The organism is Pseudomonas sp. GW821-FHT11G12, from assembly GCF_058808055.1.
The window spans coordinates 1-57671 of sequence record NZ_JBXARH010000001.1 but is presented as its reverse complement, the minus strand read 5'-3'; the positions used below and the strand labels follow the sequence as shown (position 1 = coordinate 57671).

The 57671-nt window shown below is 60.7% G+C and carries 47 protein-coding genes (1 of these 47 running past the window's edge); 14 read left to right on the top strand and 33 right to left on the bottom strand.

Annotated elements, in window-relative coordinates; translation table 11 throughout:
- Positions 1-1680: the 3' portion of a DEAD/DEAH box helicase gene (locus AC1RR7_RS00235; protein ID WP_102621843.1), read on the top strand. 1011 nt of this gene lie to the left of the window's left edge; only the last 1680 of its 2691 coding nucleotides appear in the window; its start codon lies off the left edge, out of view; its stop codon occupies positions 1678-1680.
- Positions 1681-1722: 42 nt separating this feature from the next.
- Here the strand turns inward: AC1RR7_RS00235 and AC1RR7_RS00230 are convergent, their stop codons facing one another.
- The 3 genes from AC1RR7_RS00230 to AC1RR7_RS00220 all read right to left on the bottom strand — a co-directional run bounded on the left by AC1RR7_RS00230 (position 1723) and on the right by AC1RR7_RS00220 (position 4349).
- A complete protein-coding gene (locus AC1RR7_RS00230) occupies positions 1723-2460 on the bottom strand; it encodes an S-methyl-5'-thioinosine phosphorylase (RefSeq protein ID WP_085733486.1) in 738 nt (245 codons plus the stop codon).
- Positions 2461-2472: 12 nt separating this feature from the next.
- Positions 2473-3483 (bottom strand): beta-N-acetylhexosaminidase, encoded by a 1011-nt coding sequence (gene nagZ, locus AC1RR7_RS00225; protein ID WP_102621844.1) that lies wholly within the window; start codon positions 3481-3483, stop codon positions 2473-2475.
- A gap of 158 nt (positions 3484-3641) precedes the next feature.
- Positions 3642-4349, bottom strand: a complete 708-nt coding sequence (locus AC1RR7_RS00220; protein WP_085686822.1) for a TetR/AcrR family transcriptional regulator — start codon at positions 4347-4349, stop codon at positions 3642-3644.
- Positions 4350-4579: 230 nt separating this feature from the next.
- Here AC1RR7_RS00220 and lexA point away from each other — a divergent pair, with 230 nt between their 5' ends.
- Positions 4580-5188 (top strand): transcriptional repressor LexA, encoded by a 609-nt coding sequence (gene lexA / locus AC1RR7_RS00215; protein WP_096822089.1) that lies wholly within the window; start codon positions 4580-4582, stop codon positions 5186-5188.
- Positions 5189-5198: 10 nt separating this feature from the next.
- Entirely contained in the window at positions 5199-5672 is a 474-nt protein-coding gene (gene sulA / locus AC1RR7_RS00210; protein WP_096822090.1) for an SOS-induced cell division inhibitor SulA, read from the top strand.
- Between the two features lie 79 nt (positions 5673-5751).
- On the opposite strand, the gene AC1RR7_RS00205 is transcribed toward sulA, so the two are convergent.
- The 7 genes from AC1RR7_RS00205 to AC1RR7_RS00175 form a co-directional block, all read right to left on the bottom strand.
- Positions 5752-5985, bottom strand: a complete 234-nt coding sequence (locus AC1RR7_RS00205) for a hypothetical protein (RefSeq protein ID WP_003226592.1) — start codon at positions 5983-5985, stop codon at positions 5752-5754.
- 106 nt (positions 5986-6091) lie between these two features.
- Positions 6092-6616 carry a DUF6586 family protein gene (locus AC1RR7_RS00200; RefSeq protein ID WP_085733483.1) on the bottom strand — a complete coding sequence of 175 codons (525 nt, stop codon included), beginning with the start codon at positions 6614-6616 and terminating at the stop codon, positions 6092-6094.
- Between the two features lie 171 nt (positions 6617-6787).
- Positions 6788-9418, bottom strand: coding sequence for a type I DNA topoisomerase (gene topA / locus AC1RR7_RS00195; RefSeq protein WP_096822091.1), 2631 nt, complete (start codon positions 9416-9418; stop codon positions 6788-6790).
- 114 nt (positions 9419-9532) lie between these two features.
- Complete coding sequence (locus tag AC1RR7_RS00190) at positions 9533-9769, bottom strand: DUF1653 domain-containing protein (RefSeq protein ID WP_007953059.1); 237 nt, start codon at positions 9767-9769, stop codon at positions 9533-9535.
- 99 nt (positions 9770-9868) lie between these two features.
- Positions 9869-11044 carry an acetyl-CoA C-acyltransferase FadA gene (fadA, locus tag AC1RR7_RS00185; RefSeq protein WP_085608206.1) on the bottom strand — a complete coding sequence of 392 codons (1176 nt, stop codon included), beginning with the start codon at positions 11042-11044 and terminating at the stop codon, positions 9869-9871.
- Positions 11045-11076: 32 nt separating this feature from the next.
- Positions 11077-13224 carry a fatty acid oxidation complex subunit alpha FadB gene (gene fadB, locus AC1RR7_RS00180; protein WP_096822092.1) on the bottom strand — a complete coding sequence of 716 codons (2148 nt, stop codon included), beginning with the start codon at positions 13222-13224 and terminating at the stop codon, positions 11077-11079.
- Between the two features lie 540 nt (positions 13225-13764).
- A complete protein-coding gene (locus AC1RR7_RS00175) occupies positions 13765-14202 on the bottom strand; it encodes a hypothetical protein (protein ID WP_102621846.1) in 438 nt (145 codons plus the stop codon).
- 103 nt (positions 14203-14305) lie between these two features.
- Between AC1RR7_RS00175 and AC1RR7_RS00170 the strand changes: the two genes are divergently transcribed.
- Entirely contained in the window at positions 14306-14743 is a 438-nt protein-coding gene (locus AC1RR7_RS00170) for a universal stress protein (RefSeq protein WP_047295289.1), read from the top strand.
- 63 nt (positions 14744-14806) lie between these two features.
- On the opposite strand, the gene AC1RR7_RS00165 is transcribed toward AC1RR7_RS00170, so the two are convergent.
- Positions 14807-16729, bottom strand: a complete 1923-nt coding sequence (locus AC1RR7_RS00165) for an ATP-binding cassette domain-containing protein (RefSeq protein WP_102621847.1) — start codon at positions 16727-16729, stop codon at positions 14807-14809.
- A 213-nt stretch (positions 16730-16942) separates the two neighbouring features.
- Here AC1RR7_RS00165 and AC1RR7_RS00160 point away from each other — a divergent pair, with 213 nt between their 5' ends.
- Positions 16943-18871, top strand: coding sequence for a transglycosylase SLT domain-containing protein (locus tag AC1RR7_RS00160; RefSeq protein ID WP_096822095.1), 1929 nt, complete (start codon positions 16943-16945; stop codon positions 18869-18871).
- A gap of 81 nt (positions 18872-18952) precedes the next feature.
- Here AC1RR7_RS00160 and AC1RR7_RS00155 read toward each other — a convergent pair whose 3' ends face one another.
- Complete coding sequence (locus AC1RR7_RS00155) at positions 18953-20746, bottom strand: ABC transporter transmembrane domain-containing protein (RefSeq protein ID WP_493155631.1); 1794 nt, start codon at positions 20744-20746, stop codon at positions 18953-18955.
- Between the two features lie 258 nt (positions 20747-21004).
- Here AC1RR7_RS00155 and AC1RR7_RS00150 point away from each other — a divergent pair, with 258 nt between their 5' ends.
- Complete coding sequence (locus tag AC1RR7_RS00150) at positions 21005-21184, top strand: PA1571 family protein (protein ID WP_065260694.1); 180 nt, start codon at positions 21005-21007, stop codon at positions 21182-21184.
- Positions 21185-21241: 57 nt separating this feature from the next.
- On the opposite strand, the gene pdxB is transcribed toward AC1RR7_RS00150, so the two are convergent.
- Entirely contained in the window at positions 21242-22384 is a 1143-nt protein-coding gene (gene pdxB, locus AC1RR7_RS00145; RefSeq protein WP_102621850.1) for a 4-phosphoerythronate dehydrogenase PdxB, read from the bottom strand.
- A gap of 178 nt (positions 22385-22562) precedes the next feature.
- Between pdxB and AC1RR7_RS00140 the strand changes: the two genes are divergently transcribed.
- Positions 22563-23972, top strand: coding sequence for an MATE family efflux transporter (locus AC1RR7_RS00140; protein WP_096822097.1), 1410 nt, complete (start codon positions 22563-22565; stop codon positions 23970-23972).
- 50 nt (positions 23973-24022) lie between these two features.
- On the opposite strand, the gene tusA is transcribed toward AC1RR7_RS00140, so the two are convergent.
- Complete coding sequence (gene tusA, locus AC1RR7_RS00135; RefSeq protein WP_011335204.1) at positions 24023-24274, bottom strand: sulfurtransferase TusA; 252 nt, start codon at positions 24272-24274, stop codon at positions 24023-24025.
- Between the two features lie 65 nt (positions 24275-24339).
- Entirely contained in the window at positions 24340-25413 is a 1074-nt protein-coding gene (gene rlmM, locus AC1RR7_RS00130; protein WP_096822098.1) for a 23S rRNA (cytidine(2498)-2'-O)-methyltransferase RlmM, read from the bottom strand.
- 364 nt (positions 25414-25777) lie between these two features.
- Here rlmM and acnA point away from each other — a divergent pair, with 364 nt between their 5' ends.
- The gene (gene acnA / locus AC1RR7_RS00125) at positions 25778-28519 is read left to right on the top strand and encodes an aconitate hydratase AcnA (protein ID WP_493155629.1); all 2742 of its coding nucleotides are present in this window, start codon (positions 25778-25780) and stop codon (positions 28517-28519) included.
- A 289-nt stretch (positions 28520-28808) separates the two neighbouring features.
- Here acnA and AC1RR7_RS00120 read toward each other — a convergent pair whose 3' ends face one another.
- Positions 28809-29624 (bottom strand): aminoglycoside phosphotransferase family protein, encoded by an 816-nt coding sequence (locus AC1RR7_RS00120; RefSeq protein ID WP_493155627.1) that lies wholly within the window; start codon positions 29622-29624, stop codon positions 28809-28811.
- Positions 29617-30105: an SRPBCC family protein gene (locus AC1RR7_RS00115; RefSeq protein WP_085713126.1), complete on the bottom strand. Its 489-nt coding sequence runs from the start codon at positions 30103-30105 to the stop codon at positions 29617-29619. The genes AC1RR7_RS00120 and AC1RR7_RS00115 overlap by 8 nt, the downstream gene beginning before the upstream one ends.
- A 196-nt stretch (positions 30106-30301) precedes the next feature.
- On the opposite strand from AC1RR7_RS00115, the gene AC1RR7_RS00110 reads away from it, so the two are divergent.
- Both AC1RR7_RS00110 and AC1RR7_RS00105 read left to right on the top strand, forming a co-directional pair.
- Positions 30302-31219 (top strand): ADP-ribosylglycohydrolase family protein, encoded by a 918-nt coding sequence (locus AC1RR7_RS00110; RefSeq protein ID WP_493155625.1) that lies wholly within the window; start codon positions 30302-30304, stop codon positions 31217-31219.
- A gap of 58 nt (positions 31220-31277) precedes the next feature.
- Entirely contained in the window at positions 31278-31682 is a 405-nt protein-coding gene (locus AC1RR7_RS00105; RefSeq protein WP_192558573.1) for a lysozyme inhibitor LprI family protein, read from the top strand.
- Between the two features lie 49 nt (positions 31683-31731).
- Here the strand turns inward: AC1RR7_RS00105 and peaD are convergent, their stop codons facing one another.
- The 4 genes from peaD to peaA form a co-directional block, all read right to left on the bottom strand.
- A complete protein-coding gene (gene peaD / locus AC1RR7_RS00100) occupies positions 31732-32853 on the bottom strand; it encodes a quinohemoprotein amine dehydrogenase subunit beta (RefSeq protein WP_102621853.1) in 1122 nt (373 codons plus the stop codon).
- A gap of 23 nt (positions 32854-32876) precedes the next feature.
- Complete coding sequence (qhpC, locus tag AC1RR7_RS00095) at positions 32877-33200, bottom strand: quinohemoprotein amine dehydrogenase subunit gamma (protein ID WP_008016081.1); 324 nt, start codon at positions 33198-33200, stop codon at positions 32877-32879.
- A gap of 1 nt (position 33201) precedes the next feature.
- The gene (gene peaB, locus AC1RR7_RS00090) at positions 33202-34632 is read right to left on the bottom strand and encodes a quinohemoprotein amine dehydrogenase maturation protein (RefSeq protein ID WP_493155622.1); all 1431 of its coding nucleotides are present in this window, start codon (positions 34630-34632) and stop codon (positions 33202-33204) included.
- An 81-nt stretch (positions 34633-34713) separates the two neighbouring features.
- Positions 34714-36294 carry a quinohemoprotein amine dehydrogenase subunit alpha gene (gene peaA / locus AC1RR7_RS00085; protein WP_493155620.1) on the bottom strand — a complete coding sequence of 527 codons (1581 nt, stop codon included), beginning with the start codon at positions 36292-36294 and terminating at the stop codon, positions 34714-34716.
- Between the two features lie 371 nt (positions 36295-36665).
- Here peaA and AC1RR7_RS00080 point away from each other — a divergent pair, with 371 nt between their 5' ends.
- The gene (locus AC1RR7_RS00080; protein WP_493155618.1) at positions 36666-38606 is read left to right on the top strand and encodes an amidohydrolase; all 1941 of its coding nucleotides are present in this window, start codon (positions 36666-36668) and stop codon (positions 38604-38606) included.
- A 49-nt stretch (positions 38607-38655) separates the two neighbouring features.
- Here AC1RR7_RS00080 and AC1RR7_RS00075 read toward each other — a convergent pair whose 3' ends face one another.
- Positions 38656-39072 carry a hypothetical protein gene (locus AC1RR7_RS00075; RefSeq protein WP_493155616.1) on the bottom strand — a complete coding sequence of 139 codons (417 nt, stop codon included), beginning with the start codon at positions 39070-39072 and terminating at the stop codon, positions 38656-38658.
- Positions 39073-39369: 297 nt separating this feature from the next.
- Between AC1RR7_RS00075 and AC1RR7_RS00070 the strand changes: the two genes are divergently transcribed.
- The gene (locus AC1RR7_RS00070; protein ID WP_096822106.1) at positions 39370-40860 is read left to right on the top strand and encodes an aldehyde dehydrogenase family protein; all 1491 of its coding nucleotides are present in this window, start codon (positions 39370-39372) and stop codon (positions 40858-40860) included.
- A 185-nt stretch (positions 40861-41045) separates the two neighbouring features.
- Here the strand turns inward: AC1RR7_RS00070 and qhpG are convergent, their stop codons facing one another.
- The 7 genes from qhpG to AC1RR7_RS00035 form a co-directional block, all read right to left on the bottom strand.
- On the bottom strand, positions 41046-42347 hold the full coding sequence (gene qhpG / locus AC1RR7_RS00065; RefSeq protein WP_493155614.1) for a flavin-dependent monooxygenase QhpG: 1302 nt from the start codon (positions 42345-42347) through the stop codon (positions 41046-41048).
- Positions 42344-43021, bottom strand: coding sequence for a subtilisin-like serine protease QhpE (qhpE, locus tag AC1RR7_RS00060; RefSeq protein ID WP_192558580.1), 678 nt, complete (start codon positions 43019-43021; stop codon positions 42344-42346). Before qhpE ends, qhpG begins: the two co-directional genes overlap by 4 nt.
- Positions 43011-44729: an ABC transporter ATP-binding protein gene (locus AC1RR7_RS00055; protein WP_493066493.1), complete on the bottom strand. Its 1719-nt coding sequence runs from the start codon at positions 44727-44729 to the stop codon at positions 43011-43013. Before AC1RR7_RS00055 ends, qhpE begins: the two co-directional genes overlap by 11 nt.
- Positions 44729-46633: a sigma-54-dependent Fis family transcriptional regulator gene (locus tag AC1RR7_RS00050; RefSeq protein ID WP_493155612.1), complete on the bottom strand. Its 1905-nt coding sequence runs from the start codon at positions 46631-46633 to the stop codon at positions 44729-44731. Before AC1RR7_RS00050 ends, AC1RR7_RS00055 begins: the two co-directional genes overlap by 1 nt.
- Before the next feature lie 117 nt (positions 46634-46750).
- Complete coding sequence (locus AC1RR7_RS00045) at positions 46751-47776, bottom strand: histone deacetylase family protein (RefSeq protein WP_493155610.1); 1026 nt, start codon at positions 47774-47776, stop codon at positions 46751-46753.
- Between the two features lie 3 nt (positions 47777-47779).
- Entirely contained in the window at positions 47780-49018 is a 1239-nt protein-coding gene (locus AC1RR7_RS00040) for a Zn-dependent hydrolase (protein WP_493155608.1), read from the bottom strand.
- 22 nt (positions 49019-49040) lie between these two features.
- Entirely contained in the window at positions 49041-50351 is a 1311-nt protein-coding gene (locus AC1RR7_RS00035; protein ID WP_493155606.1) for an MFS transporter, read from the bottom strand.
- A 162-nt stretch (positions 50352-50513) separates the two neighbouring features.
- Between AC1RR7_RS00035 and AC1RR7_RS00030 the strand changes: the two genes are divergently transcribed.
- A complete protein-coding gene (locus AC1RR7_RS00030) occupies positions 50514-51449 on the top strand; it encodes a LysR family transcriptional regulator (RefSeq protein ID WP_064381135.1) in 936 nt (311 codons plus the stop codon).
- Here the strand turns inward: AC1RR7_RS00030 and AC1RR7_RS00025 are convergent.
- Genes AC1RR7_RS00025 through AC1RR7_RS00015 form a run of 3 tightly spaced genes read right to left on the bottom strand, consistent with a single transcriptional unit; the run spans position 51443 to position 54422 of the window.
- Positions 51443-52372 carry a 2-hydroxyacid dehydrogenase gene (locus AC1RR7_RS00025; protein WP_493155604.1) on the bottom strand — a complete coding sequence of 310 codons (930 nt, stop codon included), beginning with the start codon at positions 52370-52372 and terminating at the stop codon, positions 51443-51445. The two genes, AC1RR7_RS00030 and AC1RR7_RS00025, sit on opposite strands and share 7 nt — an antisense overlap.
- Positions 52369-53124, bottom strand: a complete 756-nt coding sequence (locus AC1RR7_RS00020) for a class II aldolase/adducin family protein (protein ID WP_096822115.1) — start codon at positions 53122-53124, stop codon at positions 52369-52371. Before AC1RR7_RS00020 ends, AC1RR7_RS00025 begins: the two co-directional genes overlap by 4 nt.
- Positions 53121-54422 (bottom strand): MFS transporter, encoded by a 1302-nt coding sequence (locus tag AC1RR7_RS00015; protein ID WP_273539606.1) that lies wholly within the window; start codon positions 54420-54422, stop codon positions 53121-53123. The genes AC1RR7_RS00020 and AC1RR7_RS00015 overlap by 4 nt, the downstream gene beginning before the upstream one ends.
- A 144-nt stretch (positions 54423-54566) precedes the next feature.
- On the opposite strand from AC1RR7_RS00015, the gene AC1RR7_RS00010 reads away from it, so the two are divergent.
- Positions 54567-55526 carry a LysR family transcriptional regulator gene (locus tag AC1RR7_RS00010; RefSeq protein ID WP_192558589.1) on the top strand — a complete coding sequence of 320 codons (960 nt, stop codon included), beginning with the start codon at positions 54567-54569 and terminating at the stop codon, positions 55524-55526.
- 12 nt (positions 55527-55538) lie between these two features.
- Here the strand turns inward: AC1RR7_RS00010 and mrdA are convergent, their stop codons facing one another.
- On the bottom strand, positions 55539-57431 hold the full coding sequence (mrdA, locus tag AC1RR7_RS00005) for a penicillin-binding protein 2 (RefSeq protein WP_192558590.1): 1893 nt from the start codon (positions 57429-57431) through the stop codon (positions 55539-55541).
- Positions 57432-57671 lie beyond the last annotated feature (240 nt).

Sequence of the window (57671 nt, the reverse complement as noted above, 5' to 3'; positions counted from 1 at the left end):
CGCAACAGCGAGCACGGCCCCTTGCAAGTCGCCCTGCCCCTCGGCCGGTTGAAACCGGTGCTGGCAACGCTGGGCGAGTTCTATCTGCAAGAGCCGGGCGAAACCACCCTGCGCCTGAGCAAGGCTGACGCCATCCGCCTCAACTCGCTGGAAGGCATCCCCCTGCTGTGGGAGGGCGGCGAGCAGATTCGCAGCTTCGCCCAACGCCTGCGCGATATCCGCGACTACAGTGCCGAGGCGCCGGAAGGGCTGAACGCGACACTGCGGCCTTATCAGCTCGAGGGCTTGAGCTGGATGCAGTCGCTGCGGCAACTTGAGGTTGGCGGAATTCTCGCGGACGACATGGGCCTGGGCAAAACCCTACAGACCCTGGCGCACATTCTCAGCGAGAAAAATGCCGGACGCCTGGATCGCCCCTGCATGGTGGTGATGCCCACCAGCCTGATCCCGAATTGGCTGGACGAAGCGGCGCACTTCACGCCGCAGCTCAAAGTGGTGGCCCTGTACGGTGCCAGCCGCAAAAAACATTTCGAGAATCTGGCCGATTACGACCTGATCCTCACGACCTATGCGCTGCTGCCCAAGGATGTCGAGCGCCTCGCAAAGCAGCCACTGCATGTGTTGGTGCTGGATGAGGCGCAATACATCAAGAACCCGAACAGCAAAGCCGCCCAGGCGGCCCGTGAACTGAACGCCCGCCAACGCCTGTGCCTCAGCGGCACGCCGCTGGAAAACCACCTGGGCGAGTTGTGGTCGCTGTTTCACTTCCTGCTGCCCGGCTGGCTCGGCGACGTCAAAAGCTTCAACGCCGATTACCGTGTGCCGATCGAAAAACGCGCCAGCGAAGTCAGACTTCAGCACCTCAACGGTCGGATCAAACCGTTTCTGCTGCGCCGCACCAAGGAACAGGTCGCGACCGAGCTGCCGCCGAAAACCGAGATCATCCACTGGGTCGACCTCAACGAGGCCCAGCGCGACGTGTACGAAACCATGCGCCTGGCCATGGACAAGAAGGTTCGCGACGAGATCACCCGCAAAGGCGTGGCGCGCAGTCAGATCATCATTCTCGAAGCGCTGCTCAAGCTGCGTCAGGTCTGCTGTGACTTGCGCCTGGTCAACGACGCCACCCTGCCCGCTCGCGGCAGCACCTCAGGCAAGCTCGACAGTCTGATGGAAATGCTCGAGGAGTTGTTTGAGGAAGGACGGCGAATTCTGCTGTTTTCGCAGTTCACTTCGATGCTGTCACTGATCGAGGATGAGCTGAAAAAGCGCAACGTCGCCTATGCGTTGCTGACGGGACAGACTCGGGATCGGCGCACGCCTGTGAAGGAATTCCAGAGCGGCAAGCGTCAGATCTTTCTCATCAGCCTGAAGGCTGGCGGCGTTGGTCTGAACCTGACGGAAGCGGACACCGTGATTCACTACGATCCGTGGTGGAACCCGGCGACCGAAAACCAGGCAACCGACCGTGCATATCGCATAGGTCAGGAGAAGCCGGTATTCGTCTACAAGATGATTGCCCGGGGGACGGTCGAGGAGAAGATTCAGCATCTGCAGAAGGAAAAGTCTGACCTGGCGGCCGGCGTGCTGGATGGGCGCAAGGCCGGGGACTGGAAGTTGCAGAGTGATGATATCGAGGCGCTGTTTGCGCCGCTACCGGACAAGTTTGAAAAGCGCTGAGATCCTCAGCGCCTGTTCGTTCGAGTCACTCCGGAGCCAGACTCAGCCCTTGAGTACCCGCGCCAACGTCGACTTCACCTTGCCCATGCCGTCATGCAGCGCCTGCTCGATCTCGGCCATGGTGATCACCGCCGTGGTCTTGCCCGCCGCCGGGTTCACCACCAGCGACAGACAGGCGTAATCCAGATCCAGCTCGCGAGCCAGTGCCGCTTCCGGCATGCCGGTCATGCCAACGATATCGCAACCATCGCGCTCCAGACGCACGATCTCGGCCACGGTTTCCAGACGCGGGCCCTGGGTGCAGGCGTAAACGCCTTGATCGCTGTATTCGCAACCTTCGGCGGCCAACGCAGCAATCAGTTGCTGACGCAGTGGCTCGCTGTAGGGAAAGCTGAAGTCGATGTGCGTGACATGTTCCAGATCATCGGCGAAATAGGTGTGCTCGCGACCGCTGGTGTAGTCCACGATCTGATGCGGCACGCAGAAATGTCCGGTACCCATTGCAGGATGGATTCCGCCCACAGCGTTGACCGCAATGATTGCTTCAGCACCGGCCTGCTTCAACGCCCACAGGTTGGCGCGGTAGTTGACCTTGTGCGGAGGAAAGCGATGCGGATGACCGTGACGAGCGAGGAACAGCACTTCCTTGCCGGCGTATTCGCCAATCTGGACTTCGGCCGATGGCGCACCATAAGGTGTATCCACCGCCAGCGACTGACGAATGCTCAGACCTTCCAGCTGGGTCAGGCCGGTGCCACCGATGATTGCGTAAACCGTCATAGCGAAAAATCCTTAATCGATCAGTTGAGCGTCTTTGAGCGCGCCGACAGCGGTCAGCCAGCGCGGATCCTGACGGTATTCGGTGTTGGCAAACGCCTGACCGCGCATGCGCGCGATGCGTGGCGACGGCTTGACCTTCATGCGTTGCGCGGCGCTTAGGGCCAGCTCGGCGGCAGCGCGATCGTTGCACACCAGGCCCATGTCGCAACCGGCACTGAGTGCGGCTTCGATACGGCTGGCCGCATCGCCCACCACGTGCGCACCGGCCATCGACAGGTCGTCACTGAAGATCACGCCGTCGAACTGCAACTCGCCACGCAGGATGTCCTGCAACCAGCGCCGGGAGAAGCCGGCGGGCTGCGCATCGACTTGCGGATAAATCACGTGGGCAGGCATGACGGCGGCCAGTTGCTTGCTCAGCTTGGCGAACGGTACCAGGTCGTTGGCGCGGATCTCTTCAAGACTGCGCTCGTCGTTGGGGATTGCGACGTGAGAGTCGGCTTCCGCCCAGCCGTGACCGGGGAAATGCTTGCCGGTAGCCGCCATGCCGGCACTGTTCATGCCTTTGATGAAAGCACCGGCGAGCAGTGCTGCACGCTCCGGATCGCCTTCGAACGAACGAGTGCCAACCACGGCGCTGCGCTGGTAATCCAGGTCCAGCACGGGGGCAAAGCTCAGATCGAGGCCGACAGCCAGCACTTCAGTGGCCATGATCCAGCCGCATTGCTCGGCCAGATACTCGGCGTTCGGGTTGTCGGCAATGGCTCGCATGGCCGGCAGACGCACGAAGCCCTGACGCAGGCGCTGGACGCGACCGCCTTCCTGATCCACCGCCAGCAGCAGATCCGGGCGAATGGCACGGATCGCCGCGCTCAACTCACGCACCTGGCGCGGATGCTCGATATTGCGGGCAAAAATGATCAGGCCGCCCACTTCGGGCTGACGCAACAATTGGCGATCTTCGGCCGTCAGCCAGGTACCGGCGACGTCCACCATCAACGAGCCTTGCAGGCCAGCAGTCATAGAGATTCCTTGAAAACGAAAAACCCGTTGCCCACGAAACCACCACCAGGGGCATTGCCCGGCAGGTCGGTGATTTCAATGAGAAACGGGTTCAGAACGAGAGTCGGCATGGGCGGCTAGCTTAGCGGATGTCAGCTGCCGCGCCCACCCATGGACAGTTAAACCTTGGCAGGCGTCGGCGCCGATTTGCTGCGTGGTCGCAGCTGCGCGGTGGCCATCGCCGTGTCGGTGACGCCGGTTTCGGCACGCATGCCGGCCGCCAGAAACGGCACCATCAGACGCATCACCTGCTCGATGGAGGTGTTGACGCCGAAATCGGTCTCGGCAATCGCGCGCAACGCCTTGATACCCGACATGCTGAACGCCGCAGCACCAAGCATGAAGTGCACACGCCAGAACAGTTCGATAGGAGGAATGCGCGGGGCGGCTTCGTTCACCAACAACATGTAGCGGCGGAATACCTTGCCGTACATATCTTCCAGATAACGGCGCAAGTGGCCCTGGCTCTGGCTGAATGCAAGTCCGAGCAAGCGCATGAAGATCGACAGATCGTTACCGCTGCGTGGCTGTACCACCAGTGCCTGCTCGACGAGGATTTCCAGCAGCTCCTCAAGCGAAGGCTTGTTCTCCGGCTTGGCCTGACGCCGCTCCAGCTCTTTATCGAGACTGATGCAGAACGGACCGAGGAAACGCGAGAAGACTGCCTGGATCAGCGCCTTCTTCGAACCGAAGTGATAGTTCACCGCAGCGAGGTTGACCCCTGCCTTGCTGGTGATCAGACGCAATGAGGTTTCGGCGAAACCTTTTTCCGCGAACAGCTGTTCTGCAGCATCAAGAATGCGTTCAACGGTTTCCGACTGGGCCATGGCTACTCCGCCTGACAAACACTTGTTTGAAACATACGTTTCAGCCTATGCCTTGTCAAGCCTGCCAGTTCGTTTTGGGAATGGTCGGTCAGGTATTTAACCACAACAAGGACGCCACATTAATCGACGCCGTCACTGACCGTCCGGCGGCCTGGCAAAAAACGATCATTGCCAAGACCGACTCACTGTATATAATCCCAGTCACTGTATAAAAAGACAGAGCGATCAATATGATTAAGCTGACGCCACGCCAAGCCGAGATTCTGGCCTTTATCAAACGCTGCCTCGAAGACAACGGCTACCCGCCGACCCGCGCGGAAATCGCTCAGGAACTGGGGTTCAAATCCCCCAACGCCGCCGAAGAGCACCTCAAGGCGCTCGCCCGCAAAGGCGCGATCGAGATGACCCCGGGGGCCTCTCGCGGCATTCGAATCCCAGGCTTCGAAGCCAAGGTTGACGAATCCACCCTACCGATCATTGGCCGCGTGGCCGCCGGTGCACCGATTCTCGCCCAGCAACACATCGAAGAGTCCTGCAATATCAACCCGGCCTTCTTCCACCCTCGCGCCGACTACCTTTTGCGCGTCCACGGGATGAGCATGAAGGACATCGGTATTTTCGACGGTGACCTGCTGGCGGTTCACACGACCCGGGAAGCACGCAACGGTCAGATCGTCGTCGCCCGGATCGGCGACGAAGTGACGGTCAAACGCTTCAAGCGCGATGGCAGCAAGGTCTGGCTGATCGCCGAAAACCCTGAGTTCGCCCCTATCGAAGTCAACCTGAAAGATCAGGAACTGGTGATCGAAGGCTTGAGTGTCGGCGTCATCCGCCGCTAAAGGAGGCTTTATGCAGTTCCCACACGCACCTCAGCAAACACAGCTGCCGTTGTTCGAGGCATTTCTGGCGCAACCACTGGCCCCCATCCTCAAGGATGTAGCCGAGCGCCCATGGAATGTCGAACCCGAAGCGTTCAGTGAACTGTCGCTGCGCGGCGCGGCCGGGAACTGCCTGAACCTGCTGGCACCGATTCTTCGCGAATTGAGTGATGACCAGGACGCACGCTGGCTGACCCTGATCGCGCCACCGGCGAGCCTGACCCAAACCTGGTTGCGGGATGCCGGATTGAATCGTGAACGCATCCTGCTGTTGCACCCGCGCGGCACACAGAGCGCTCAGCAATTGGCTTGCGAAGCCCTGCGCCTGGGTCGTAGCCATACGGTGGTGACATGGTTGAACCCACTCAACTCAGGCTCACGCCAACAACTGATCAGCGCCGCCCGCACCGGGGACGCTCAAAGCCTGAATATTCGACTGGGCTGACTGCATGCGCGCTACTTCGAGCGCGGGGCTTCTCAAGGGATAGAGAAGCCGAACCGAAGGGATAATCGACGGGCGGTGCTCAATGAAGAACCCGCGGCCCCTCTTCCTTATCAAACTCGCCTTCAACCATTCGACCGGCCATTTGCACGCCGACGCTCAGCATCGCCTTGGCAATTTCAACGTGTTGGCCCTGCAGAAATGCCTTGGCATCCTCGGAGAAATCCAGAGTTACCAGAGAACCCTCGTCCTCGGCCCTGCGCAGTTCGATTCGGCCGTCTGGTAGCTCGACAATTTCTAGAAAGGACGTTGGCATATGGGTCTGTTCTCCACGAAAGGCAGGGATTATATAGAGATCGTTCAGGATTCGCTCAGGATCTTGACCAGCAGCACGCATCTCGTCGCCGCCAGCCAGGAAGCCATCAGCACTCGTTCAAGCCTTCACGGAAACGGATGGCCAGACCCTTCAGGTTCTGCCGCCAGCTCTCCAGCTCTTCACGACTCAATTCTTCGGGCGCCTGCTCTTCATCCAGATTAACCGCCTGAATCAGCGGCTGGGTCACATCACCCTTTGGCTTGTGTGGCACACGTGGTGGCTGAAACAGCGCCGAATGCGCGGCCAGCAATTTAGCCAGCCAGGTTTCCGGATTACCCGCCAACTCAACCATCTCGGCCAACTCCGGAATGGCAATCGACTCCAGCACTTCACGCGTCAGCAGCGTTTCAGCTCGCGGCGCATTGGCCTGCGGCAGCCTGTAGAACCCGGCAATTTCGTGACATAACCCCAGCAGCGCACCATAGAGATGGAACAACGCCGATTCGCGCCCGGCCTGAATCAGCGCCAGCGAATTCATCGCCCGCCCCTCTTCGGCCCTGGCCAGCGCTTCCAGCGACAGACCCGCGAAATAGATCTTCTGATTGGTACGGGTATAGAGTTCGTGGGCCATAGCGGCACTCTCCACAACGAAATAATTGCTTCACACAGGCCGGACAGTGTCATGGATCAGCCGATCCGACCGCAAGCTTTAAACAAAAAGGCCGCATGAAAACCCGAAGGTTGTCATGCGGCCTTTTGTATTGAAGGCGCCTGATCAGCGCACCTTCAGATCAGCGTTTGCTCAAGCCTTGGCTTTTGCCGGACGCTTGTCTTCAACGGTCCACTTGCCACCGTCGAAGAACGCTTTCCAGCCAGTCGGCTTGCCGTCGACTTCGGTCTGGACGTATTGCTCCTTGGTCTTGCGGCTGTAGCGAATCACTGCTGGCAGACCATCCGGATCCTTCTGCGGCGCTTCGCACAGGAAGTGGTACTTCGGATCAATCTCATCCTTGTGCGGCAGAATCTCGATCACCAGCGGAGCACGGGTCTCACGGTTTTTCGGGAACTGACTGGCCGCCAGGAACAGTCCGGAAGCACCGTCACGCAGGATATAGGTGTCGTTGACCTTCTCGCATTTCAGCTCAGGCATTTTCACCGGATCCATCTTCGGCGGCGCCGCGTCACCGCTCTTCAGCAGTTTGCGGGTGTTCTTGCAGGTCGCGTTGGTGCAACCGAAGAACTTGCCGAAACGGCCGGTCTTGAGCTGCATCTCGCTGCCACACTTGTCGCACTCCAGGCTCGGACCTTCGTAGCCCTTGATGCGGTAGCTGCCTTCTTCGATTTCATAGCCGGCGCAATCCGGGTTGTTACCGCAGATGTGCAGCTTGCGCTTTTCGTCGAGCAGGTAAGCGTCCATCGCCGTGCTGCAGATCGGGCAGCGATGCTTGCCGCGCAGCACCAGGGATTCCGATTCACCCTCGTCGTCCGCAGCGATTTCATCGCCCGGCACCAGGTTGACGGTGGCCTTGCAGCGTTCTTTCGGCGGCAGGCTATAGCCCGAGCAACCGAGGAACACGCCGGTAGAGGCAGTACGAATCTGCATCGGACGGCCGCAGGTGGTGCACGGAATGTCGGTCATTACCGGCTGATTGGCGCGCATGCCGGCTTCCGGATTCTCGGCTACTTCAAGTTTCTTTTTGAAGTCACCGTAGAACTCGTCCAGCACGTTTTTCCAGTCGCGCTCGCCCTGGGCCACGTCATCGAGGTTTTCTTCCATGCCGGCAGTGAAGCCGTAGTCCATGAGGTTCGAGAAACTCTCCGACAGACGCTCGGTGACGATGTCGCCCATCTTTTCCGAATAGAAACGGCGGTTATGCAGGGTCACGTAACCGCGATCCTGAATGGTCGAAATGATCGCCGCATAGGTCGAAGGACGGCCAATGCCGCGCTTTTCCATTTCCTTCACCAGGCTGGCTTCCGAGTAACGGGCCGGTGGCTTGGTGAAATGCTGGGTCGGATCAAGCTTGATCAGTTTCATCACGTCGCCCTGCGCCATGTCCGGCAGGACATCGTCGTCGCCAGGCTTGGCGATTTGCGGCAGAACGCGGGTGTAACCGTCGAACTTCAGGATACGGCCCTTGGCACGCAGCTCGAAGTCGCCAGCAGCCACGCTGACGGTGGTCGACAGGTATTGCGCCGGCAGCATCTGGCAAGCCAGGAACTGGCGCCAGATCAGCTCGTAGAGGCGCTCAGCATCACGCTCCATACCCGCGAGCTTGCTCGGCGTGGTGTTGGCGTCGGAAGGACGGATCGCTTCGTGAGCCTCTTGTGCGCCTTCCTTGCTGCTATAGACGTTCGGCGACTCCGGCAGGTACTTCTTGCCGAATTCGGTTTCGATGTAATCGCGCGCCATCGTCACGGCATCAGCCGAGAGGTTGGTCGAGTCGGTACGCATATAAGTGATGTAGCCAGCTTCGTACAGACGCTGAGCCATCATCATGGTTTTCTTCACGCCGAAGCCCAGGCGGTTGCTCGCGGCCTGTTGCAGGGTGGAAGTGATGAACGGTGCCGACGGTTTGCTGCTGGTCGGTTTGTCTTCACGCTTGACGATGCTGTAGCTGGAGGATTTCAGCTTCTCCAGCGCAGCCATGGCCTGAGCTTCGTTGAGCGGCTTGAAAGCTTCGCCCTTCTCACGCGCCACTTCGAAACGCACGGTCGAACCTTTGGTGGTGCCGAGATCGGCATGCACTTCCCAGTATTCTTCCGGATTGAACGCGCGAATCTCGCGCTCACGCTCGACCACCAGTTTCACGGCAACCGATTGCACACGACCGGCGGACAGGCCACGAGCGATCTTGGCCCACAGCAGCGGCGAAACCATGTAACCCACGACGCGGTCGAGGAAGCGACGAGCCTGCTGGGCGTTCACTCGATCGATATCGAGCTCGCCCGGCTCCGAGAAGGCTTCCTGAATCGCTTTCTTGGTGATTTCGTTGAACACCACGCGCTTGTAGCGGCTGTCGTCACCACCGATGGCTTCGCGCAGGTGCCAGGCAATGGCTTCCCCCTCGCGATCCAAGTCGGTTGCGAGATAGATGGTGTCAGCATCCTTGGCGAGCCGGCGCAGCTCCTCGATGACCTTTTCCTTGCCCGGGAGGATCTCGTACTTGGCTTTCCAGCCATGATCGGGATCGACACCCATGCGCGAAACGAGCTGTTTACGTGCCTTTTCCTTCGGCGAGAGCACCGGTCCTTCGCCCGCGGCGGCCTTGCCGCGCTTGGCGGCAGGCTCCTTGCTGGCGCTAGCCGAACCGCTGGTGGGCAGGTCTCGGATATGGCCGATACTCGACTTCACCACGTATTGGTTGCCCAGATACTTGTTGATGGTCTTGGCCTTAGCCGGGGATTCCACAATGACCAGCGATTTGCCCATGGATCAGAAAATTCCTGAATTCTAGAAGTGAAAGGCGGTTGGCGCCTGACGCGGCACCGCTATATATAGTGGCTACAAGGTGAGGTCAAGCGCAGGGTTTTGCGCGCACTCGCCTTATGGCTTCGAAAAAAGGCTTGGTTCGGCTTGCACCAAAGCAAAGCGCGGGACCTGCTCGCCGTCAACTTCGACGGACTCCAGGAACATGCTCAAGGGACGTACCCAAAAGCCGTAATCGCCATACAGGGCTTGGTAAAAGACCACTTCTTCTTCGGTCTCGGAATGCCGCGCAACACTGAATACGCGGTACTGCGGACCTTTGTAATGTTGGTAGAGCCCAGGTTGTATCGGCACGCTTCGGCCCTCACTCAAATTTTTTCAAAATAAATACAAAAATAAATCCGCAAAAACAAAAACCGGGGCACTTGGCCCCGGCTTCCATCGACGAGACGCTTAAACGCGTTCGAAGACGGTGGAGATGCCTTGGCCGAGGCCAATGCACATGGTGGCCACCCCGAAGGTGCCGCCATTCTGCTTCATCACGTTCAGCAAGGTGCCGGAAATACGGGCACCGGAGCAACCGAACGGGTGACCCAGGGCGATCGCGCCGCCGTGCAGGTTAACCTTCTCGTTCATCTTGTCGAGCACTTTCAGGTCTTTCAGCACTGGCAGAGCCTGTGCGGCGAACGCTTCGTTGAGCTCGAAGAAGTCGATATCGTTGATACCCAGGCCGGCACGTTTCAGTGCTTTCTGAGTAGCCGGTACCGGACCATAGCCCATGATCGCCGGATCCACACCTGCCACTGCCATCGAACGAATCACGGCCAGAGGCTGAATGCCCAGGTCCTGTGCACGCTGCGCCGACATCACGATCATGCACGAAGCACCATCGGTGATCTGCGACGAAGTACCGGCAGTCACGGTGCCGCCCTTTGGATTGAACGCCGGCTTCAGAGCCGCCAGGCTTTCCAGGGTGGTTTCCGGACGAATGGTTTCGTCGTAGTCGAAGGTTTTCAGGAAACCGTTCTCGTCATAGCCCTGCATCGGGATGATTTCGTCCTTGAACTTGCCTTCCACGGTTGCCTTGTGGGCCAACTGGTGGGAACGCACGCCAAAGGCGTCCTGCTGTTCGCGAGTGATGCCGTGCATCTTGCCGAGCATTTCAGCAGTCAGGCCCATCATGCCCGAGGCTTTCGCCGCGTACAGGGACATGTGCGGGTTCGGATCGACACCGTGCATCATGCTTACGTGACCCATATGCTCGACGCCGCCAACCACGAACACGTCACCGTTTCCGGTCATGATCGCTTGCGCAGCGGTGTGCAGCGCGCTCATCGACGAGCCACACAGACGGCTGACGGTCTGGCCGGCCGAGGTGTGCGGGATCTGGGTCATCAGCGACGCCATGCGCGCGATGTTCCAGCCCTGCTCCAGGGTCTGGTTCACACAGCCCCAGATCACGTCCTCGACTTCGGCAGGATCGACCTTGGCGTTGCGTTCCAGCAGTTTGCTGATCAGGTGCGCCGACATGTCTTCAGCGCGGGTGTTGCGGTGCATGCCGCCCTTGGAGCGGCCCATCGGAGTACGACCGAAGTCGACAATCACGACGTCTCTTGGATTCAAGCTCATAAAATTTCACTCTCGCTCAAAAGTTGGGACGCTTAACCGAAGAACCGTTGGCCGGTTTTGGCCATTTCACGCAGCTTCGCGGTCGGGTGGTAGAGCGCGCCCAAATCAGCGTACTGGTCGGCCAGGGCAACGAACTCGGCAACACCGATCGAATCGATGTAACGCAGCGCACCGCCACGGAATGGAGGGAAACCAATACCGTAGACCAGACCCATGTCGGCTTCGGCAGCGGTTTCGACGATGCCGTCTTCCAGGCAACGCACGGTTTCCAGGCACAGCGGGATCATCATCCAGTTGATGATGTCTTCGTCAGTGACTTCACGCTGCTCGTAGACGATCGGCTTGAGCACTTCCAGTACCGACGGGTCGGCGACTTTCTTCTGCTTGCCTTTCTTGTCGGCCTCGTAGGCATAGAAGCCCTTGCCGTTCTTCTGACCCAGACGCTTGGCTTCGTAAAGCACGTCAATGGCCGAACGACGGTCGTCCTTCATGCGATCTGGGAAACCTTCAGCCATCACGTCACGACCGTGGTGGCCGGTGTCGATGCCGACCACGTCCATCAGGTATGCCGGGCCCATCGGCCAGCCGAATTTTTCCATGATCTTGTCGATACGGACGAAGTCCACACCGGCGCTGACCAGCTTGGCGAAACCGCCGAAGTACGGGAACAGGACGCGGTTGACCAGGAAGCCCGGGCAGTCGTTGACGACGATCGGGTTCTTGCCCATTTTCTTGGCGTAGGCAACGGTGGTGGCAACAGCCAGCTCGCTGGACTTCTCGCCACGGATCACTTCCACCAGCGGCATCATGTGCACCGGGTTGAAGAAGTGCATGCCGACGAAGTTTTCCGGACGCTTGAGGGCCTTGGCCAGCAGGCTGATGGAAATGGTCGAGGTGTTGGACGCGAGGATGGTGTCCTCTTTGACCTTGTCTTCGACTTCCGCCAGAACGGCTTGCTTGACTTTCGGGTTCTCGACTACAGCTTCAACGACCAGGTCAACGTGACCGAAATCGCCGTAGGACAGCGTAGGACGAATACCGTTGAGCACTTCAGCCATTTTCGCGGCGGTCATGCGGCCTTTATCAACGCGGCCGACCAGCAGCTTGGCGGCTTCCGCCAGACCTTGCTCGATACCGTGCTCGTTGATGTCCTTCATCAGGATCGGCGTACCTTTGGAGGCCGACTGATAGGCGATACCGCCACCCATGATGCCGGCGCCCAGTACGGCAGCCTGCTTCACGTCCTTGGCAATTTCGTCGTAGGCCTTGGCCTTTTTCTTCAGTTCCTGATCGTTCAGGAACAGACCGATCAAGCTCTGCGCGGCAGAGGTCTTGGCCAGTTTCACGAAACCTGCGGCTTCGACTTCCAGCGCCTTGTCGCGACCGAAGTTCGCGGCTTTCTGGATGGTCTTGATCGCTTCGACCGGGGCCGGGTAGTTCGGGCCGGCTTGGCCAGCCACGAAACCTTTGGCGGTTTCGAAAGCCATCATTTGTTCAATGGCGTTCAGCTTGAGCTTTTCCAGCTTCGGCTGGCGCTTGGCCTTGTAGTCGAACTCGCCGGAGATGGCGCGTTTGATCAGTTCAAGGGCCGCGTCCTGCAGTTTTTCAGGAGCAACCACGGCATCGACAGCGCCGACTTTCAGCGCGTCTTCAGGACGGTTTTCCTTGCCGGCGGCAATCCACTCGATAGCGTTGTCGGCACCGATCAGGCGCGGCAGACGCACGGTACCGCCGAAGCCCGGGTAGATGCCCAGTTTGACTTCCGGCAGACCGATCTTGGCCTTGGTGGACATGACGCGGTAGTCCGCGGCCAGGCACATTTCCAGACCGCCACCCAGGGCGATGCCGTTGATCGCGGCGACGGTCGGAACGTTGAGGTCTTCGAAATCGCTGAAGATCTTGTTGGCTTCGAGATTGCCAGCAACCAGCTCGGCATCCGGCAGCTTGAAGTTGTCGACAAATTCGGTGATGTCGGCGCCGACGATGAACACGTCCTTGCCACTGCTGACGATCACGCCCTTGATCGAAGCATCTGCCTTGATGGTGTCTACGGCCTGACGCAGTTCGTTCAGGGTAAGACGGTTGAACTTGTTGACGGACTCACCCTTGAGGTCGAATTTCAATTCGACGATGCCACTTTCAAGAGCTTTAACCGTGATGGCTTTACCTTCGTAAATCATCAACTGATCTCCACGATATGGAAGCTGAACAGTACACGTCGGACGCAGGCGAATGGCTCGGCAGGACGCTTTTTCGTCAATGCTGACACCAATCCACCCGGCACACCCGCCAACGCGATAGTCGGGATTCTGTAGGAGCAGTCTGCAATACAAACGCTCAATTCATACGCCCGTTTGATTTGGGTACGCCACCTTCACGGAATTTCCGACAATTGTCAATCGCCCTAAATACGGGTTGAAATGCGACTTTGCGGTCATTTCTGTAAGACGCAGCCCGCCAACACATGCTTGCATGTGAGGGCATTCATAAGATTAATAGTTAGAAAAGTCGCCCTAATTCGCCGCAGGCCTTGTTTAACAGGCTACGCTGGCTGGACTACGAAGGAAAACAGGCGCAGATTTGCTGACCGGACCTGACCGGATCAACGCCAAAAAGAATTTCCGGCCTGCCTGGCCAACCCCGCCCGATGAATCATGTCGGGCTTTTTATTGCTCGTCTGCCGGACGTTTCGCACCGTTGCAGCGCGAAAAGTCCGCGAGTCATGCCAGCGCTTTCAGCGTGGCATCAATCTCCAGCAAAACCGCCGCTTCGCCTTTCTCGCCCCAATAGAGCGCGATCATCTGCTTGTCGGCTTCAACCTTGAAAACGTTGCCCGGCAATTTCTCGAAATGATTCAGCAGAAGCGGGTCTTCACAGGCTTCCTGCCACTGATTGACCCACATGCCCGGGGATTTCTGCCAGTACGTCCAGCACACCGGCTGCTTGCTGCGCCGCGGCCGATGGTATTGCGCACACGGATTGGGCGGCTCCTGAGACAGCCAGTGCGGCCACTCCTGAGGCGCCAGCTGCATGGCCAGCCCGATGCGCCGGGCCTCCGTGCGCAAGGCTATCCGGCCACTCTGTGCACGCGACGGGCGCAACCACGCCAGGGGGCTCAACACCACCAGCAGGATTGACACCACCAGCCAGACCGTCATATCTCTACTCCCGAATCTTGATGAGCCCATTGCGTCACTTTGGAACCAATGCGCTTGAAACCAGCCATACTTAACAATATTGATCCCTCACGAGGAGCACCTCATGCCCTACCACCATATCCTGGTCGCCGTAGATCTGACCGAAGAGTGCGACCCTGTGATCCACCGCGCCCGAGAGCTGTCGGTGAGCAATGGCGCCAAGCTGTCGCTGGTGCATATCGTCGAACCGATGGCCATGGCCTTCGGGGGTGACGTGCCAATGGATCTGTCACAACTGCAACAACAGCAGTTCGATCAGGCCAAGGAGCGCCTCGAGCGCCTGAAGCACAAATACACCGAACTGGAAGGCTCCAACTGCCACCTGACCTATGGTCAGCCACGCCAGGAAATCCACCATTTCGCCAAGGATCAGGAATGCGACCTGATCGTGGTCGGCAGCCATGGCCGGCACGGCCTGGCGCTGCTATTGGGCTCGACCGCCAACGATGTCCTGCACGGCGCGCCTTGCGATGTGCTGGCGGTGCACCTGGTCAAACGCTGATCCGATCTACAAAAAGCCCGGCGTCCATCACTGGACGCCGGGCTTTTTTATGACCGGAAGCTATCAGGCGTCCAGCTCGGCCCAACGCTCCACCAACGCATCCAGCTCAGCCTGCAACTGCTCCAGCGAAGCAATGACTTTGGCCGTTTCGGCCGGCGGACGCTGGTAGAAACCGGCTTCAGCCATTTCAGCCTCAACAGCAGCGATCTGCTGCTCCTTGGCGTCGATGTCGCCCGGCAACGCTTCCAGCTCGCGCTGAAGCTTGTAGCTCAGCTTCTTCTTCGCAGCCGGGGCCGCAGCAGCAGGCGCGACGACCGGAGCCGGCTCGGCAGTGACCACCGCCGAATTCAGGTCAGCCTTGCCGGACTTGCTTTCGGTCACGCCCAACAGACGCGGCGAACCGCCCTGACGGATCCAGTCCTGATAGCCACCGACGTATTCGCGAACCTTGCCTTCACCTTCGAAGACCAGGGTGCTGGTCACCACGTTGTCGAGGAATGCCCGGTCGTGACTGACCATCAGCACAGTGCCGTTGAAGGTCAACAGCACTTCTTCGAGCAGTTCGAGGGTTTCCACGTCCAGATCGTTGGTCGGTTCGTCGAGTACCAGCAGGTTCGCTGGCTTGCTGAACAGTTTGGCCAGCAACAGACGCGCACGCTCGCCACCGGACAACGCCTTCACCGGCGTACGGGCGCGCTGCGGGCTGAACAGGAAGTCGCCGAGGTAGCTGAGCACGTGGCGGCTCTGGCCGTCGATATCGATGAAGTCGCGACCTTCGGCGACGTTATCGATCACGGTCTTTTCCAGATCCAGCTGATGGCGCAACTGGTCGAAGTAGGCCACGTCGATCCGGGTGCCCTCTTCCACCTTGCCGCTGGTCGGTTGCAGACCGCTGAGCATCAGTTTCAGCAGGGTGGTCTTGCCGGTACCGTTGGCGCCGAGCAGACCGATCCGGTCGCCGCGCTGCAGCACCATGGAGAAATCGCGAATCAGGAACGGACCGCCCGGATGCGCGAAGCTCACGTTATCCAGCACCATCACCTGCTTGCCGGACTTCTCTGCGGTATCCAACTGGATGTTGGCCTTGCCGGTGCGCTCGCGACGCTCACTGCGCTCCACGCGCAGGGCTTTCAGCGCACGTACGCGGCCTTCGTTACGGGTACGACGAGCCTTGATGCCCTGACGAATCCACACTTCTTCCTGGGCCAGACGCTTGTCGAACAGCGCGTTGGCGGTTTCTTCGGCAGCCAGCGCAGCTTCTTTGTGAACCAGGAAACTGGCGTAGTCGCCGTTCCAGTCGATCAGGCCGCCGCGATCCAGTTCGAGGATGCGGGTAGCGAGGTTTTGCAGGAAGGAACGGTCGTGCGTGATGAACAGCACGGCGCCCTGGAAATCCTTCAGTGCTTCTTCAAGCCAGGCAATCGCACCGATGTCCAGGTGGTTGGTCGGTTCGTCGAGCAGCAGCAGATCCGGCTCTGACACCAGCGCCTGTGCCAGCAGCACACGACGACGCCAGCCGCCGGACAACTCGGCGAGGGTCTTGTCGGCTGGCAGTTGCAGGCGGCTGAGCGTGCTGTCGACCAGGGTCTGCAAGCGCCAGCCATCGCGGGCTTCGAGGTCGTGCTGGACGTGCATCAGCTTGTCCAGATCGGCGTCGGTGACGATGTTCTGGCTCAGGTGATGGTATTCGGCGAGCAAGGCGCCAACGCCGTCGAGGCCTTCGGCGACCACGTCGAACACGGTCCGCTCGTCGGCCACCGGCAATTCCTGCGGCAATTCACCGATTTTCAGACCGGGGGCACGCCACACCGAGCCGTCATCAGGCTTCTGGTCGCCCTTGACCAGTTTCATCATGCTGGACTTGCCAGTGCCGTTGCGGCCGATGATGCACACCCGCTCACCACGGGCGATCTGCCAGGACACCTTGTCCAACAACGGCATCGCGCCGAATGCAAGGGACACATCGCTGAATTTGAGCAGGGTCATGAGCTTCTCCAAAAACCGGGCGCGCATTCTACCTGAATCGGGACCCGAGCAGGCCGGCAATTTCGCCGCTGACGCACTCTGCACAACAATTGTTGCGAACTTGTGCCACAAGGCCCGCAAAGCTTTCGCCGGCTGCTGGCAAAAGGCTAAGCTACAGACAATTCAGTGCCGCCACTGTCGGCACTTGTCATGATTTCTCTGCCCGGATGTCTCATGCGCAGTCGCCTTTTCAGTGTTTTGTCCTGTTTGCTACTCACCGCCGCTGCTGCCCAATCCGCCCAGGCGGTGGACCTGTCCACCCAGCGCCAGTATTACGATGAGGCCAAACGCGCCCTGGCCAAGGGCGACACCGGCCCGTACTTCCGTTACAGCCAGGCCCTCGCCGATTATCCGCTGGAACCGTACCTGGCCTACGACGAGCTGACCGCCCGGCTGAAGACCGCCAGCAACGCGGAAATCGAAAAATTCCTCGCCGAACACGGTGACCTGCCCCAGGCCAACTGGATGAAGCTGCGCTGGTTGCGCTGGCTGGCCGACCGCGGTGAATGGGCGACCTTCGTCAAGTATTACGACCCGAAACTCAACTTCACCGAGCTGGATTGCCTGAACGCGCAATACCAGATCAGCAGCGGCCGCAAGGCCGAGGGTTATGCCAACGCCGACAAACTGTGGCTGACCGGAAAATCGCAACCGGCGGCGTGTGATGCGCTGTTCGGGATCTGGGCTGCCGACGGCCAGTTGACCGAGCAAAAACGCTGGGAACGCACCAAGCTCGCTGCTCAGACACGCAACTATCCGCTGGCCAACAGTCTGGTCAACGGCCTGACCACCCTTGCCCCACGCGGGCGTCTACTGGTGGATGTCGCGCAGAAACCGGAACTGCTCAACCAGCCGTCGCGCTTCACGCCGGCCGACGAGCCGATGTCGGACATCGTCAGCCTCGGCCTGCGCCGTCTGGCGCGTCAGGATCCGGACAAGGCCATGGACCTGCTCGACGGCTACGCCAGCAGCATGCATTTCTCCCGGGATGAAAAAGTCGCGATCGCCCGGGAAATCGGCCTGACCCTCGCCCGTCGTTTCGACAGCCGTGCGCTGGACGTGATGACCAAATATGACCCGGAACTGCGCGACAACACTGTTTCCGAATGGCGCCTGCGCCTGTTGCTGCGTCTGGCGCGCTGGGACGACGCCTATCAGTTGACCCGCCGCCTGCCGCAGGATCTGGCCACCACCAACCGCTGGCGTTACTGGCAGGCTCGCAGCCTGGAACTGGCGCAACCGCAGAACCCGGAAGCGCAGACGCTGTACAAGAGCCTCGCACGGGAACGGGATTTCTACGGTTTCCTTGCCGCCGATCGCTCGCAGCTGCCTTATTCGCTGGTCAACAAACCGCTGGTACTCAGCCAGGCCACCATCAACAAGGTGCGCAACACGCCCGGCGTACGTCGCGCGCTGGAATTCCACGCCCGCGGGCAGATCGTCGACGGGCGTCGCGAGTGGTACCACGTCAGCCGTCACTTCAACCGCGATGAAATGGTCGCCCAGGCCAAACTGGCCTACGACCTGAAGTGGTACTTCCCGGCGATCCGCACCATCAGCCAGGCGCAATACTGGGACGACCTGGACATCCGCTTCCCGATGGCCCACCGCGACACCCTCGTGCGTGAAGCCAAGGTCCGCGGCCTGCACTCAAGCTGGGTGTTCGCCATCACCCGTCAGGAAAGCGCCTTCATGGACGACGCCCGCTCCGGCGTTGGCGCCAGCGGTCTGATGCAACTGATGCCCGGCACCGCCAAGGAAACCGCGCGCAAGTTCAGCATCCCTCTGGCCTCGCCGCAGCAAGTGCTCGATCCGGACAAGAACATCCAGCTCGGCGCCGCCTACCTGAGCCAGGTGCACAGCCAGTTCAACGGCAACCGCGTGCTCGCCTCCGCCGCCTACAACGCCGGCCCCGGCCGCGTACGCCAGTGGCTGCGTGGCGCCGATCACCTGAGCTTCGACGTGTGGGTAGAAAGCATCCCGTTCGACGAAACCCGCCAGTACGTGCAGAACGTGCTGTCCTACTCGGTGATCTACGGCCAGAAACTCAACTCGCCGCAACCGCTGGTGGACTGGCATGAGCGGTACTTTGACGATCAGTGATCGTGCAAAGATCGACGTAAACAAAAATGCCCGCATCGAGAGATGCGGGCATTTTTTATGGCGCTCGACTGGGTCGGTTACTTAGTCGGTTACTGGGTCGGTCGAAGCCAGATGCCCATCACTGAACTGCAACGCCGCCAACCGCGCATACAGCGGATTGCTCGCGATCAGCTCCTGATGCGTACCAATCGCCACCAGCTTGCCCTGGTCCATCACCGCAATCCGATCAGCGTTTTTCACTGTGGCCAAGCGGTGGGCGATCACCAGGGTGGTGCGGTTTTGCATCAGGCTCGGCAGGGCTTGCTGGATCAGGTGTTCGCTCTGGGCATCGAGGGCGCTGGTGGCTTCGTCCAGCAGCAGGATCGGCGCGTCGACCAGCAGCGCCCGGGCGATGGCCAGGCGCTGGCGTTGGCCGCCTGACAGACCGAGACCGCCGTCGCCCAGATGGGTCTGGTAGCCGTCGGGCATTTGTTCGATGAAGTCGTGGGCGTGGGCGATTTTTGCCGCCTCCTGCACTTGTTCCAGGGTGGCGGTCGGGCAACCGTAGCGAATGTTTTCTTCGACGCTGCCGAAGAACAGCGCCGGGGTCTGCGAAACCAGTGCGAAACAGCGGCGCAAATCCAAAGGATCAAGCCTCGTCAGTGGCACGCCATCAATCAGAATCCGGCCTTCGCGCGGATCGTAGAAGCGCAGCAGCAAGTCATACACCGTGGACTTGCCCGCGCCGGACGGCCCGACCAGCGCGAGGGTTTCGCCCGCGTTGACCGTCAGACTCAAGCCGTCAACGGCGAAGCTTTCGGGACGCGAAGGGTAGGAAAAGCGCACGTCCTGCAACGCCAGCTCGCCTTTGATCCGCTCCGGCAAGGTCACCAGTCCGGCTTTCGGCGGCTGGATAATGTTCTCCGAACGCAACAATTCGGCAATACGCTCGGCAGCGCCCGCTGCCCGCTGCAATTCGCCGATCACTTCGCTCAACGTACCAAACGCACTGCCGACGATCAGGCTGTAGAACACGAACGCCGCCAGCTCACCGGCTGAAATTCGCCCGGCAATCACGTCCATGCCGCCGACCCACAACATCACCGCGACGGCACCGAGCACCAGCACGATCACCAGCGTGATCAGCCAGGCCCGCTGGAAAATCCGTTTGCGCGCCGTTTCGAACGCTTGCTCGACGGTGCTGGCGAAACGTTGTTCGTCCTGCACCTGATGGTTGTAGGCCTGCACCGTTTTGATCTGGCCGAGGGTTTCCGAGACATAGCTGCCAATGTCGGCGATCCGGTCCTGACTCAGTCGAGAGAGATTACGCACGCGGCGCCCGAAAATCAGGATCGGCGCAATCACCAATGGCAGCGCGATCACCACGATGCTGGTGAGTTTGGGATTGGTGATGAACAGCAGTACCACACCGCCAATGACCATCAGCAAATTACGCAGGAACAGCGACAGCGACGAGCCGATCACCGATTGCAGCAATGTCGTGTCAGCGGTCAGGCGTGACTGGATTTCCGAACTGCGGTTGTCCTCGTAAAACCCGGGATGCAGGTAAACCAGATGGTTGAACACCTGCCGACGAATGTCAGCCACCACCCGCTCGCCGATCCATGACACCAGATAGAACCGGGCAAAGGTGCCGACCGCGAGCCCCAACACCAACAGCATGAACAGACCAATGGACTGGTTGAGCAGGTGCGGCGACTGAGTCATGAAGCCTTGGTCGACCAGCAGTTTGATGCCCTGCCCCATCGACAACGTAATGCCGGCCGTGACGATCAGCGCGAGCAGTGCGCCGAAGGCCTGCCAGCGATAAGGCTGAAGAAAATGACTGGTCAGGCGCAGGGCCCGGCGGTGGCGCGAGGAAAGCATCGGGATCATTCAGGTTCACGTCGTGTGCTGATTAATGGGGCCAGCCTGGACACTCAATGGGGTGGAACTCTGCAAATCACAATGAGTCAGGTTAATTATGACCGGCCAGACTACCCCCTAGATGCTATCGGTCTAATGCCCGGGTTGAGACGAACGGTCATTTCTGCTTGAGTGGAGATACCGTTCCGGAAAGATCGAAGGGAGTTGTCACAGCCTGGTCACCTGACGGTTTTATTGTGCATACACAACCTGATGAGGAGACAGGCCATGTCCTTGCAACACAGCAGCGATGACAAGATTCAAGTGATCCGCACCAAGCCCGGCCAACCTCTGGGTTGCTCGATTATCGATAAGGATGGGCGCGAAGTGCCAATCACTGAAGACATGATCCAGAACGCCTGCCGCGAACTGGAGAAGCGATTGGTCAAGCCTGCCGAACAAAAGTGATATCGCCACCGTCTTCCTGACCCGGCCCCTGGAGGCCGGGTTTTTTCTGCCCGCGATTTAAACGGCCACAGCGCCCAGCGCCGTCACGATCTGCTGCAACGCCGGGGAATGCCCTTCGATCCGCACTTTCAGCCCTTCGATCTCGCGGCGCACCGGATACTGTTTGCGCAACACATCAAACGCGGCACGTTGCTCACCGACGCTACCCAACAGGGTGCGGCGGAAATCCGCATCGTCCCGGCGCGGGTCGTACACACCACGGCACAACATCGCCAGCGCCCAGGCCGGATCGCTGTCGGCATGCAGGGAAACTTCCGACAACCATGGTGCCGGCAACAGATCGCTGAGCTGAATGCTGGCCGGCTGACCGATGAATTCGCAGTAAGCCTGATAGATCTGCGCCGTGCCGCGTTGCTTGCCATCGAGGCTGTAACCGGCGATATGCGGCGTCGCCAGTACGCAGAGTTCAGCCAACGCCACATCGACTTGCGGTTCGGCTTCCCACACGTCAAGCACCGCCTGCAGGTCTTCACGTTCCAGCAGCACTTCGCGCAACGCGGCGTTATCCACCACCGGGCCACGGGCGGCGTTGATCAGCCAGGCGCCGGGCTTGAGTTGCTGTAAACGCTGTTCGTCGAACAAGTGCCAGGTCGCGCCGTCGCCGTTGCGGGTCAGTGGCGTGTGCAGACTGATTACGTCGCACTGCTGGATGATCTGCTCCAGGCTGACATAGTCACCGCCCTCGGCTGCCTGACGCGGCGGATCGCAGACTTTCACGTTCCAACCCAGCCCTTTGAGCACCTTGATCAAGCGACCGCCCACTTCACCGGCGCCGATCACGCCATAAGTGCGCTCACTCAAATCGACGCCTTCGATTTCGGCCAGGGTCATCAGGCTGCCGAGCACGTAATCCACCACGCCCCGGGCATTGCAGCCGGGCGCACTGGACCAGGTGATGCCGGCCTCATTGAAGTATTCGAGATCCAGATGATCGGTGCCGATGGTGCAGGTGCCGACAAACCGCACCTTGCTGCCTTCGAGCAACGCACGATTGACGTTAGTTACCGAGCGCACCAGCAGCACGTCGGCCTGTTCGACCGTGGCCCGGTCAATGGAACGGCCCGGCACCCGCCGGATCTCGCCGAAACCGGCAAAAAAAGCATCGAGCAGCGGGATATTTTCGTCGGCAACAATCAGCATGGCAGGGCTCCTTGGGCGGATCGGCAGTGTAGGCGCTGACACTGCGATGAGCCAGCAGGCTGTGATTCTTGATAAGGCGGGACGATTACAAATCCGCAACAGAGGATTTTTCCTGACCATAACGTCAGCGGCGTAGAATGCCCGGCCTTGCGCATCAACCCCTGTGGACGCTTTGCCTGTGAATTCCGTAACTGAACGCCCTGACGCCGTTTCCCTCAACCGCCCTGCCCGGGTTCGCCTGGAGCTGAAGAATCTGCTCGGCCTGGCCCTGCCGATCATGATCGCGCAACTGGCGACCACCGCCATGGGCTTCGTCGATGCGGTGATGGCCGGGCGCGTCGGGCCAAAGGATCTGGCGGCCGTGGCGCTGGGCAACTCGATCTGGGTGCCGGTGTTTCTGCTGATGACCGGCACCCTGCTGGCCACCACGCCGAAAGTCGCCCAGCGCTTCGGCGCCGGCACCCACAGCGAGATCGGCCCGATCGTGCGTCAGGCCTTGTGGCTGGCACTGGTGGTCGGACTGATGGCGACCGGCATGCTGTTCAGCGCCGAACCGATCCTGCACCTGATGAAAGTCGATCCGGAGCTGATCGGCCCGTGCATGCAGTACCTGCACGGCATCGCCAGCGGTCTGCCAGCCGTTGCCTTCTACCATGTGCTGCGCTGCACCAGTGATGGCCTCGGCCGCACGCGGCCGGCGATGGTGTTGGGCCTGTGTGGGCTGGCGCTGAACATTCCGTTGAACTACGTGTTCATTTACGGTCACTTCGGCGTTCCGGCCATGGGCGGCGTCGGTTGCGGCTGGGCCACAGCGATCGTGATGTGGGTGATGGCGCTGGGCCTGGCCGGTTATGAGCGCTGGGCACCGGCCTACAAATCGAGCGAACTGTTCAGCCGTTTCGACTGGCCGCAATGGGCGGTGATCAAGCGCTTGCTGGCCATCGGTCTGCCGATCGGCGTCGCGGTTTTTGCCGAGTCGAGCATCTTCGCGGTGATCGCGCTGCTGATCGGCAGCCTCGGCGCCACCGTGGTGGCCGGGCACCAGATCGCGCTGAACGTCAGCTCGCTGGTGTTCATGATTCCGTATTCGCTGGGCATGGCGGTGACCGTGCGGGTCGGCCAGGCCCTGGGCCGTGAAGAACCCCGTGAAGCGCGTTTCGCGGCGGGTGTCGGCATGGGCACTGCCCTGGCCTACGCCTGCCTGTCGGCGAGCATGATGCTGCTGATGCGCGAACACATTGCGGCGATCTACACGTCGGATCCGATGGTAATTCACATCGCCGCGATGCTGATCGTGTACTCCGCGCTGTTCCAGTTCTCCGACGCGATTCAGGTCACCGCCGCCGGCGCCCTGCGCGGTTATCAGGACACGCGGGTAACGATGATCCTCACCCTGTTCGCCTACTGGGGCATCGGCCTGCCGGTGGGTTACGCCCTCGGCCTGACCGACTGGCTCGGCGAGCCTCGCGGCCCGAGCGGCTTGTGGGAAGGCCTGATCGTCGGCCTGAGCTGTGCGGCGCTGATGCTGTCGATCCGCCTGACGCGCAGCGCACGCAAACGCATTCGCATCAGCCGCTCGATGGGCTGATCGGCGATAAAAAAAGACCTGCACATGCAGGTCTTTTTTTTGCCTTCCGATCAACCGGACTTTTTGCGAATCCAGTACAGATAGGTCCCGGCTTCTTCGTGCTGGCCCACCAGTTCATGGTCGAGAAACACGCAGAACTTGGGGATGTCGCGACGGGTCGACGGGTCGGTGGCGATCACCTTGAGCAGGCCGCCGGGCACCAGGTCACGGATGTGCTGGTGCAGCATCATCACCGGCTCCGGGCAGTTGAGGCCGGTGGCGTCAAGGGTGCCGTCGACCGGCGTATTAATCATTTCACTCATGATTCACTCCTGAAACTGGCCGGCATTGTCGCCCAATGCCGGGTGTTCGGTCACCTGTCGCGCGCTCAGCGGGCTTTGGCTTTCTTCACATCATGGCGGCGCAAATGGCAGGTCACTTCCTCGCGGTCGTGGTACAGCTGCTTGCAGCCGATATCGACCTTGATCCCGCGGGCCTTGAAACCATCGGCGATGCGTTCGAGCAGACGCTTCACTTCGGCGTAACGCTGCTTCATCGGCAACTTGAGGTTGACCACCGCTTCCCGGCAATGACCCTCGCCGATCCACTCTTCGAGCATCGCGGCGTTGCGCGCCGGCTTCTCGACGATGTCGCAGACCATCCAGTCCACCGGTTGCTTGGGTTTGAAGGTGAAACCGTCGGCCATCAAGTGCTGCACCAGGCCGGTGTCCATCAGGCTTTCGGCCATCGGGCCGTTGTCGATGGCCGTCACCAGCATGCCGCGATTGACCAGTTGCCAAGTCCAGCCGCCCGGCGCAGCGCCGAGGTCGACACCGGTCATGTCGCTGTGCAGGCGATCTTCCCACTGATCGCGGGGAATGAAGTGATGCCAGGCCTCTTCCAGCTTCAGGGTCGAACGGCTCGGCGCCTCGCGCGGAAACTTCAGACGCGGAATGCCCATCGGCCACATCGCCGAGTTACCGGCATCCGCCAGACCGAGAAACACCTCACGACCGCTCTTGAAGGTCAGCAGCAGGCGTGGCTTGCTGGCGTCGTCCACCAGTTTTCCGGCGCCGGTCAGCGCCTTGCGCAGCGGGCCTTCGAACTTCTTGCAGAAGTTCGACAGTTCCTTGCCGTCGTTGGTGTCGACGACTTCCAGCCACAAGCTGCCGCACACCGGGAATTCGGCCATGTGCGCGAGGATCACGCTGATGCGGTCGGTTTCCGGCAGATCGATGAAAAGTCCACGCGCCCACTGGCGCGGGAAGATCAGCTCGGCGAAACGCTGGCCACGCATCAGGCGCTCGGCGCCGTCTTCTTCGGTGCAGACGAACTCGGCGCAAGCGGTCGCCGGTTTGGCCTTGGCGTAGCCGGCCACGTTCAGTTGGGCGGCGAGGTCGGAAATCTCCGAGCAGACTTCGCCTTCGAAGCCTGGCCGGCAATGCATGAATAGGGTGTTCATTCTTACTCCTGGGCAGAGGGCGATCATTCATCCCCTGCGCGATGCCCAGACCTGCGTTGAAGCAAAGCCTGTCACGAAAACCGGCGCATGATAGCCCATGTCGGAACCTTGGACTTGCCCATAGAGTCCAGTTATTAGCCAGCTACTGAAAACAGGGCTACGTTGATAGCTCTGCCCGTCCCCTCAGTCCGTAGCCGTGCGGACTCAAACAGGCTGTTTGAAAACGTAGCGAGCGAAGGCAAGACAAGGCAAAAACAGGCTTGGAAGCGGAGTCTACGAGTTGTAAATGAGCATTCCGAGCCTGTTTTTAACGCAGGATTGCCGAGCGCAGTAGTTTTCAAACAGCCTGAAAGGAGTGATCGTAATGCCGTCCCTTGATAGCCTGAACACCCTTAAAACCTTGAAAGTCGATGACAAGACTTACCACTACTTCAGCCTGCCGGATGCTGCCAAAAGCCTGGGCAATATCGACAAGCTGCCCATGTCGCTGAAGGTGCTGCTGGAAAACCTGCTGCGCTGGGAAGATGAAAAAACCGTCACCGGCGCCGACCTCAAGGCGATTGCCGCGTGGCTCAAGGAGCGCCGCTCCGACCGGGAAATCCAGTACCGCCCTGCCCGGGTGCTGATGCAGGACTTCACCGGCGTACCGGCCGTGGTCGATCTGGCCGCGATGCGCGCCGCCATGGCCAAGGCCGGCGGCGATCCGCAGCGGATCAACCCGCTGTCGCCGGTGGATCTGGTGATCGACCACTCGGTGATGGTCGATAAATTCGGCAGCGCCAGCGCTTTCGAACAGAACGTCGACATCGAAATGCAGCGCAACGGCGAACGCTACGCCTTCCTGCGCTGGGGCCAGAGCGCCTTCGACAACTTCAGCGTGGTGCCGCCAGGCACCGGGATCTGCCACCAGGTCAACCTCGAATACCTCGGACGCACGGTGTGGACCAAGGACGAAGACGGCCGCACCTATGCCTTCCCCGACACATTGGTCGGCACCGACTCCCACACCACCATGATCAACGGTCTCGGCGTACTCGGCTGGGGCGTCGGCGGAATCGAGGCGGAAGCCGCGATGCTCGGGCAACCGGTGTCGATGCTGATTCCGGAAGTGATCGGCTTCAAACTCACCGGCAAGCTCAAGGAAGGCATCACCGCCACCGACCTGGTGCTGACCGTGACCCAGATGTTGCGCAAGAAAGGCGTGGTCGGCAAATTCGTCGAGTTCTATGGTGACGGCCTCGCCGACCTGCCGCTGGCCGACCGCGCGACCATCGCCAACATGGCCCCGGAATATGGCGCGACCTGCGGTTTCTTCCCGGTCGATGACGTAACCCTCGAATACCTGCGCCTCTCCGGCCGGCCGACTGAAGTGGTGAAACTGGTCGAGGCCTACACCAAGGCTCAGGGCCTGTGGCGTCTGCCCGGTCAGGAACCGGTGTTCACCGACAGCCTGGCGCTGGACATGGGCAGCGTCGAAGCCAGCCTCGCCGGGCCGAAACGCCCGCAGGACCGGGTTTCCCTGCCGAATGTCGGCCAGGCCTTCAGTGACTTCCTCGATCTGCAATTCAAGCCCACCAGCAAGGAAGAAGGACGTCTGGAAAGCGAGGGCGGCGGCGGTGTCGCGGTGGGCAATGCCGATCTGGTCGGTGAAACGGATTACGAGTACGACGGCCACACCTACCGCCTGAAAAACGGTGCCGTAGTGATTGCCGCGATCACGTCCTGCACCAACACCTCCAACCCCAGCGTGATGATGGCCGCCGGCCTGCTGGCGAAAAAAGCCGTGGAGAAAGGCCTGACCCGCAAGCCTTGGGTGAAAAGCTCACTGGCACCGGGCTCCAAGGTGGTCACCGATTACTACAAAGCCGCCGGGCTGACGCAGTACCTCGATCAGCTCGGGTTTTCACTGGTTGGGTATGGTTGCACCACCTGCATCGGCAACTCCGGGCCGCTGCCGGAACCGATCGAAAAAGCCATCCAGAAGGCCGACCTGACCGTCGCTTCGGTGCTGTCCGGCAACCGCAACTTCGAAGGCCGGGTGCATCCGCTGGTGAAAACCAACTGGCTGGCGTCACCGCCGCTGGTCGTCGCCTACGCCCTGGCCGGCAGTGTGCGCACCGACATCAGCAGCGAACCGCTGGGCAATGACCAGCAGGGCAATCCGGTTTACCTGCGCGACATCTGGCCGAGCAGCAAGGAAATCGCCGACGCGGTGAATCAGGTCAATACGGCGATGTTCCACAAGGAGTACGCCGAGGTGTTTGCCGGTGACGAACAGTGGCAAGCCATCGAAGTGCCGCAAGCCGCGACCTACGTCTGGCAGGCAGATTCGACTTACATCCAGCATCCGCCGTTCTTCGATGACATCGCCGGGCCATTGCCGGTGATCGCCGATGTGAAAGGCGCGCGAGTGCTGGCGTTGCTGGGCGATTCGGTGACCACTGACCACATCTCCCCCGCCGGCAACATCAAGGCCGACAGCCCGGCCGGGCGTTACCTGCGCGAGCAAGGCGTCGAACCACGGGACTTCAACTCCTACGGCTCACGCCGGGGCAACCATGAAGTGATGATGCGCGGCACTTTCGCCAACATCCGCATCCGTAACGAAATGCTCGGCGGCGAAGAAGGTGGCAACACGATCTACATTCCGACCGGCGAGAAACTGGCGATCTACGACGCGGCCATGCGTTATCAGGCCTCGGGCACGCCGCTGGTGGTGATTGCCGGGCAAGAATACGGCACCGGCTCCAGCCGCGACTGGGCCGCCAAGGGTACCAACCTGCTGGGAGTTAAAGCGGTGATTGCTGAAAGCTTCGAGCGAATCCACCGTTCCAACCTGGTAGGCATGGGCGTGCTGCCGTTGCAGTTCAAGCTGGATCAAAACCGCAAGAGCCTGAACCTCACCGGCAAGGAAACCCTGGAGATTCAGGGTCTGACCGGAGTCGAGCTAACGCCAAGGATGAACCTGACCCTGGTGATCACCCGAGAAGACGGGCGTCAGGAGAAAATCGAAGTGCTGTGCCGCATCGACACCCTTAACGAGATGGAGTACTTCAAGTCCGGCGGGATCCTGCATTACGTGTTGCGGCAGTTGATCGCCTCGTAAAACCTGCAGATGCAGAAACACCGCCAATCGGCGGTGTTTCTGTTTGGGCACGGTACTTTTCCATAGGCGAAAAAAAACCCGCCGAAGCGGGTTTTTCCCAAGACCATTATCGACTCCCTGTCGGCAGCGATCCTTGCTAATGGTCGATCATCCGTGATCCTGAAACACTCCCTGTGCTTCAGTTGATGAGGCTAGATTACGCTCTGGATCCAATCGGCAATAGTCGACAAAGCTACCAGCGCGTGTAAGACATTCGCCATAGCACCCCTTCCGAAAACCCTTAGCCGTGTCAGGCATCGAGCGCGCAAGCCGCCAGATACGCGACTTCCAGCTGTCCGGCGGCGGCTTTTTGTTCGTCATCCTCCATGAACCACGCGGCAGACAGTCCGGCAAACGCCAGCACCCATTGCAAGAGGCGCCTGCGGTCCAGCCCTGCCGTTTCGCAGATCACATCGACTTGCCGTTGAAAGCGTTCAGGATCAGCGGCCGTCGGCAATTCCGGGTTGCAGATCAGGTTGGCGTAGTCGTAGCCACGCTCGCCCCGCACCCGTTTCGGATCGATGGCGAGCCAGCCGCGCGAGCCAAAATCGAGGACGTTGTCGTGGTGCATGTCACCGTGCAGCACAACAATGTCTCGGGGTTCGGCGAGCAAGGTTTCAGCCATTTGCAGGCAAACAGAATATTGGCCGCCGTATCGGGCAGCGGCCACTCTCAGCGAGGCAAACCACGGTGCCAGCTCTACTAACGCAGGCGGCTCCGTGGATCGCGGCGCATGCAACCACGCCAAGGCCCGGCACATGATGCGGGTCGCCTCGTCATCTTCGCCATTGAGCGCCATATACATCAACGAACGCCGGCCCATGGCCCGCTCCAGCAACAGGCCGTCTTCGTGCTGAGCGAGCACCCGGGCGGCGCCGTCGCCGTTCCACCAGGTCATCAGCAGGTTGCCGTACTTTTCCTCATCGTCCACCGCGACTTTCAGCATCGCCGGTACGTCGCCCTGACGCACCGGCAACAGCTTGCTGCCCGGCGTGATGATCGGAACACCGTCGGGCACCAGCGCCCAACGCTTCAACCACGGGTCAAACCATTCGCTGTCAGCCACCTTCACGCTCGCGTGCCCTGTCGGTCTCGGCCAGAAAGTGTTCAAGTCGGCTCAATTGCTCTTCCCAGCCACGGCTGTCCATGTAGTACGCCTCTTTTTGGCGGACGTCGGGAATGTGCGCAAAACCTGACTCGGAGACCTTCAGCAGCGTGCCGTTCTCGTAGTCCTGCAGCTCGAATTTGACCAGTGTGGTCGGTTCCTGGGAGTAGTCGATTTTCGGGTTCACCGCGTACGGGTGCCAACGGAAGGAAAACAACTGCTGGGGCTCGACCCGCTCCACCAACACGTTCCAGAGCACATGCTCATAACCGGGGTACGTGACCTGCCCCTGCGTCCACTCGCCCGCGATAAACCGCCGCCCTTCCAGAGCCACGCCAAACCACTGGCCAAACGCCTCGGCATCGACCAGCGCACGCCAGACATGGGAGCGTGGCGACCTGAGCATGATTTTACGTTCAAAGCTGTTGGGTACTGGTTTCATACGTCACCTCCTGTTTTGAACAGTAGGCTTGTATGACCACATGTCCAATGCGAAGTTGTATCAATCCAGTGCAACGGTCGGGTCTGATTGAAATATCCGGCAGTATTTTGGGGTGCCGGTTCGTCAGAATGCGCACGGATCAACGCTACCAAACTGATAACGTTCCCAGCGAACTGAACGACACAAGGACGTCATCATGCAGCCCTCCCTCCCCGAACGTTACCGTGGCGCCCTCCTTGGCTTGGCCTGCGGCGATGCCGTGGGTACCACCGTCGAATTCCAGCCTCGGGGCAACTTCCAGCCCCTGACCGACATGGTCGGTGGCGGGCCGTTCCACTTGAAACCGGGCCAATGGACCGACGACACCTCGATGGCGCTGTGTCTGGCAGAAAGTCTGCTGAACAAAAACGCATTTGATGCCGCTGACCAGATGGGCCGCTATCTGAACTGGTGGCAGTGGGGTTATCTGAGTTCGACCGGCGAATGTTTCGATATCGGCATGACCGTGAGTCAGGCGCTGGATCACTATCAGCACACCGGAGAGCCGTTTGCCGGCTCCACCGATCCCTACAGTGCTGGCAATGGCTCGTTGATGCGTCTGGTGCCCGTTGTACTGTTTTATTTCCCCGATGCTCAGCAAATCAGGCGATTCGCCGCCGACAGTTCACGTACCACCCACGCGGCGCCCGAGGCCGTCGAATGCTGCCAGTTGTTTGCCGAGCTGCTCGGCAAAGCCCTGGAAGGCGCATCGAAAGCGGAACTGCGCAGCCTGCCGCTAAGAACCTTCAGCCAGCCCAAGGTGGCGGCGATTGCCCGGGGCGACTACCTGAACAAGTCTGAAAGGGAGATTCGCGGCAGTGGCTACTGCGTCGAATCCCTGGAAGCAGCGTTATGGTGCTTCCAGCACACCGACAGTTTTGCCGCAGCCGTCCTGCACGCGGCCAACCTGGGCGATGACGCAGACACTACGGCCGCCATCGTCGGCCAGTTGGCTGGCGCCCATTACGGCGTGCAGGGGATCCCGTTCGAGTGGCTGGAAAAACTACATGACGGCGCGGAAATTGCCGCGACAGCGGAGCGCTTGCTCAACGCATCAAGACAGCACAAATCCTGATGGCGCCACGAAGTCGCTAAACTGCCCGGCACCCTCATTCATCAAAGCGAGATGACTCATGTCCCCACGCCTGCTCCTGGCCCTGACACCCTTTTTTTTCACTTCCGTCGCCCACGCGGCCGTGGACTGCGCCAATGCCAGCGATCAGGCGACGATGAATCAGTGCGCCGGGCAAGAGAGCAAAGCGGCGGATAAAGAGTTGAACACGGTGTATCAGCAGATCACCGCACGGCTGAAAGAAGAACCTGCCAGCAAGAAACTGCTGGTCAGTGCTCAGCGGGCGTGGATTGGGTTTCGCGATGCCGAATGCGAATTTTCGGCGTCAGGCGTAAAAGGCGGAAGTATGTACCCGATGATCTACAGCGTATGCATCACGCGTGTGACCAAGGGTCGAACCGAGGCTCTCAAGCAGTATTTGAAGTGTGAGGAAGGGGATGTGGGCTGCCCGGTGCCAGGGGCCTGATATTCAAAACCTGAGCTGCTCGCAACTGCGGCAGCTCAGGCAATACTGATTACCGAACAAAAATCTGCGCCGTGGTAATCGCCATATCCCCACCCGGCAATTTGATGCTGCCGGTCTGTTTCATGGTCTCGGCATCAAAGATCGCCACGTCGTTGAACGTCCCGGCGAGATAGATCTTGCTGCCGTCCTTGTTGAACGAAATGCAGTAGTAGGAATGGTCCAGCGTGGCCGCCTGAATCAGTTTCTTCTGCTTGATGTCGTACTTCGCCAGACGATTGAGCACGCCGAACATCAGGTTCGGATCCTTCGGTGAGCGCATGCCGCTGAAGTAGATTTCGGTCAGCGGGCCGAAGTCGGTGGTTTCGGTCTTGCCGGTCTTCAGGTCGATGCTGAACAGTCCGTACAGATACTCGGCAGTGGCCGGGTCCTGCTTCTTGTCCTTGAATTTGGCGGCGGTGTACAGCAGCGAGAAATCGTGTCGGTAAGTCTGCTGATTCCACACGTAGAGCACGTCCGGCGCGCTGTAATTCGGGCGTTTCCAGTGGCGGCTGGGGATCAGCACGTCGAACTTTCCGCTCTTCACATCGACCTTGTACACATCAGCGCCAGCTACATACAACGTGCCGTCATCGCCGCTCTGCATGATCGTCAACTGCCGTGGCGCCGGGAAGCTGCGCACCGGTTTGGCGTTCATTCCGGCATCGGTGGCGTAAACGTCCAGACGCGGCTGCTTGACCTCGTAGTGGTCGTTGAGCATCAACGTCGGGTTGGCGATGGTGTACAGCTCCTTGCCGTCATGGCTGACGGTGAAGGCGAACATCGACCGCGCTTTCTCCCCCGGTTGCTGGGTGATGCTGGCGTGGAACACCTGCTTGCAGCTGTCCAGTTCGACACCGTAAACATCGGCGTAATGGTTGTTCAGCACATACGCGGTCTTGCGATCCGGCGACAGCTGCACGGTCCCGGGGCCAAAGGCGTCGGGCATCTTGCAGGTCTTGTACAAGGTGTCGGTCGCCAGGTCGATGACATGCAGATTATTCGGGTAATTGGTGGTCAACATGTACTCGTGACCGTCCTGCAGCGCAGTGTTTTCATCGGCCAGAACCGGGAGCGAACAGGCGCTCAGGACCGCGAGTGCGGCAAGGCCGCAGGCTTTGTTGAGGCTAGGCATGCTGGAATCCTTCTTCTTAGGGATCACTTGTCTTTCGGGAAGACAGTGCCGAGGTTGCGCCAGTTGTCGTTGGACGCCTGGGCATCCTTGTTCCAGTCCGGGTAGGTGCTCATCATGTCCGGCACCTGGGCCGGCCACCAGCATGGGTCGGAGCAGCCATACAGGTCGGCTTCCATCGGCTGGCACAGCGACGACACCCCGCCGAACGCATCGATTTCCCAACCCGGGTCGGTGGTCGAGGCACAGCCGGCGACGGAGCTCATCGCCACCACTTCTTCGATGCGGTTTTCATCCGCGGCCTGATCCAGCTTCAACGCTTTGTTATTGATTGCCTTGAGATGTTTCATATCAGTGAGCCTTGCGCGGAGTGATGTAGCTGCTGATGAACGCAGGGTTGTTGGCCATGATCCGGGTATAGACCTCGATGCCGAAGTCGACCCAGTCACGCATCAGTTCGCAGTAGTGATAAGTCGGGTGGGCCGGGTCGCCGTAGCGGGCGTAGCTTTCGTGGTAGCAGCCGCCGGAGCACAGGTTGCGGATCTGGCAGTCGTTGCAACCGGTGTTGGTGCGGTCCAGACGTTGGGACAGGAAGTCGTTCAACTCGACCTGTTTCACACCGCTGTGGACATTGCCGAAGGTCGGCAGCGATGAACCGGTGAAGCGATGGCACAGGTTCAACTCACCCTTGTGATCGACCGCCAGCATCTTCAACCCGGCACCGCACGGCAGGGCCTTTTTGTGGCCTTCGTGGATGTCGGTGATCAACTGATGCAGGTTGGAGAAGCCGATGTTGCGGTGCTCCAGCGCGGCTTCCAGATAACGCCGACCCAGGCGCTTCATGCTGGCGAACACTTCGATCAACTCGTCGGTGGAAAGGTTGAAGCTACTGATATCGCCGGACGTCACCGGGGCAAACCCGACTTCGGCAAACCCCAGCTCGTTGAACAGGTGATCCCAGATGGTTTCGACGTCGGTGACGCCAGTGGTCAGGGTCACCCGCGCACCGACCGGGCGACTGTTGTAGCGCGACAGCAGCATCTCGGCCTTGCGCCGCACCACGTCATAAGTGCCCTGCCCGCCCACCGTGATGCGATTGCGGTCGTGCACGGTTTTCGGCCCGTCGATGCTCACCGACAATCCGAAGCGGTGGGCATTCAGGTAGTCCACGGTTTCTTCGGTGAGCAGCGTGGCGTTGGTGGTCATCACGAATTCGACGAACTTGCCGGCCTCGGCAAAACGCTTCTCGCAGTAATCAACCATGTATTCGATCAGCTTGCGATTGCTCAGCGGCTCGCCGCCGAAAAACACCACGGTGAAGCGTTCTTCGTCGGGGGATTCACGCAGCAGCATTTCCACTGACGCGATGGCGGTTTCGACATCCATCTTCTTGCCGGCGGACGGTTTGTCGAGGTCTTCCTTGTAGCAGTAGGTGCAGCTCAGGTTGCAGCCGGTGTTGACGTTGAGCACCACCGTGTTGATCGCGGTGCGCTCGACGCGTTTGACCGCGATGTCCGGGGTCAGCGGCGAGCCGTCGCTGACCAGTTCCAGAGAGATCAGCTCGCGCAGGGTCTCGTTGATTTCCTCGCCGTTGAACCGCGCGCCGAGGCGCTGGATCAAGTCTTCCGAGGAACAGCCGGGCCCGCGCAACGCATCGATGATGGTGCCCGTCAGTTCATCGCTGGCGAACAGCGAACTGCTGGGGATATGGAACAGCATGCGGTCGGCGTCGACGTGCACTTCGTGCAGGTTGCGTTCGACCAGATTCAAGATAGCGCCCATTGCAAACCTCCTGTGCAAGCCCCGCCTGGCGGGACTTGCGGTCATTCCGAAAAGTGTCTGAATCGCTGCGATCAGTTCAACTCAAGGAATAGGTGGATTGTTCCAGCGTTGCACGGTGACGATCAGATGGCCTTCGCCGGTCAGGGATTTCCCTGCGTCGTCGACGGCGGCGATCACCTTGAGGTTACCGGCATTGTTGGTGGACATCTTGCGTGCCGGATTCGGCCCGGCATCGCCCGGGGTGAACACGCCTGCGTCAGCCTGCATAGTGCCGGCGAACTTGACGTCTTCATCCTCTTTGGCGCGCTCGTCGAAGGCTTCAACTTTCCATTGCGCCGGGAACACGCCGATGCGATACGGCTTGCCGTCGGCGCCCTTGCCCCAGGCTTCGGCATCGAAGCGACCCTGGACTTTCGGCGTCGAACCGCCGCCCTCGCCGATCCGTGCCACCGAGAATTCCGGCACCACTTTGACCGAGGCAATCGTGCTGTACACCGACAGGCTCGGGCCTTTCAGATTGCCGACACTGACCGCGCGCAAGCCCGGCTGGGCATTGGCCGCGGCTTTGACCTTGACCTTGATCCGGTCGGCGTTCTGCTCGACCACTTCAATCACTTCCACGCCTTTGCCGAAGTCCGGTTTGCCGCTCAGACCGCTACCGACCAGCGTCACTTCGGTTTCGCTGCCGGCCTTCACATAACCCGGCTGCACCGCCAGCAAGCGCTGGGAACCCTGTTTGGCGGCAACGAAGTCGAGGCCGCGCTCATCGTGCTCGGCCTCGAACATACGGCCCTGCATGGCGTTGCCTTGTGCAGCGAACACCTGACGCATGGTCACGCCATCAACGGTCACGTTGCCGCGCCATTCGTAGCCGCTGTAGAGGATCGCGTTGCCGTCACCGTTGAACGGGCTGCCATCGGCGTACTGACCTTTGACGGCAACCTTGAAGGTGTCGCTGCCATCGGCCGTGACGGTCATGGTGCCGGCCAGCTCACCCTTGCCCGGCAAGTGGCCGCTGAAGCTCCAGTCGCCGACCAGTGCCTCGGCCTTCGGTCTGGTTTTGATCCAGGCCTGCCACGCCGGGTTGTCCAGCGGATAACGCTTGGCCAGCAGCGGGACCATTTCCTTGCGGGCGATATCGAACCAGTCGCGATCGCGGGCCAACGCCTGATACTCCAGCGACGGCCACTGGCCGAGGTGGAAATTCACCAGGCGTTCCCATTCCTGGGCCGGACGCCGTTGCAGGGCGATCCGCGCACCTGAGTGGCAGCGGCCGCACATCTGCGCGGTTTTCTCGTCGAACTGCTCGACGGTGTTCAGCCGTCGTTCCAGCGCGTAACGCAAGCCATCGGTTTCGCTCGGCGCCAGGCCCTGGGTGTCGGCCAGGTATTTGACCAGCGTACGACGGTCTTCATCGCTGATCTGCAAACCGTGCATGGTCTGCATGCGGGCAATGCTCATCAACCAGCCTTCCGGGGTCTTGCGCTGGTGGCTGATGCGGCTCAACTGGTCGCCGGCTTCAGGGGTGTGACAGCCCTGGCAGGTTTCCTTGAGGATGGTCTGGGCGTCGCGGGCTGCCAGGCTGTGGGGTGAATGCAGGGCCACGCAAGCGGCCACGGCCATCAGACTGGCGCTCATGCCTGATCGGAGTTTTCTCTTCATCAACGTCGAACCTCGCACGGTGCTTTCTTATTGTTGTGGCTTATCGTTTTTATGGTTTCTGCCGTTCGCGGCGATGCACGAACGGAGGCAAGCGAAACGTCTGCCGTGAGCAATACACGGAGCGTGCCAGCTTGCCGATAAGCTGTTCAATCAAGCAGTTACGCGTTCATCAAGGTGTCGCGCCAATCTTTGCGTGGCCTCCCGGCGTCCAATTTCGCGACAGCTGTTGCAGTCTGAGACAAGCACAGTTGCAGCGCCCAAAGCCGGGCGGCCGACGACTGACCGTCCGATATCAAAGTGCCTGCTACGCTTGCTGTTCGCACACTCCGTGCGTCACGCCTCAAACCACCGAAAACCTGAGGAATGGAATCATGGGATCACATGGACAGGGTCAAGGCTGCACCCATTGCGGCTGCGAAAACCCGGTATGGAATACGCTCAGACACACCGTCGACCTTAAAGCCTTCGCAGGCAAGGTCGCCGGCCTGCTACCGGAACCCGGCAGCGAATCGTTGATCTTCACCGGCGGCACCATCTACCCCCTGAAAAACGGCAACATGGATGAGCAGGTCGAAGCGCTGGGCATCCATGGCGGCGATGTGGTTGCCTCGGGCACCCTCGCCCATGTGCAGGAGCGCATGAAGGCCAAGGGCATCAAGTACACAACGCGTTCGCTGGGCGATAAAACGCTGCTGCCGGGTCTGATCGAACCACACATGCACATCGTGCAGTCCTGCGTCATGGATGGATGGGTGAATCTGGGGCCGATCAACGAAGATACTCAGCAGCTGAACAAGCGTTATGACTGGGACACGCTGAAAGAAAAAATCTACGAAAATCTGCCGAAGGACAATACGAGCTGGCTCTTGGGACGGATGGTCGATCCGGCGCTCATGCCGTTCAAAGTAGTGCCTGACGGCAAGAACCAGCTCACCCGTTTCTATTGCAAAAGTGACTTCGATCCGCAGGCCGACAACACTGGCAACCTCGACAGCATTCTCAAAGAAACCCCGTTGCTGATGATCAGCGCCTCGATGCACACCGTTTACCTGAACACACCTGCGTGCAAAGCCGTGTACTTCCACAACAACGCGGCCAGCCAGAAGCTGCGAGACAAATACAAGAGTTTCGACACGTTCCTTGAAGAGACCCAGGGCAACTTGCAGGAAGAGGCCGGCATCACACCAGCCCTGCTCTCGATACCGCTGGCTCAGGCGCTGGACGTGGTGAACATCTTCAAGTACATGAAAGACTACTTCGAGACCGCCTCCAAACGAGGCATCACCTTGTTGTATGACGCCATGGTCGACCCGGTGTCCAAGGTGATTCTGGAAGCCTACGGCCTGACCCATCCGCGCAATGTTCGCGTCGGTTATGCGGCGGCCTGCAACGGTGTGGACTTCAGCAAAATCGAACCCTACAAACCGGTGACCAAGGAAGCGGCCCGGCTGTTTTATCAAGGCTCGGTAAAACTGATATCCGATGGCTCGAACCAGGGGCTGACGGGTTATCAGATCGACGATTACTGCTGCGAGGCCACATCGCCGAAAGGCAACTTCAACTTCTGTGACCCAAGCCCGGCCCCCCAGGACCCGACAACGCTCCCGTCGGCTTATCAGACCACCCTGAACAATGCCATCGGCACTGGCTGGCCATTGATGATTCACGCAAACGGTGACCGCGCCATCGAATTCACCTTGCAGGCCTACAAAAATGCGTTGAACGGCCAGAGCGGCCTGGAAAAACGCCATCGCATCGAACACTGCTCAATGCTGACCAATGACACTCTCGACCAAATGAAGGATCTGGGCATCTCTCCCAGCTTCCTGATCGGTCACGTCGGCTATTGGGGGTATGCGTTCGAACAGGCGATCTTCGAGAAAAAGGCCAGCAAGATGCTCGACCTGTGCCAGGACGCCCTGGACAGAGGCTTGCGCATCTCGTTGCACAGCGATTGCACCGTCACCCCGCTGGGGCCGTTGCGCTCAATGGAACAGGCCGTGACCCGCAAGATGGAAGGCATACGCAACCAGGACGGTACGTTTGTCAAAGAGGCAGCCCGACAACCGGTACTCAACGAAAGCCAGTGCCTGACCCGTCAGCAAGCGCTGAAAGCCATCACCTATGACGCTGCGTGGCAGTGCCATGCCGATGCCTTTACCGGTTCGTTGCAGGATGGGCATTTCGCCGATTTTGTGATTCTCAAAAATGACCCCCTCGACGAACAATACCCGGCCAGCCAAATCCGCAAAATCGTCGTCTGCGAAACCTGGAAAGGTGGGCACAAGGTCTACGACAACCCTGACGTCTGACCGATGATCGCTCGACCCTGCGGTAAACAGGCCGCAGGGTCGGGTTCAATTACTGAGCAGCCGTCTCCGGGACAGGCTTGTCAACCCGCTGTCCCGTTTCGATATCGCGGACCTCGAAATCCCACCGACCGTATCCGGTCTTGCCATCAAGCCCATAGGTACGGCCCGCTGCAAGTTCCATGGTTCTTTCCACCGTCCCGGTATAGCTTTGCTGGGAAAGTTCTCTGCGTACCTCGATGCGATGGATGCCCGGGCCGATGAAGTATTGGGACTGCCGGCTCAACCAGAACCAGGTGCCTTCACCATCGACTCTGACGATCGTTAACGCCGGGTTGATCTGATTGATCGTGGCGATATCCGAAACAGGCTTGCCTTCTGCACTTTCATGGGTGAAGTGGATGCATCCCGACAGCGTCAGGCCCGCCAGCAAAAGCGCCGCAGAACGTAAAATGTTACCAACTCGCATCAATGCCCCCACAGGCCTCTCAATAAAGCGGCATTAAATACGCTATCCCTTGATGAAATTCCACTTTGCCATCATTGATTGAAGGCCCGATGCTGCTGTCAGTCAGCGCCTCAAACCACTGGAAATCAGTATCTTGAGTCTCAGCCGCTGTCGCGAAATGCGACAACCTGAACTCCACAAAGCCCCCTCTTCCCCCTCCATCTCCTTGCACGGCGGGCCTGCGCAGCACGTTCGAGTATCTGGCACAGCCATTGCCAAGACCTGTTCAACGACAACGAACAACAAGAGGTCTTCACCATGCCCCTGCCCTATCTGCTTCCTGCCACCTCGGCTTTCATCCAGCGCCCGCCGCGCATGCTGATCGGCGGCGACTGGGTCGAAGCCGCCGACGGCCAGACCATGCCGCTGCACAACCCGGCCACTGGCGAAGTGTTGTGCGTGGTGCCTCGCGCCACCCCGGAAGATGTCGACCGCGCGGTGCTCGCCGCCCGGCAAGCCTTCGATGATTCGGCCTGGAGTCGCACCCGCCCGCGTGAGCGGCAGAACCTGTTGTGGAAACTCGCCGACCTCATGCAGCGCGACGCCGAACAGCTGGCGCAACTCGAATGCCTGAACAACGGCAAGAGCGCGGCGGTGGCGCAGGTGATGGACGTGCAACTGGCCATCGACTTCCTGCGTTACATGGCCGGCTGGGCGACCAAGATCGAGGGTTCCAGCGTCGAGGTGTCGCTGCCGCTGATGCCCGGCGATCAGTTCCACAGTTTCATTCGCCGCGAAGCGGTGGGCGTGGTCGGCGCCATCGTCGCCTGGAATTTTCCGCTGCTGCTGGCCTGCTGGAAACTCGGCCCGGCGCTGGCCACCGGTTGCACCGTGGTGCTCAAACCGGCCGACGAAACCCCGCTGACCGCGCTGAAACTGGCAGAGCTGGTGCTGGAGGCGGGTTACCCCGAAGGTGTGTTCAACGTGGTCACCGGCACTGGTATCACGGCTGGCTCCGCCCTGACCCACAACCCGCTGGTCGACAAACTGACCTTCACCGGCTCCACCGCTGTCGGCAAGCAGATCGGCAAGATCGCCATGGATTCCATGACCCGGGTCACCTTGGAACTGGGCGGCAAATCACCGACCATCGTCATGGCCGACGCCGACCTGAAAACCGCTGCGGCGGGTGCGGCGAGTGCGATTTTCTTCAACCAGGGCCAGGTCTGCTGCGCAGGCTCCAGGCTGTATGTGCAGCGCAAGCATTTCGACAATGTGGTGGCCGACATCAGCGACATCGCCAATGCCATGAAACTCGGCAACGGCCTCGACCCGAGCGTGGAGATGGGCCCGCTGATTTCTGCGCGCCAGCAGGAACGGGTCTATCGCTACATCGAAATGGGCCGGGAAAGCGGCGCGACCATCGCCTGCGGCGGCGAGCAATTCGGGCCGGGGTTCTTCGTCAAACCGACGGTGATTGTCGATGTCGATCAGCAGCATTCGCTGGTGCAGGAGGAAATCTTCGGGCCGGTGCTGGTGGCGATTCCGTTCGATGACGAAGCCGATGCACTGCGCATGGCCAATGACAGCCCTTACGGCTTGGGCGCGAGCATCTGGTCGAACGACCTGGCGGCGGTGCACCGGATGATTCCACGGATCAAATCGGGGTCGGTGTGGGTCAACTGCCACAGCGCGCTGGATCCGGCGCTGCCGTTTGGCGGCTACAAGATGTCCGGGGTCGGCCGCGAGATGGGGTATGCGGCGATCGAGCATTACACCGAGTTGAAGTCGGTGTTGATCAAGTTGTAGTAGATCAAGATCAAAAACCCACCCTCACCCCAACCCTCTCCCGGGGGGAGAGGGAGCAGACCGAAGTGTGCTGAGCGTTACATCGACCTGAAAGAATGGGTCGATTATGGATTCAAAACCGAGCACTCCGGTCGGCGTCACTTTTCAATATCCCCCAATCAGTCCCCTCTCCCCCTGGGAGAGGGTTAGGGTGAGGGCCGGTATCCCTGACTCAACAACCATCCTCTGATCACACGGCCCTGCTCTTCACTCAACCCCGCCAACACCCGATCCGCCGGCTCATCACGCAAGCGCCGCACCAGCGGAGCCAGCTCCACACCTTGCACATGCCAGATCCCCATCGGCTGATCCGCCGCGATCACCACCTCGGCCTCATCGACAAAACCGTCACGCAGTACTGGCATCCGCTCGATGCGCAGCGCGGCAAAATCCGCTGACGCATGGGCCGCTTCAGCGTCCGGCCATTGCCGCCGCGCCTGCCAGAACGGCCGATCGAGCCAACGTTGTTCATCGGCATAAAAGTCCCGACCGATCCGCGCAAAACGCAAGAACAACTGCTCCACACGCTGCCGGTGAAAACGTTGCGCCAACGCCGCCCGTTCGGGTTTGCGCAACAGCGTGTTGATCACCACCGGCGCCTGCAACGCCGAGGACAGCGACTGAAAAATCCCGTTGCCGGACAGCGGATCCACCGCCATCGCCGCATCGCCCACACGAATCCAGTTTTCACCGCAAACCTGTGGCGCGAGAATCGCCGTGCTGCTGCGGGCGTGCAGTTGCAACTCCGTCTCCACGCCGCCAGCAAAGAACGCTTGAGCAAAATCCGAAGCCTGACGCCGCACGCGGCAGTGATCGAGCAACTGCGCCTTGCCTGGCAACCCGGCGCTGGCCACGTCCACGGTCCATTGCCAATAACATTGGCCGTCGTCCCGCCGGGCCATCCACGCCCAGCCGTCTTCAAGACTTTCCACGGCGCTGGCCGTCACACCCGACGCACCTTGCCAGCGATTGAGCAGGCTGACCGTCTCTGGCCCGCGCAGACCTTTGCCGGACGCCGGCGCCTGTCGCCCCCGGGCCTCCACCAGGAAATCCGCCTCCAGCTTCTGCCCGCCATCGAGTTCGACCCGGTGACCTTCCGCCGAAGACTGAACAATCAGGATTCGCCCTTCAATCACCTCGACCCCGGCTACCCGCAGATCTTCACGCAAGCCGCGATCAAAGGTAGGTCGATCCAGCAGACACTCGATGTTCTGTGCATGTTGCTGGCCGTTCCATGAAACCTGTCGCTGGGACGGCAACGTGGCATTCGCCAAAGAATGATTCAACCCGGCACCGCGCAACGCCTCCAGCACCCGTTGCGACACGCCTTCGAGCGCCGCAAACCGCCGCCATTCGCTGACCAGCGTCACGGCGTAACCCAATCGTCGCAGCCCCAACGCCACCGCCGCGCCAGCCGGCCCGGCACCGAGAATCAGGATCGCAGTCATGGGCCGAAACGCCGTTCAGGGCCGCGATAACGAGCGTGCTGTTTTAGCCAATCGATCACTTCAGCGTTGCTCGCCTGCGGATGCTCCAGCAGATAGCCGGCGATGTGACCGCTCAACGCTGCACAGCCCAGACTGGCCCCGGACTGCCCCGGATAGGTGCCATGCACACACGCGGCAAAATCCGCCTGCGCACTGTCGAGCCATGACCATTGTTCATCGGTGCAACGGGCATCGCCGGTCACCCGCAGCACTTGCGGATAACTCGCCGGAAACACCGCCGCCCCCTGCGCCGGACTCGACGCACACAACAGAACACCACGGGCCACCGCGGCTGCGCAGGCCTCGCGCAACAGGCTGCGATCCTGACGCAAACCCAGGCTCAGATTGATCAGTCGTACGTCCTGCGCGACCAGCCAATCGATGGCCGCAGAAATCTGCAAGGCACTGGTGACGCCGCGCTGATCGAACACCTGGGCCACACACATCTGCGCGGCGGGTGCGCGGCGGCTGATCGCCTCGATCACCGCACTGCCATGGCCAAGCGGATCGTCGCGCAGATCCGATTCCGCCAGTCCGTCCTCCAGCAACGAGAAACGCCGCCCGGCAATCACCTGCACCCGTTGCGCCGCCGAGTGTCCGCTGTCGACCACACCGATACGCAATTCAGGCTTCATGCAGCACCGTTTTCGAAATGAGCACACCGTCGAGCAACTCGAAACGCAGATCGGCATCGGCCAGGGTCGACGGACGATGGCTGATGAGGATCCGTGTGCGCCCGGCAAACAGTCGGTCGATGGCTTCGATCACCTCGCGCTCGGTCGCTTCGTCGACGGCCGAAGTGGCTTCGTCGAGCACCAGAATCAACGGATCCTGCAACAGCGCCCGGGCAATCGCGATGCGCTGTTTCTGCCCACCGGACAATTGCTGACCGCGCTCGCCCAATGGGCTGTCGAGGCCTTCGGGCAGCGAGGCGATCAGGCTGTCGAGTTGCGCCAACCGTGCAACCTCGGCGATGGCTTCGCGGCTGGCGTCCGGCACCGCGTAAGCCAGGTTGTCGGCGAGGCTGCCGCGAAACAGCACGATGTCCTGACTGACCACGGCGATACGTCGGCGCAGCTCGAAAAGTTCAAGTTCACGCAGATCCACCTCACCGAGCAGCACTCGCCCGGACTGCGGATCGTGATGCCGTTGCAGCAGGTCGATCAGCGTTGATTTGCCGACGCCGGATCCGCCGCTCAAGGCGACTTTCAAACCGTAGGGAATCGTCGCCTCGATGCCGCTCAACGTACTTGGGCGACCCGGATGGCTGAAGTGCACCGCGTCGAAACGCAGTTCGCCCGAAGTTGGAAACGGCTTCGGCATGGCCGGCGAAAATACCGTGGGTTCCTCACCACGCAACTCCATGACCCGCCCCAGACTGACGGTCATGCGCTGGATCGCCACGTACAACCCCAACAGGCTCTGCACCGGCCCGACCGCCATCCCCAGATAGGTTGAAAACGCGATCAGCGCACCGAGTTGCCAAGTGCCCTGCACCACCCAATAACCACCGATCAAAAACGCGCAGGCACGGGACAGCGACGTCAACGTGCCGGGCACGGCCTGGGTGAAAAATTCGGTGACCTGCAGGCGCAGCAACTGGTTCATGTAGCCCTGCCCGAGACTTTCCAGACGCCGTGCTTCACGCTGCTGCTGGCCGGCAGACTGGATGAATTTCATCACCGGCAAGGTCTCGACCATGAACGACGACATGTCCGCCGAACGCTCGCGCAACTGCCGCACATCACGCTCGACCTTGCGCCGCATCCAGCGCAGCCACAGCACGTCGAGCGGAATCAGCACCAGCGCCAGCAATGACAGTTTCCACGACAGCGTGAACAACATCGCGATCGCGACCACCAGGCCAATCACACTCGATACCGCCGAGAACAACGAGTCCACGGCAAAGCGCTGAATCTCTGCCACATCGCCGTCGAGCCGCGACATCAGATCGCCGATCCGCCGCTGCCCGTAGAAACTCGGCGACAGTTTTTGCAGATGCCGATAAAGGTCATCGCGCAGGGCAAACAGGATCCGCCCGGACAGCCGCGTGTGCAGATAGCGGTTGATCCCTGACAACGCCGTGCCGAGCAACCCGGCGATGATCATCAGCACCGCAATCAGCACCAGCATCGGGAAATTGCGCGCCAGCAGCCCGTCATCGATCAGCAGTTTGATCAGCCACGGCTGCACCAGCACCAGCAGCGACGCGCATACCGACAGACCGAGCAGGCCGGCAATCGCCAACCGCTGCGGCCGCACGAAACCGTACAACCAGCGCAACGCCGCTTGCAGCGCGGCGGGGTTCTGGCTGTCGATCAGCCGCACGAACAGGCGCTGCATCACGAGCGCAACTGTTTGAGTTTGCGATACAGGGTCGCGCGGCTGATACCGAGGGCGTCGGCGGCGGCCGAGACATTGCCCTGATGGGTGTCGAGGGACTGGCGGATCATCTCCAGTTCGTTTTCGCGAATGCTGCCGGTCTGGGGTTTCTCGGTGGCGCAGAGTTCGTCGAGCATGCTGTCGGGCAGGTGATCGAGGGTCAGCACGGTATCACCGGGTTCGCGCATCGCCAGCGCGGTACGCAGCACCATTTCCAGTTGGCGAATGTTGCCCGGCCAGTGATACGCGCCGAGCAGGCGATTGAGGTCGTCGTGCAGTACAGCATTCGGCGCATCGAGTTTGCTCAGCAGACGAGCGACCAGCGCACTGAAGTCCTCGCGCTCGCGCAAGGCCGGGAGCATCACGCTGATGCCATTGACCCGGTAGAACAGATCCTCGCGAAATTGCTTGTCCTCGACCTGACGCTTGAGGTCGCGGTGGGTGGCGCAGATCAGTGCGACGTCAATGTCCTGCTCTTCCCCGGCACCCAGCGGCGCGACCTTGCGATCCTGCAAAACTCGCAGCAAACGCGCCTGCAAGGCCAGCGGCATGTCGCCGATTTCATCGAGGAACAACGTGCCGCCGTGGGCCTGTTGCAGGCGTCCGATCATGCCGCCACGGCGCGATCCGGTGAACGCACCTTCGCGGTAGCCGAACAGTTCCGACTCAATCAGGCCTTCGGGAATCGCCGCGCAGTTCACGGCCACAAAGGGTTTGTCGCTACGGCTGCCGGCCAGATGCAGCGCGCGGGCGATCACTTCTTTACCGGTGCCGGTTTCGCCGAGCAACAGCACCGGCAGCTCATTGGCCAGTCCTTGCCGCGCCATGCGCAAGGCTCGGGCGTAGCGGGCATTGTTGCCGGCCAGTGCTTCCAGATCCGGTTGCGGTTTGGCGGTTTTCGCCACGCTGCGTGACGGGCCGCCGAGGTTGACCGAGCGCGCCGGGGCCCGCAGGGTCTTGTAGAAAAACTCGCCCTTGGCGGTCTGCACACTGCCGACGCCGCCCTGTTGCAGGCGGGTCAGCAATTGCACGCCATCGACCCCGAGAAACTCTTCGCAACGCTTGCCGACCAGCGCCGAACGCTCGGCCCGCAGCAACTGACAGGCCTGGGCGCTGACCGCCAGAATCTGCCCGCCGAGACTGACCGCCAACAAGCCTTGCCACGGCGATTCCAGATACTGCCGGCGACTGTGGAAGGCGAGGACAATCTGATCGGGAAAACTGTTGTTGAACACCCGGCTCTCGATCTGGCTGACCGCCATGCTCAGCAGCGCGGTGCTGTCATGGACGCGGCCGAGAGGGCCTTCGCGGGTCAGGTCGAGGACGCCGAGAATTTCGCCCTGAGGGCAATGGATCGGCACCGAGGTGCAGGAAAAATCCGTGAGGCGATCGAGGTAATGTTCGCCGCAATCGATCAGCGTCGGCCGCGCTTCCACCAGTGCCGTACCGAGGGCGTTGGTGCCACGAGCGGCTTCGCTCCAGCAGGCGCCGAGGGTGATGTCTTGCAAACCGCTGCCCTTGAGCCGATCAGCACGCCCTTCGACGGCAAGGATGGTGGCGTCGGAATTGGCGAGGATGATCAGGCCTTCCTTGCCCTGACGCTCGGCCAGGTAATCGATGGCCGGTATCGCCGCATCGATCAGCAGGCGATTGCTCGCCAGCAAGACATCGAGGCTGGCACTCGATTCCAGCGCCAGCTCATGCTTGCCATTGAAATGCACGCCGTGGCTCAGGCTGCGCCGCCACGAAGCATCGATCTCCGCACGCAACACGCCATCCGGGACCTGCCCTTCGAGATGGAGTTTTTCCCGGGCCAGCCGGGCTTCGTGGTGAGACTTGGGATCGGTTGTTTTTATTAGAGTCATCAAGCGCTCCGGAGCGGTCCGCTTTGCGCTTTTTTACTTCAGCGCCCTGACGCCAATGTTTACGTTAACGTCAGGGCGATGGCAAGCACCACAGGGCACTTCATCAGGTGGATTGTCTCAGCGCTGCCACACCTCGCCATTCACGAAAAACGCCCGGGCGTTGTCTTCGAGACTTTCCAGGTGATAGCCGCCTTCCTGCACGATCAGGCATGGCAGGCCCAGGCTGCGGATCCGCTCACCCAATGCCGCAAAGCCTTCCCGGGTCACGGCGACTTTGCTTTGCGGGTCCAGCTCATAGATATCGAAGCCCAGCGACAGCACCAGCACTTCGGCGCCGAACTCGCGCACCGCGTTCAATGCGACGTCCAGTTGCCCGAGGAAGTCCGCTTCGCTTGAACCGTGGGCCATCGGCAGGTTGAGGTTGAAGCCCTCCCCCGCACCGCTGCCACGCTCGTCGGCAAACCCGGCGACACCCGGATAGAAGTTGGTCGGATCGCCATGTACCGAGACGTAGAGCACGTCATCACGGTCGTAGAAAATCTCCTGAATGCCCTGGCCGTGGTGCATGTCGGTGTCGAGCACCGCGACTTTGCCGAATTTGTCGCGCAGCACCTGAGCCGCCACCGCCGCGTTGTTCACGTAGCAGAAACCACCCGCCGCTTCGGCCCGGGCATGGTGCCCCGGTGGACGGCACAGCGCGTACGCCGCCGGTTCGCCATCGATCAACGCCTGAGCTCCGGCCACCGCACTTTGCGCCGACCAATAAGCCGAGCGCCAGGTCTGCTCGCCGACCGGGCAACTGCCGTCCGCCAGATAGCGTGCAGCCTGGGCGAGGATGCCGCGCAAGGCGTTGGGCTCGCGGACGAAGATGTTCGACATCACCTCGTCGCCCCAGTCTTCGGGGATTTCCTTCCAGCGCGCATGCGCTTCCTGAAGAAAGGTCAGATACGGCGCGCCATGCACCGCCAGCAACGGTGTGAGGCCGGCGTCGGCGGGTTGCTCGACACTAAAGCCCAGACCGTGGACCGCCTGCACCAAGCGCTGCGCACGTTCCGGGACTTCCTGCGGCGTGCGCATCTGCCCGCGCGAGTAATAGCTGCGTGGATGGTGGAGCAATTGTTCGGGGTGAAAAAAACTGCGCATGGCTCAGACTCCCTGTTCGATTCGACCGGCGCGGGCCAGCACGGTGTTCAGCAATACGTCGGTGCCCTGCTTCACGTCTTCGGGCAGCACGTCTTCGGCTTCGTTATGGCTCAAGCCACCGACGCACGGGATGAACACCATCGCCGTCGGGCAGTAGCGCGCCAGGTGAATCGCGTCATGCCCGGCACCGCTGACAATCGACTGCTGAGCGTAGCCCAGCGCATCCACCGCCTCCTGCACGGCCGCCACACATTCGGCGTCGAACGGCGTGGCCGGACTGATCCAGTGCGGGGTGATCGTCAGGTTCAGACCACGACCGTCGGCGATCGCCTGCAAGCGGGCGCGGACTTGTTGCTCCATGGCGGCGATGGCGTCGTCGCGGTGATGACGCAGATCGACCGTGAAATTCACCAGCCCCGGAATGGTGTTGCGCGAGGATTTGTTGATGCTCAACTCACCGACCGTGGTCAGGCCTTCGGGGGCAAAATCTGCGGCCAGACCTTCAATCGCCTGAATCATCCGCGCCACGCCGTACAAGGCGTCCTTGCGCAGCGGCATCGGCGTGGTGCCGGCGTGGGCGGCCATGCCTTCGACACGCACATCGAGCCAACGGATCGCCTGACCGCCCGTGACCACACCGATGCTTTTGGCGTTGTCTTCGAGGATCGGTCCTTGCTCGATATGCGCTTCAAAATAGGCATCCACCGCGCCGCCCAACGGACGCTCACCGGCGTAACCGGTACGCTGCAAGGCCTCGGCAACGCTGATGCCATCGACATCGCGCACCGCCAGCGCGGCGTTCAGCTCCATGATCCCGGTGAACACTGCCGAGCCGAACATGGCCGGGGTAAAGCGCGCACCCTCTTCGTTGGTCCACACCGCCACTTCCAGCGGTTTGCGGGTCCGGATATTCAGATCGTTGAGGCAACGCACCACTTCCAATCCTGCAAGCACGCCGTAGACGCCGTCGAAACGCCCGCCCTCGGGTTGTGTGTCGAGGTGGCTGCCCATCATCACCGGCGCAGCATCCGGATCGGTGCCGTCGCGACGGGCGAACAGGTTGCCGATGGCGTCCACGCTCAGAGTCATGTCGGCTTCGCGGCACCAGTGGGCGAACAGTTCGCGGCCGGCCTTGTCTTCGGCGCTCAATGCCAGACGGCAGCTGCCGCCTCGGGCTGTCGCACCGATTTCGGCCATGGCCATCAGGCTCGCCCACAGGCGTTCGCCATTGATCTTCAACATGAGGTTCTCCTGAAATTCCGGGTTAGGCACGGGCCATTTCCGCGCGATGGGCACTGGCGTGACGACGGGCGAGGGACAGCACGCAGACCAGCGAAATACCGGCGATCAGGCTGTAGAACATCGCCATCGGCCACCATTGCCCGGTGAACTTGTGCGCCAGCAGCGTGCCGATCAAAGGCGTCAGCCCACCGGCCACCGCACCGCAAATCTGATAGGCCAGCGAGATTGCGGTGTAGCGCACGCGGGTCTCGAACATGCCGCTGACGTAACCGGCGATCACCGCGTAGAACGAGGCCATGCATACCACCGCCAGCGCGATGCCGAGGATGATCAGCGGCGCCTGGGCCGAACTGACCAGCACAAACATCGGATATGGCGAGGCCATCGCCAGCAACGACACGAGACACAGGAAACGCGTCGCGCCGATCTTCTCCGCCGTCCACGCGGCCAGCGGCTGAATGCAGAACTGGATGATCGCGACGAAGAACAGGCATTCGAGAATCAGCGAACGTGGCAGCGCCAGTTGCTGAGTGGTGTAGGCGATCATGAAGGTGTTGGTGAAATACACCCCGGCAATGCCCAGCGTGTTGGCGCCGATGCACAGCAACAGCGGACGCCACGCGGTGCGCAGGACTTCCATTACCGGCGCCTGCTCTTTCTTGATTTGCTTGCTGGCCTGCTCGCGGCTGGCGAGGAATTCCGGTGACTCGTTCACGCCCAGACGAATCGCCAGGCCCACCAGCAGCAACAACGCACTGGCGAGGAACGGCAGGCGCCAGCCCCAGCTCATCAGATCCTCTTCCGGCAAACGGGTCACGGCACTGAAGGCCAGCAGCGACAGAATCAACCCCGCCGGGCTGCCCAGTTGCGCGAATGACGCGAAGAAATTACGCCGGCCCTTCGGCGCGTGCTCGCCAGCCATCAACACCGCCCCGCCCCACTCGCCACCAACGGCAATCCCCTGGACGATGCGCAACAGAATCAGCAGCACCGGCGCCGTCGCGCCGATCTGCGCGTAGGTCGGCAGCAGACCGATGCACACCGTGACCACGCCCATCATCAGCAAGGTGATGATCAGCGATTTCTTGCGGCCGATGCGATCGCCGATATGACCGAAGATGATCCCGCCCAACGGCCGGGCAAAGAAGCCCACGGCGAAGGTGCCGAACGCAGCCATGGTGCTGAACAGTGGATCGTCGGAAGGAAAGAACAGCGCACCGAAGACCAGTGCGGCGGCGGTGGCGTAAATGTAAAAGTCGTACCACTCGATCATGGTGCCGATGAAAGCAGCGGCCGCCGCACGGCGCGGCTGGTTCGAAGCGTGAGGCTTCATGGGTCGGGCTCCTTTGATTGTTTTTCTGGCAGGAGGGAAACGGTCAATCCGAGGCGCTCTGACGGCGCCTGTCGTGGGGTGATTTATCGTCCCGGGGCTATGATTAGTCAATTTTCTATTTATTATTCCGACTATTACCAAACCTTATAATCGAGAGCCGCCATGGCCGAACGTGATGTGCAACGCCTGCTCAACGACCGCCTCGACTGGAACCTGCTGCGCACCTTTCGGGTGATCGGCCAGGAGCTGAGCATCAGCCGCGCCGCCGCGCGCCTGCACCTGACCCAACCGGCGGTGAGCCAGGCGCTCAAGCGTCTTGAGGAACAACTGGGTCGCCAGTTGATCGCCCGACGCGGCCCGCGATTTGCCCTTACCGAAGTCGGTGAGCAAATCTTCGAACTGGCGGGCGAGATCTACGGGCAGATGTCCCAGGTCAGCAGCCTGCTGGAGCAACCGGCCGACGAAGTGATCGGCAAGGTGCGGCTGCTGATCATCAGCCGGATCTTTTCCGAGCGCTTCGATGACTTCCTCGCTGACTTCCATCGGCAATATCCACGGGTCGATCTGGAGGTCGATGTAATGCGCAGTTCGGACATCGTCAGCGCTCTTCAGGAGAAAACCGCGACCCTCGGCCTGAGCCTCAATCGCCGCCCGCAACCGCGTCTGGAACAGCGCCTGTTCCTGCGTCAACGCTATGCATTTTTCTGTGGCAAGCACCACGCGCTGTTCGGTCGACAGGACATTGGCGAAGGCGATTTGCAGCGGGAGAATTTCGTCAGTTTTACCAGCGACCAGATTGGCGGGATGCTCTCGCCACTGACGATTTTTCGTGATCAGCAAGGTTTCAGCGGACGCATCGTTGCCTCATCGCCAAGCCTGGAGGAAGTGCGCCGACTGGTGATCGCCGGGTTCGGTATCGGTTGTTTGCCGGAGCACGTGGTGGCGGCGGACGTCGAGGCCGGATTGCTCTGGCGCCTGCCGCCTCACGAGGGCATTGCCGACGTCGACATTCATCTGCTGTGGAACCGCGAGCAGCGCATGAGCCGTGCCGAAACGCTGTTCATCGAACGCTTGCAAGCCTGCCTGGCGGATCAATAACCGAGCAGTCGATCCGCGCTGTTGATCAGCGGTTCACCGGCATTCAAACGGCGGAAGTTCTCGGCAATCTGCTCGGCGATGCAATCGTGGGAGGCCGCCGAAGCCATGTGCGGGGTGATGGTCACGCCCGGCGTTTTCCACAGCGGATGATCGGCGGGCAGCGGTTCCTGCTCGAAGACATCGAGCAGCGCACCGCGCAGTTTTCCACGGGCCAGGGCCTGTTGCAGATCTTCGATGTTCAGATGCCCACCGCGCCCGACGTTGACCAGCGCCGCGCCGTTGGCCAGCCGTTCGAAGGTCTGGCGATTGAGGATGCCGCGAGTCTCGTGAGTCAGCGGCAACAGGTTGATCAGCAACTCCACGCCGTCGAGAAACGGGTTGAAAGCATCGGTGCCGGCGAAGGTCTGCACGCCCGGCAAATCCTTGCTGCTGCGCGCCCAGCCACGTACGTCGTAACCGGCGGTGGCCAGGTCTTGGGCAATTGCGCTGCCGAGTGAACCGAGCCCCATCACACCGATCCTGAATTGACTGGCCGGGCGTTGCAGCGGTCGCTCCCAATGCTGTTGGTGCTGTTGCTCAAGCACCTGATCGAAGCCGCGATGATAGTGAATCACCGCCCAGCGCACGTACTCGGTCATGCCTTGGCGATGGCCGGGATCGACCACCCGGCACACCGGCAAATCGGGGCACGACGGATCGTGCTCCAAATGATCGATGCCGGCGGCGACCGAGTGAATCACTTGCAGATTGGGCAACGCGGCAAGGCTGCCCGGCAGCGGAAACCAGCACGCCGCGATCTGCGCATTCGCCGCTTGGGGATCGTCGGCCAGCACCGCCGAGAGCTGCGGCGCGCGGCGGGCAAAGGCTTCCTGCAATTGTTTGAGCAACAGCGTGTCGCGTGACATCAGTGCAACGGTGTTCATGACAGATAGGACTCGCGCTGGGATTCGATGAGGGTCAGTGCGGCCTCCCAGGCCAGGTCGATGATGTTGTCCTGCTCGTCGCGGTCAAACTGCTCGGCGGTGTGGGCGCAGACTTCCGGCGACGGGTAATGCAGCTCGCAACCGCCGGCCAGTGCTTGCACTTGCGCCTGGCAGGCACGCTCCAGGAAGTGGATTTCCTGAAACGCCTGGGCCACGCCGGAACCGCCGACCAGCAAGCCGTGATTACGCAGGATCATCGCCCGGTGCGGGCCGAGGTCGGCGATCAAGCGCTCGCGCTCATCCAGCGACAACGCGATGCCTTCGTAGGTGTGATATGCCAGTTTTCCGTAGAACTTCAGCGCGTGCTGACTGATCGGCAGCAGACCTTGCTTCTGCGCGGCGACGGCCATACCCGCAGCGGTGTGGGTGTGAATCACGCAGTTCAGATCCGGCCGCGCCATGTGGATAGCCGAGTGGATCACGAACCCGGCAGCGTTGACCCGATGCCCGGCGTATTCAGGGTCGACAATGCGCCCGTCCTGATCGATGCGCACCAGATCGGAGGCGCGCATGCGGTCGAAGATCACCCCGTAGCGGTTGATCAGGAAATGATGCTCCGGCCCCGGAATCCGCAGGGTGATGTGGGTGTCGATCAGGTCGGTCATGCGAAAGTGCGCGATCAAGCGGTACAGCGCGGCGAGCTCGCAGCGGGCTTGCCATTCGATCGGGTCAATGTGGGCGGGTTTACTCACGAATACACCTCTTTGCTTGTGTGAAGGACGACCGGGTTGGCCCGAAGACGCGCGAGGCCACAGACACCGATCAGGGACAGGGCGGACAGCAGCGTGAAAAACACCGCCAATGGCAGCCATTGCCCGGAAAACTTGCTGGCGAGCAGCGTGCCGATCAGCGGCGTGGTGCCGCCGGCCAAGGCGCAGCTCAACTGGTAGGCGATGGAAATGCCCGAGTAGCGCAGGTGCACCGGGAAGGCCTGGGTCATGTACCCGGCAATCACCGCGTACAGCGCCGACAGGATCACCACCGCGACCGCGATGCCAAGGGTCATCAGCAGAATGTTCTGGGTGCCGACCAACAGGAACATCGGGTACGGCGTGACCATGCACAGCAACGCCACCAGCATCAGGAACCGCCCTTCGCCGATGCGCTCGGCGAGCAGCGCCGACAGCGGTTGCGACAGCAGTTGAATGACCGTCACCAGAAACAGGCAGTCGAGAATGGTCGCCCGTGGGATGCCCTGATATTGGGTGACGTAGGTGATCATGAAGGTGTTGGTGAAAAAGAATCCGGCCGAACCGATGGTCACGGCGGCAGCGGCGAACAGGATCTGCCGCCAGCACTGGCGGATCACATCCTTCACGGGGTATTGGGCGGTTTCGTTATTGTCCCTGGCCTTGGCGAACTCCGGCGATTCATGCACACCGGAACGGATCATCAAACCGACCATCATCAGCACGCCGCTGGCGAGAAACGGCAGACGCCAGCCCCAGGCGAGAAAGTCTTCCGGCGACAGCGATGTCACCAGACGGAACGCGATCAACGCCAGCAGCAAACCCGCAGGGCTGCCGAGTTGGGCGAACGAGGCGTAAAAGGTTTTGCGTTTGGCCGGCGCGTGTTCGCTGGCCATCAACACTGCCCCGCCCCACTCGCCGCCGACGGAGATGCCCTGGATCAGGCGCAACACGATCAGCCCGATGGGTGCCCAGATGCCGACGCTGGCATAACTCGGCAGCAGACCGATGCCAGCGGTGGCCAGGCCCATCAGCGCCATGGTCACCAGCAGCATTTTCTTGCGACCGAGGCGATCGCCCAGATGGCCGAACACCATGCCGGCCATGGGCCGGGCGATGAAGCCGACGGCGAAACTGCCGAACGCGGCGAGCGTGCTGGTGACTGGATCGCTGCTGGGAAAGAACACTTGCCCGAGCACCAGCGCAGCGGCGGTGGCGTAAATGTAGAAATCGTAGAATTCGATGGTCGTGCCAATGAAGGCAGCGGCCGCGGCGCGACGCGGCTGAGCGGTGGTGTGCATGCAAGAACCCTGTGTATTTATAGTTTTGGGCAGGTGTCGAGGCGGCTGACGGTCGCGCTCTGTGGCGCTTGTGGGCTTTATCGCTTCCGTGACAGGATTAGTCAATTTTCAAAAACTTATCTTTACTATTAGCGTGGCTACTGCATGACTTCTTCCTCGAATCCTTGGATCGGCCGGCGTTTTCTCAATGACCGGCTGGACTGGAACCTGCTGCGCACGTATCTGGTGATCGGTCAGGAAGGCAGCATGAGCCGCGCTGCTGCGCGTCTGCACATCACCCAGTCGGCGGTCAGCCAGGCGTTGAAACGCCTCGAAGAACAACTGGATTGTGTGTTGATTGCGCGCAGCGGACGGCGCTTTGATCTGACGGAAACCGGGGAAGAAGTGCTGCGGATTGCGGCGGATATCTACGGCGATATTTCCCGTTTGGGCACCGTGGTCGAGAATCGTCATGACGACGTTGTCGGCAAGATCCGCATCCTCACTGTCAGTGGTGTGCAGGCGCGGCATTACGACGAGTTTCTTGCGGACTTCCACGAAACCCACCCGAAAATCGAGCTGGAAGTCGAGGTGATGGGCAGCTCGAACATCATCAGTTCACTGCTGCAAAAGACTGCTACGGTCGGCGTCGGACTGTGTCGCCTGCCACAGCCTCGGCTGGAGCAGCGGGTACTGTTTCGTGAGCGCTACGCGTACTTTTGCGGGCAACGGCATCGACTGTTCGGGCAGCAGAATCTGACGCTGGAGCAGTTGGCAGCTGAGAACTTTGTCAGCTTCACCAGCGATCAGCTTGGCGGTAATCTGTCGCCGTTGACGCTGTTTCGCGACCAGCAGGGGTTTACCGGCAAAATCGTCGCCTCTTCCACCAGTTTCGAAGAAATATACCGTCTGATCTGTGCGGGGTTCGGGATTGGTTGTTTGCCGATTCACCTGGTTCGACGAGATGTCGAACAGGGCTTGCTGTGGCGCTTGCCGCCGGAGGATGGGGTGGTGGATTTCGATATCCAGCTGCTGTGGAATCGCGAACAGAAGATGACTCAGGCTGAAACGGTGTTCCTCGACAGCTTCCAGCACATGCTCAGCCTGCGTGAGCCTGTGCTGTGAAGCTGTGGCGGATTACACGTGTGGATCGCCCGGTGCCTTGGTCGGCGCCGCGTATTGCGGCTTGAGGTGACCGTCCTGGTCGAGTAGCCAGGCATCCATGATCTGCCGCACCACGGGACCTGCGACTCGGCCACCGGCCTCGCCGTTTTCGATCATCACCGAGATGGCGATTTTCGGATGTTCGGCCGGGGCAAAACCGACGAACAAGGCGTTGTCACGATGGCGCTCGAGGGTTTTCTCGCGGTTGTAACGCTCGCCCTGCTTGATCGCCACCACCTGCGCGGTACCACTCTTGCCGGCGATGCGGTACTGAGCGCCGGCCGCCGCTGCCCGGGCGATACCCCGAGCATCATGCATCACCATCTGCATGCCGTGGTTGACCTGCTCCCAGTCGCGGGGGTCCTTGAGCAGGATGTTCGGCATCGGGTGCTCGTCCACCGGCGGTACACCGTCGACAGTCTTGGCCAGGTGCGGACGATTCCATACACCTTTATTGGCGATCAGTGCCGTGGCCTGAGCCAGTTGCAGCGGCGTGACCTGCATGTAGCCCTGGCCGATGCCGAGGATCACCGTCTCACCGGGGAACCAGGCCTGACGTCGGGTGGCGCGCTTCCAGGCCTGGGAAGGCATCAGGCCGGGAGACTCTTCGAACATGTCCAGCGAGACTTTCTCGCCGAGGCCGAACATCGCCATGTAGTCGTGCAGGCGATCGATGCCGAGCTTGTGCGCCAGGTCGTAGAAGTAGGTGTCGTTGGAACGCATGATCGCTGCGTCCATGTCCACCCAGCCGTCGCCACTGTGGTTCCAGTTGCGGTACTTGTGGTCGAAGTCCGGCAGTTGGTAGTAGCCAGGGTCGAAGACGCGGGTCTGAGGCGTGACCACGCCGGCGTCAAGTCCGGCAATCGCCACTTCAGGCTTGATCGTCGAACCGGGCGCGTACAAACCGCGCAGTACGCGGTTGAACAGCGGCCGGTCGATGGAGTCACGCAGCGCCGAGTATTCCTTGGAGCTGATACCGGTCACGAACAGGTTGGGGTCGAAGCTCGGGTTACTGACCATGGCCAGCACTTCGCCGGTCGATGGATCCAGTGCAACCACCGAACCACGACGATCACCCAATGCAGCTTCGGCGGCTTCCTGGAGCTTGATGTCGAGGCTCAGGACAATGTTTTTGCCGGGAATCGGATCGGTGTGTTTCAGGACCCGCAATACGCGGCCCTGAGCGTTGGTTTCCACTTCCTCGTATCCGACGTGGCCGTGCAGTTGCGGTTCGTAGAAGCGTTCGATGCCAGTCTTGCCGATGGACTGCGTGCCACGGTATTCGACCGAGTCGAGGGTCTTGGATTCTTTTTCGTTGATGCGTCCGACGTAGCCGATCGAGTGTGCGAAGTGCGCCCCGAGCGGGTAGTTACGGACGAACTGCGGTTCGACATCCAGGCCCGGCAGGCGGAACTCGTTGACTGCGAGTACGGCGATCTGTTCTTCGGTCAACTCATAGAACAGCGTTACTGGTGTAAACGGGTGACGCGACTGCTTCATCGCCTTGTCGAACACCGTGCGATCTTCGGCCGGCAGGTGCAGGAGGCTGATGACTTCGTCCAGCTCCTGATTCACATCGGTGGCACGTTCGCGGGTGATGATCAGGTTGTAACTGGGACGGTTGTCGGCCAGCAGCACGCCATTGCGGTCGTAAATCAACCCGCGAGTTGGCGGGATTGGCAGGACATGGACGCGGTTGTTTTCGGAGATGGTCGAGTGGTAGTCGAATTCAACTACTTGCAGGATGTACAGGCGCACCACCAGGGCACAGCTGATCGCGAAGACGAACAAGGCACAGGCGACCAGCCGTTTGTTGACCAGACGCGTCTCTTTTTCGTGATCCTTGATGGGGATTGGTTCAGGCATTTCTGCAGCAACTCGTTGACAAAAAATTGAGCGCCGATCCTTGGGCGTGACATCAGTCCGTTAAAAAACGAGCTGCACCATACCAAAAACCGAGCGGTCATTTCAGAAGGATTTCCCCAATGGTTGCCATCGCGACGGTCGGAAGCCCTTTGAGCACTTTCCCGCGGGCAAAACAAAACCCCAACTGCTTTCGCAATTGGGGTTTCGGAATTTAATCTTGACGATGACCTACTCTCACAT

Coding starts and splice junctions, on each gene's coding strand:
- rlmM (WP_096822098.1), bottom strand. CDS start 25,413: ATGAACACCCTATTCATGCATTGCCGGCCAGGCTTCGAAGGCGAAGTC.
- AC1RR7_RS00035 (WP_493155606.1), bottom strand. CDS start 50,351: ATGAAGCCTCACGCTTCGAACCAGCCGCGCCGTGCGGCGGCCGCTGCT.
- AC1RR7_RS00075 (WP_493155616.1), bottom strand. CDS start 39,072: ATGCGAGTTGGTAACATTTTACGTTCTGCGGCGCTTTTGCTGGCGGGC.
- AC1RR7_RS00200 (WP_085733483.1), bottom strand. CDS start 6,616: ATGGCCCACGAACTCTATACCCGTACCAATCAGAAGATCTATTTCGCG.
- AC1RR7_RS00080 (WP_493155618.1), top strand. CDS start 36,666: ATGGGATCACATGGACAGGGTCAAGGCTGCACCCATTGCGGCTGCGAA.
- qhpE (WP_192558580.1), bottom strand. CDS start 43,021: ATGAAGCCTGAATTGCGTATCGGTGTGGTCGACAGCGGACACTCGGCG.
- AC1RR7_RS00030 (WP_064381135.1), top strand. CDS start 50,514: ATGGCCGAACGTGATGTGCAACGCCTGCTCAACGACCGCCTCGACTGG.
- qhpC (WP_008016081.1), bottom strand. CDS start 33,200: ATGAAACATCTCAAGGCAATCAATAACAAAGCGTTGAAGCTGGATCAG.
- AC1RR7_RS00110 (WP_493155625.1), top strand. CDS start 30,302: ATGCAGCCCTCCCTCCCCGAACGTTACCGTGGCGCCCTCCTTGGCTTG.
- fadA (WP_085608206.1), bottom strand. CDS start 11,044: ATGAGCTTGAATCCAAGAGACGTCGTGATTGTCGACTTCGGTCGTACT.
- qhpG (WP_493155614.1), bottom strand. CDS start 42,347: ATGACTGCGATCCTGATTCTCGGTGCCGGGCCGGCTGGCGCGGCGGTG.
- peaD (WP_102621853.1), bottom strand. CDS start 32,853: ATGCCTAGCCTCAACAAAGCCTGCGGCCTTGCCGCACTCGCGGTCCTG.
- AC1RR7_RS00220 (WP_085686822.1), bottom strand. CDS start 4,349: ATGGCCCAGTCGGAAACCGTTGAACGCATTCTTGATGCTGCAGAACAG.
- AC1RR7_RS00150 (WP_065260694.1), top strand. CDS start 21,005: ATGTCCTTGCAACACAGCAGCGATGACAAGATTCAAGTGATCCGCACC.
- AC1RR7_RS00015 (WP_273539606.1), bottom strand. CDS start 54,422: ATGCACACCACCGCTCAGCCGCGTCGCGCCGCGGCCGCTGCCTTCATT.
- AC1RR7_RS00045 (WP_493155610.1), bottom strand. CDS start 47,776: ATGCGCAGTTTTTTTCACCCCGAACAATTGCTCCACCATCCACGCAGC.
- AC1RR7_RS00025 (WP_493155604.1), bottom strand. CDS start 52,372: ATGAACACCGTTGCACTGATGTCACGCGACACGCTGTTGCTCAAACAA.
- AC1RR7_RS00050 (WP_493155612.1), bottom strand. CDS start 46,633: ATGACTCTAATAAAAACAACCGATCCCAAGTCTCACCACGAAGCCCGG.
- AC1RR7_RS00205 (WP_003226592.1), bottom strand. CDS start 5,985: ATGCCAACGTCCTTTCTAGAAATTGTCGAGCTACCAGACGGCCGAATC.
- nagZ (WP_102621844.1), bottom strand. CDS start 3,483: ATGACTGCTGGCCTGCAAGGCTCGTTGATGGTGGACGTCGCCGGTACC.
- AC1RR7_RS00165 (WP_102621847.1), bottom strand. CDS start 16,729: ATGACCCTGCTCAAATTCAGCGATGTGTCCCTTGCATTCGGCGCGATG.
- AC1RR7_RS00070 (WP_096822106.1), top strand. CDS start 39,370: ATGCCCCTGCCCTATCTGCTTCCTGCCACCTCGGCTTTCATCCAGCGC.
- AC1RR7_RS00170 (WP_047295289.1), top strand. CDS start 14,306: ATGCCCTACCACCATATCCTGGTCGCCGTAGATCTGACCGAAGAGTGC.
- tusA (WP_011335204.1), bottom strand. CDS start 24,274: ATGAGTGAAATGATTAATACGCCGGTCGACGGCACCCTTGACGCCACC.
- AC1RR7_RS00055 (WP_493066493.1), bottom strand. CDS start 44,729: ATGCAGCGCCTGTTCGTGCGGCTGATCGACAGCCAGAACCCCGCCGCG.
- peaA (WP_493155620.1), bottom strand. CDS start 36,294: ATGAAGAGAAAACTCCGATCAGGCATGAGCGCCAGTCTGATGGCCGTG.
- fadB (WP_096822092.1), bottom strand. CDS start 13,224: ATGATTTACGAAGGTAAAGCCATCACGGTTAAAGCTCTTGAAAGTGGC.
- AC1RR7_RS00010 (WP_192558589.1), top strand. CDS start 54,567: ATGACTTCTTCCTCGAATCCTTGGATCGGCCGGCGTTTTCTCAATGAC.
- mrdA (WP_192558590.1), bottom strand. CDS start 57,431: ATGCCTGAACCAATCCCCATCAAGGATCACGAAAAAGAGACGCGTCTG.
- peaB (WP_493155622.1), bottom strand. CDS start 34,632: ATGGGCGCTATCTTGAATCTGGTCGAACGCAACCTGCACGAAGTGCAC.
- sulA (WP_096822090.1), top strand. CDS start 5,199: ATGCAGTTCCCACACGCACCTCAGCAAACACAGCTGCCGTTGTTCGAG.
- pdxB (WP_102621850.1), bottom strand. CDS start 22,384: ATGCTGATTGTTGCCGACGAAAATATCCCGCTGCTCGATGCTTTTTTT.
- AC1RR7_RS00105 (WP_192558573.1), top strand. CDS start 31,278: ATGTCCCCACGCCTGCTCCTGGCCCTGACACCCTTTTTTTTCACTTCC.
- acnA (WP_493155629.1), top strand. CDS start 25,778: ATGCCGTCCCTTGATAGCCTGAACACCCTTAAAACCTTGAAAGTCGAT.
- lexA (WP_096822089.1), top strand. CDS start 4,580: ATGATTAAGCTGACGCCACGCCAAGCCGAGATTCTGGCCTTTATCAAA.
- topA (WP_096822091.1), bottom strand. CDS start 9,418: ATGGGCAAATCGCTGGTCATTGTGGAATCCCCGGCTAAGGCCAAGACC.
- AC1RR7_RS00175 (WP_102621846.1), bottom strand. CDS start 14,202: ATGACGGTCTGGCTGGTGGTGTCAATCCTGCTGGTGGTGTTGAGCCCC.
- AC1RR7_RS00040 (WP_493155608.1), bottom strand. CDS start 49,018: ATGTTGAAGATCAATGGCGAACGCCTGTGGGCGAGCCTGATGGCCATG.
- AC1RR7_RS00160 (WP_096822095.1), top strand. CDS start 16,943: ATGCGCAGTCGCCTTTTCAGTGTTTTGTCCTGTTTGCTACTCACCGCC.
- AC1RR7_RS00155 (WP_493155631.1), bottom strand. CDS start 20,746: ATGATCCCGATGCTTTCCTCGCGCCACCGCCGGGCCCTGCGCCTGACC.
- AC1RR7_RS00115 (WP_085713126.1), bottom strand. CDS start 30,105: ATGAAACCAGTACCCAACAGCTTTGAACGTAAAATCATGCTCAGGTCG.
- AC1RR7_RS00230 (WP_085733486.1), bottom strand. CDS start 2,460: ATGACGGTTTACGCAATCATCGGTGGCACCGGCCTGACCCAGCTGGAA.